This is a genomic window from Acinetobacter towneri (assembly GCF_001758345.1).
Classification (GTDB): domain Bacteria; phylum Pseudomonadota; class Gammaproteobacteria; order Pseudomonadales; family Moraxellaceae; genus Acinetobacter; species Acinetobacter towneri_A.
Map to the genome: position 1 here is coordinate 1 of NZ_MKQS01000049.1, position 57,671 is coordinate 57,671.

The 57,671-nt window shown below is 42.6% G+C and carries 60 protein-coding genes, 1 rRNA gene and 2 pseudogenes (1 of these 63 running past the window's edge); 22 read left to right on the plus strand and 41 right to left on the minus strand.

The genetic code is table 11. The features are described 5' to 3' along the window. Positions 1–176 precede the first annotated feature (176 nt). A 5S ribosomal RNA gene (gene rrf / locus BJN41_RS13305) occupies positions 177–291 on the plus strand. Positions 292–621: 330 nt separating this feature from the next. Here the strand turns inward: rrf and BJN41_RS13310 are convergent. The 5 genes and pseudogenes from BJN41_RS13310 to ribF form a co-directional block, all read right to left on the minus strand. Further along, positions 622–819 (minus strand): annotated as a pseudogene (locus BJN41_RS13310) (IS3 family transposase); the annotation flags it as partial. A 425-nt stretch (positions 820–1,244) separates the two neighbouring features. Then, positions 1,245–1,727 carry an FKBP-type peptidyl-prolyl cis-trans isomerase gene (locus BJN41_RS13315; RefSeq protein ID WP_019837028.1) on the minus strand — a complete coding sequence of 161 codons (483 nt, stop codon included), beginning with the start codon at positions 1,725–1,727 and terminating at the stop codon, positions 1,245–1,247. Continuing rightward, positions 1,720–2,259, minus strand: coding sequence for a signal peptidase II (gene lspA / locus BJN41_RS13320; protein ID WP_019837027.1), 540 nt, complete (start codon positions 2,257–2,259; stop codon positions 1,720–1,722). Before lspA ends, BJN41_RS13315 begins: the two co-directional genes overlap by 8 nt. Then, complete coding sequence (ileS, locus tag BJN41_RS13325) at positions 2,252–5,098, minus strand: isoleucine--tRNA ligase (protein WP_070155764.1); 2,847 nt, start codon at positions 5,096–5,098, stop codon at positions 2,252–2,254. The genes lspA and ileS overlap by 8 nt, the downstream gene beginning before the upstream one ends. Positions 5,099–5,164: 66 nt before the next feature. Next, positions 5,165–6,166 (minus strand): riboflavin biosynthesis protein RibF, encoded by a 1,002-nt coding sequence (gene ribF, locus BJN41_RS13330; protein ID WP_070155765.1) that lies wholly within the window; start codon positions 6,164–6,166, stop codon positions 5,165–5,167. A gap of 205 nt (positions 6,167–6,371) precedes the next feature. Here ribF and BJN41_RS13335 point away from each other — a divergent pair, with 205 nt between their 5' ends. After that, entirely contained in the window at positions 6,372–6,938 is a 567-nt protein-coding gene (locus BJN41_RS13335; protein WP_167562411.1) for a 5'-methylthioadenosine/S-adenosylhomocysteine nucleosidase, read from the plus strand. A gap of 79 nt (positions 6,939–7,017) precedes the next feature. Here BJN41_RS13335 and BJN41_RS13340 read toward each other — a convergent pair whose 3' ends face one another. The 9 genes from BJN41_RS13340 to ubiG form a co-directional block, all read right to left on the minus strand. Next, positions 7,018–7,695 (minus strand): TetR family transcriptional regulator C-terminal domain-containing protein, encoded by a 678-nt coding sequence (locus BJN41_RS13340; RefSeq protein WP_070155770.1) that lies wholly within the window; start codon positions 7,693–7,695, stop codon positions 7,018–7,020. A 420-nt stretch (positions 7,696–8,115) separates the two neighbouring features. Beyond that, complete coding sequence (argA, locus tag BJN41_RS13345) at positions 8,116–9,462, minus strand: amino-acid N-acetyltransferase (RefSeq protein WP_070155772.1); 1,347 nt, start codon at positions 9,460–9,462, stop codon at positions 8,116–8,118. 145 nt (positions 9,463–9,607) lie between these two features. Then, positions 9,608–9,991 (minus strand): RcnB family protein, encoded by a 384-nt coding sequence (locus tag BJN41_RS13350; protein WP_070155774.1) that lies wholly within the window; start codon positions 9,989–9,991, stop codon positions 9,608–9,610. A gap of 196 nt (positions 9,992–10,187) precedes the next feature. Continuing rightward, on the minus strand, positions 10,188–10,577 hold the full coding sequence (locus tag BJN41_RS13355; protein ID WP_070155776.1) for an RcnB family protein: 390 nt from the start codon (positions 10,575–10,577) through the stop codon (positions 10,188–10,190). Between the two features lie 248 nt (positions 10,578–10,825). Continuing rightward, positions 10,826–10,981, minus strand: coding sequence for a hypothetical protein (locus tag BJN41_RS15655; RefSeq protein ID WP_167562410.1), 156 nt, complete (start codon positions 10,979–10,981; stop codon positions 10,826–10,828). 129 nt (positions 10,982–11,110) lie between these two features. Continuing rightward, positions 11,111–11,530: a hypothetical protein gene (locus BJN41_RS13360; protein ID WP_070155922.1), complete on the minus strand. Its 420-nt coding sequence runs from the start codon at positions 11,528–11,530 to the stop codon at positions 11,111–11,113. Between the two features lie 207 nt (positions 11,531–11,737). Then, the gene (locus BJN41_RS13365; RefSeq protein ID WP_070155778.1) at positions 11,738–12,484 is read right to left on the minus strand and encodes a YciK family oxidoreductase; all 747 of its coding nucleotides are present in this window, start codon (positions 12,482–12,484) and stop codon (positions 11,738–11,740) included. Positions 12,485–12,552: 68 nt separating this feature from the next. Beyond that, the gene (locus tag BJN41_RS13370) at positions 12,553–13,254 is read right to left on the minus strand and encodes an HAD family hydrolase (protein WP_070155780.1); all 702 of its coding nucleotides are present in this window, start codon (positions 13,252–13,254) and stop codon (positions 12,553–12,555) included. Continuing rightward, positions 13,251–13,967: a bifunctional 2-polyprenyl-6-hydroxyphenol methylase/3-demethylubiquinol 3-O-methyltransferase UbiG gene (gene ubiG / locus BJN41_RS13375; protein WP_070155782.1), complete on the minus strand. Its 717-nt coding sequence runs from the start codon at positions 13,965–13,967 to the stop codon at positions 13,251–13,253. The genes BJN41_RS13370 and ubiG overlap by 4 nt, the downstream gene beginning before the upstream one ends. Before the next feature lie 181 nt (positions 13,968–14,148). Between ubiG and BJN41_RS13380 the strand changes: the two genes are divergently transcribed. Continuing rightward, the gene (locus BJN41_RS13380) at positions 14,149–14,769 is read left to right on the plus strand and encodes a thiol:disulfide interchange protein DsbA/DsbL (RefSeq protein ID WP_004974070.1); all 621 of its coding nucleotides are present in this window, start codon (positions 14,149–14,151) and stop codon (positions 14,767–14,769) included. A gap of 113 nt (positions 14,770–14,882) precedes the next feature. Here the strand turns inward: BJN41_RS13380 and BJN41_RS13385 are convergent, their stop codons facing one another. Beyond that, positions 14,883–15,539: a TetR family transcriptional regulator gene (locus BJN41_RS13385; protein WP_070155784.1), complete on the minus strand. Its 657-nt coding sequence runs from the start codon at positions 15,537–15,539 to the stop codon at positions 14,883–14,885. A gap of 202 nt (positions 15,540–15,741) precedes the next feature. On the opposite strand from BJN41_RS13385, the gene rph reads away from it, so the two are divergent. Further along, positions 15,742–16,458: a ribonuclease PH gene (gene rph, locus BJN41_RS13390; RefSeq protein ID WP_019837013.1), complete on the plus strand. Its 717-nt coding sequence runs from the start codon at positions 15,742–15,744 to the stop codon at positions 16,456–16,458. A gap of 161 nt (positions 16,459–16,619) precedes the next feature. Next, positions 16,620–16,844: a hypothetical protein gene (locus tag BJN41_RS15570; protein WP_070155785.1), complete on the plus strand. Its 225-nt coding sequence runs from the start codon at positions 16,620–16,622 to the stop codon at positions 16,842–16,844. Between the two features lie 105 nt (positions 16,845–16,949). Here the strand turns inward: BJN41_RS15570 and nadC are convergent, their stop codons facing one another. Continuing rightward, on the minus strand, positions 16,950–17,795 hold the full coding sequence (gene nadC, locus BJN41_RS13400) for a carboxylating nicotinate-nucleotide diphosphorylase (RefSeq protein ID WP_070155786.1): 846 nt from the start codon (positions 17,793–17,795) through the stop codon (positions 16,950–16,952). A gap of 177 nt (positions 17,796–17,972) precedes the next feature. Between nadC and ampD the strand changes: the two genes are divergently transcribed. Next, positions 17,973–18,572 carry a 1,6-anhydro-N-acetylmuramyl-L-alanine amidase AmpD gene (gene ampD / locus BJN41_RS13405; RefSeq protein ID WP_070155787.1) on the plus strand — a complete coding sequence of 200 codons (600 nt, stop codon included), beginning with the start codon at positions 17,973–17,975 and terminating at the stop codon, positions 18,570–18,572. Positions 18,573–18,622: 50 nt separating this feature from the next. After that, complete coding sequence (gene murJ / locus BJN41_RS13410) at positions 18,623–20,173, plus strand: murein biosynthesis integral membrane protein MurJ (protein WP_171257446.1); 1,551 nt, start codon at positions 18,623–18,625, stop codon at positions 20,171–20,173. Between the two features lie 107 nt (positions 20,174–20,280). Here murJ and BJN41_RS13415 read toward each other — a convergent pair whose 3' ends face one another. From BJN41_RS13415 to BJN41_RS13460, 10 genes are all read right to left on the minus strand, one after another. Further along, positions 20,281–20,970 (minus strand): FKBP-type peptidyl-prolyl cis-trans isomerase, encoded by a 690-nt coding sequence (locus BJN41_RS13415; RefSeq protein ID WP_070155791.1) that lies wholly within the window; start codon positions 20,968–20,970, stop codon positions 20,281–20,283. A gap of 56 nt (positions 20,971–21,026) precedes the next feature. Further along, positions 21,027–21,731, minus strand: a complete 705-nt coding sequence (locus BJN41_RS13420) for an FKBP-type peptidyl-prolyl cis-trans isomerase (protein ID WP_019838048.1) — start codon at positions 21,729–21,731, stop codon at positions 21,027–21,029. Between the two features lie 263 nt (positions 21,732–21,994). Continuing rightward, entirely contained in the window at positions 21,995–23,017 is a 1,023-nt protein-coding gene (ahr, locus tag BJN41_RS13425) for an NADPH-dependent aldehyde reductase Ahr (protein WP_019838049.1), read from the minus strand. Positions 23,018–23,111: 94 nt separating this feature from the next. Continuing rightward, positions 23,112–23,675 (minus strand): DNA-3-methyladenine glycosylase I, encoded by a 564-nt coding sequence (locus tag BJN41_RS13430; protein WP_019838050.1) that lies wholly within the window; start codon positions 23,673–23,675, stop codon positions 23,112–23,114. Between the two features lie 52 nt (positions 23,676–23,727). Next, a complete protein-coding gene (locus BJN41_RS13435; protein ID WP_019838051.1) occupies positions 23,728–23,973 on the minus strand; it encodes a hypothetical protein in 246 nt (81 codons plus the stop codon). 18 nt (positions 23,974–23,991) lie between these two features. Continuing rightward, positions 23,992–24,531 carry a M23 family metallopeptidase gene (locus BJN41_RS13440; RefSeq protein ID WP_026438228.1) on the minus strand — a complete coding sequence of 180 codons (540 nt, stop codon included), beginning with the start codon at positions 24,529–24,531 and terminating at the stop codon, positions 23,992–23,994. 60 nt (positions 24,532–24,591) lie between these two features. After that, positions 24,592–25,626, minus strand: coding sequence for an A/G-specific adenine glycosylase (gene mutY, locus BJN41_RS13445; RefSeq protein ID WP_019838053.1), 1,035 nt, complete (start codon positions 25,624–25,626; stop codon positions 24,592–24,594). Between the two features lie 137 nt (positions 25,627–25,763). Next, positions 25,764–26,126 (minus strand): HIT family protein, encoded by a 363-nt coding sequence (locus BJN41_RS13450; RefSeq protein WP_070155794.1) that lies wholly within the window; start codon positions 26,124–26,126, stop codon positions 25,764–25,766. Positions 26,127–26,195: 69 nt separating this feature from the next. Continuing rightward, on the minus strand, positions 26,196–26,936 hold the full coding sequence (locus BJN41_RS13455) for a dienelactone hydrolase family protein (protein ID WP_070155796.1): 741 nt from the start codon (positions 26,934–26,936) through the stop codon (positions 26,196–26,198). A 207-nt stretch (positions 26,937–27,143) separates the two neighbouring features. Beyond that, positions 27,144–27,302, minus strand: coding sequence for a DUF1328 domain-containing protein (locus BJN41_RS13460; RefSeq protein WP_004647174.1), 159 nt, complete (start codon positions 27,300–27,302; stop codon positions 27,144–27,146). A gap of 191 nt (positions 27,303–27,493) precedes the next feature. Here BJN41_RS13460 and BJN41_RS13465 point away from each other — a divergent pair, with 191 nt between their 5' ends. Both BJN41_RS13465 and BJN41_RS13470 read left to right on the plus strand, forming a co-directional pair. Then, a complete protein-coding gene (locus BJN41_RS13465) occupies positions 27,494–27,946 on the plus strand; it encodes a YcgN family cysteine cluster protein (protein WP_019838055.1) in 453 nt (150 codons plus the stop codon). 117 nt (positions 27,947–28,063) lie between these two features. Then, positions 28,064–29,332 carry a replication-associated recombination protein A gene (locus BJN41_RS13470; protein WP_019838056.1) on the plus strand — a complete coding sequence of 423 codons (1,269 nt, stop codon included), beginning with the start codon at positions 28,064–28,066 and terminating at the stop codon, positions 29,330–29,332. A 117-nt stretch (positions 29,333–29,449) separates the two neighbouring features. Here the strand turns inward: BJN41_RS13470 and BJN41_RS13475 are convergent, their stop codons facing one another. The 4 genes from BJN41_RS13475 to dapA form a co-directional block, all read right to left on the minus strand. Next, a complete protein-coding gene (locus tag BJN41_RS13475) occupies positions 29,450–29,662 on the minus strand; it encodes a cold-shock protein (protein ID WP_004974113.1) in 213 nt (70 codons plus the stop codon). A 371-nt stretch (positions 29,663–30,033) separates the two neighbouring features. Further along, entirely contained in the window at positions 30,034–30,753 is a 720-nt protein-coding gene (gene purC, locus BJN41_RS13480; protein ID WP_019838058.1) for a phosphoribosylaminoimidazolesuccinocarboxamide synthase, read from the minus strand. Positions 30,754–30,788: 35 nt separating this feature from the next. Then, positions 30,789–31,388: a lipoprotein-34 precursor (NlpB) gene (locus tag BJN41_RS13485; RefSeq protein ID WP_070155924.1), complete on the minus strand. Its 600-nt coding sequence runs from the start codon at positions 31,386–31,388 to the stop codon at positions 30,789–30,791. A 14-nt stretch (positions 31,389–31,402) separates the two neighbouring features. After that, complete coding sequence (gene dapA / locus BJN41_RS13490) at positions 31,403–32,302, minus strand: 4-hydroxy-tetrahydrodipicolinate synthase (protein ID WP_019838060.1); 900 nt, start codon at positions 32,300–32,302, stop codon at positions 31,403–31,405. Positions 32,303–33,035: 733 nt separating this feature from the next. Here dapA and BJN41_RS13495 point away from each other — a divergent pair. The 3 genes from BJN41_RS13495 to ppk1 all read left to right on the plus strand — a co-directional run bounded on the left by BJN41_RS13495 (position 33,036) and on the right by ppk1 (position 36,407). Next, positions 33,036–33,437: a hypothetical protein gene (locus tag BJN41_RS13495; RefSeq protein ID WP_019838061.1), complete on the plus strand. Its 402-nt coding sequence runs from the start codon at positions 33,036–33,038 to the stop codon at positions 33,435–33,437. 47 nt (positions 33,438–33,484) lie between these two features. Continuing rightward, on the plus strand, positions 33,485–34,111 hold the full coding sequence (gene pncA, locus BJN41_RS13500) for a bifunctional nicotinamidase/pyrazinamidase (RefSeq protein WP_070155798.1): 627 nt from the start codon (positions 33,485–33,487) through the stop codon (positions 34,109–34,111). 232 nt (positions 34,112–34,343) lie between these two features. Next, a complete protein-coding gene (gene ppk1 / locus BJN41_RS13505) occupies positions 34,344–36,407 on the plus strand; it encodes a polyphosphate kinase 1 (RefSeq protein WP_070155800.1) in 2,064 nt (687 codons plus the stop codon). A 108-nt stretch (positions 36,408–36,515) separates the two neighbouring features. Here ppk1 and BJN41_RS13510 read toward each other — a convergent pair whose 3' ends face one another. Beyond that, on the minus strand, positions 36,516–37,775 hold the full coding sequence (locus BJN41_RS13510; RefSeq protein WP_026438230.1) for a hypothetical protein: 1,260 nt from the start codon (positions 37,773–37,775) through the stop codon (positions 36,516–36,518). Between the two features lie 78 nt (positions 37,776–37,853). On the opposite strand from BJN41_RS13510, the gene serB reads away from it, so the two are divergent. The 3 genes from serB to BJN41_RS13525 all read left to right on the plus strand — a co-directional run bounded on the left by serB (position 37,854) and on the right by BJN41_RS13525 (position 40,497). Further along, complete coding sequence (gene serB / locus BJN41_RS13515; RefSeq protein ID WP_026438231.1) at positions 37,854–39,074, plus strand: phosphoserine phosphatase SerB; 1,221 nt, start codon at positions 37,854–37,856, stop codon at positions 39,072–39,074. A 404-nt stretch (positions 39,075–39,478) separates the two neighbouring features. After that, positions 39,479–39,814, plus strand: a complete 336-nt coding sequence (gene aciT, locus BJN41_RS13520; protein ID WP_019838067.1) for a ciprofloxacin tolerance protein AciT — start codon at positions 39,479–39,481, stop codon at positions 39,812–39,814. A gap of 203 nt (positions 39,815–40,017) precedes the next feature. Further along, positions 40,018–40,497, plus strand: coding sequence for an SCP2 sterol-binding domain-containing protein (locus tag BJN41_RS13525; protein WP_019838068.1), 480 nt, complete (start codon positions 40,018–40,020; stop codon positions 40,495–40,497). 60 nt (positions 40,498–40,557) lie between these two features. Here the strand turns inward: BJN41_RS13525 and dtd are convergent, their stop codons facing one another. Further along, positions 40,558–40,998: a D-aminoacyl-tRNA deacylase gene (gene dtd, locus BJN41_RS13530; RefSeq protein WP_070155802.1), complete on the minus strand. Its 441-nt coding sequence runs from the start codon at positions 40,996–40,998 to the stop codon at positions 40,558–40,560. Between the two features lie 232 nt (positions 40,999–41,230). On the opposite strand from dtd, the gene pncB reads away from it, so the two are divergent. The 3 genes from pncB (at position 41,231) to asd (ending at position 44,299) form a co-directional block, all read left to right on the plus strand. Next, on the plus strand, positions 41,231–42,436 hold the full coding sequence (gene pncB / locus BJN41_RS13535; protein WP_070155804.1) for a nicotinate phosphoribosyltransferase: 1,206 nt from the start codon (positions 41,231–41,233) through the stop codon (positions 42,434–42,436). Between the two features lie 163 nt (positions 42,437–42,599). Beyond that, entirely contained in the window at positions 42,600–43,442 is an 843-nt protein-coding gene (locus BJN41_RS13540; protein WP_070155806.1) for a sulfurtransferase, read from the plus strand. After that, the gene (gene asd, locus BJN41_RS13545) at positions 43,439–44,299 is read left to right on the plus strand and encodes an archaetidylserine decarboxylase (RefSeq protein ID WP_070155808.1); all 861 of its coding nucleotides are present in this window, start codon (positions 43,439–43,441) and stop codon (positions 44,297–44,299) included. Before BJN41_RS13540 ends, asd begins: the two co-directional genes overlap by 4 nt. A 95-nt stretch (positions 44,300–44,394) precedes the next feature. Here the strand turns inward: asd and phoR are convergent, their stop codons facing one another. The 3 genes from phoR to BJN41_RS13560 all read right to left on the minus strand — a co-directional run bounded on the left by phoR (position 44,395) and on the right by BJN41_RS13560 (position 47,388). After that, positions 44,395–45,753 carry a phosphate regulon sensor histidine kinase PhoR gene (gene phoR / locus BJN41_RS13550; RefSeq protein WP_070155810.1) on the minus strand — a complete coding sequence of 453 codons (1,359 nt, stop codon included), beginning with the start codon at positions 45,751–45,753 and terminating at the stop codon, positions 44,395–44,397. A gap of 9 nt (positions 45,754–45,762) precedes the next feature. Then, positions 45,763–46,473: a phosphate regulon transcriptional regulator PhoB gene (phoB, locus tag BJN41_RS13555; RefSeq protein WP_004974162.1), complete on the minus strand. Its 711-nt coding sequence runs from the start codon at positions 46,471–46,473 to the stop codon at positions 45,763–45,765. Positions 46,474–46,680: 207 nt separating this feature from the next. Further along, the gene (locus BJN41_RS13560; protein WP_070155811.1) at positions 46,681–47,388 is read right to left on the minus strand and encodes a TetR/AcrR family transcriptional regulator; all 708 of its coding nucleotides are present in this window, start codon (positions 47,386–47,388) and stop codon (positions 46,681–46,683) included. A 231-nt stretch (positions 47,389–47,619) separates the two neighbouring features. Here BJN41_RS13560 and BJN41_RS13565 point away from each other — a divergent pair, with 231 nt between their 5' ends. Next, a complete protein-coding gene (locus tag BJN41_RS13565) occupies positions 47,620–48,459 on the plus strand; it encodes an SDR family NAD(P)-dependent oxidoreductase (RefSeq protein ID WP_070155812.1) in 840 nt (279 codons plus the stop codon). A 24-nt stretch (positions 48,460–48,483) separates the two neighbouring features. Here the strand turns inward: BJN41_RS13565 and BJN41_RS13570 are convergent, their stop codons facing one another. From BJN41_RS13570 to BJN41_RS13590, 5 genes and pseudogenes are all read right to left on the minus strand, one after another. Then, a complete protein-coding gene (locus BJN41_RS13570; protein WP_070155813.1) occupies positions 48,484–49,851 on the minus strand; it encodes an MATE family efflux transporter in 1,368 nt (455 codons plus the stop codon). Between the two features lie 114 nt (positions 49,852–49,965). Further along, positions 49,966–50,769 (minus strand): annotated as a pseudogene (locus BJN41_RS13575) (aminotransferase class I/II-fold pyridoxal phosphate-dependent enzyme); the annotation flags it as partial. Beyond that, a complete protein-coding gene (locus BJN41_RS13580; protein WP_070155817.1) occupies positions 50,770–52,098 on the minus strand; it encodes a DUF445 domain-containing protein in 1,329 nt (442 codons plus the stop codon). Between the two features lie 18 nt (positions 52,099–52,116). Beyond that, positions 52,117–52,692 carry a CC0125/CC1285 family lipoprotein gene (locus tag BJN41_RS13585; protein WP_070155819.1) on the minus strand — a complete coding sequence of 192 codons (576 nt, stop codon included), beginning with the start codon at positions 52,690–52,692 and terminating at the stop codon, positions 52,117–52,119. A 45-nt stretch (positions 52,693–52,737) separates the two neighbouring features. Then, positions 52,738–53,277: a DUF924 family protein gene (locus BJN41_RS13590; RefSeq protein ID WP_070155821.1), complete on the minus strand. Its 540-nt coding sequence runs from the start codon at positions 53,275–53,277 to the stop codon at positions 52,738–52,740. 318 nt (positions 53,278–53,595) lie between these two features. Here BJN41_RS13590 and gshA point away from each other — a divergent pair, with 318 nt between their 5' ends. Both gshA and BJN41_RS13600 read left to right on the plus strand, forming a co-directional pair. After that, positions 53,596–55,173 carry a glutamate--cysteine ligase gene (gene gshA, locus BJN41_RS13595; protein WP_019838084.1) on the plus strand — a complete coding sequence of 526 codons (1,578 nt, stop codon included), beginning with the start codon at positions 53,596–53,598 and terminating at the stop codon, positions 55,171–55,173. Between the two features lie 18 nt (positions 55,174–55,191). Next, the gene (locus BJN41_RS13600) at positions 55,192–55,725 is read left to right on the plus strand and encodes a disulfide bond formation protein B (RefSeq protein ID WP_070155823.1); all 534 of its coding nucleotides are present in this window, start codon (positions 55,192–55,194) and stop codon (positions 55,723–55,725) included. Between the two features lie 141 nt (positions 55,726–55,866). On the opposite strand, the gene BJN41_RS13605 is transcribed toward BJN41_RS13600, so the two are convergent. Then, positions 55,867–57,198 (minus strand): alpha/beta fold hydrolase, encoded by a 1,332-nt coding sequence (locus tag BJN41_RS13605; protein ID WP_070155825.1) that lies wholly within the window; start codon positions 57,196–57,198, stop codon positions 55,867–55,869. Positions 57,199–57,506: 308 nt separating this feature from the next. Here BJN41_RS13605 and BJN41_RS13610 point away from each other — a divergent pair, with 308 nt between their 5' ends. Further along, a protein-coding gene (locus BJN41_RS13610) for a YqiA/YcfP family alpha/beta fold hydrolase (RefSeq protein ID WP_070155926.1) crosses the window boundary here: on the plus strand, positions 57,507–57,671 show its 5' portion. 420 nt of this gene lie beyond the right edge of the window; the window shows 165 of its 585 coding nt (coding positions 1–165); it begins with the start codon at positions 57,507–57,509; its stop codon lies off the right edge, out of view.

Here is a 57,671-nt window from a genome sequence, read left to right on the forward strand (position 1 = left end):
AAGCATCAATCGATTTCATATTGATCTAACGATCAAACAAAAACTTGATTTAGTTAAGGCTAAACAATAAAATTCAGACCCAATAGCCAACCTGTTAATAACTCATTTGGAACCAAGTAAGGCATTACATGCAAAAGCAAAGTAACTAAGACCCGAACAAGTCCATAAACAGTTGTGCTGGCGACAATAGCAAGAGTGAACCACCTGATCCCTTCCCGAACTCAGAAGTGAAACCTCTTCGCGCTGATGGTAGTGTGGGGTTACCCATGTGAGAGTAAGTCATCGCCAGCTCATTATTCAAAACACCCTCAACTAGCGTTGAGGGTGTTTTTTATTGTTTTAAAATAATCGCTATAATAATGAGTTCATTAAATGGACTTAATGAATATGGATACTTCTTATTTAGCTGATTTGGACCAACAATTTCAACTTGATGGATTGGTTAAGCTACCTCAATTTATTCCTTAAGGATTAAAAATTATTCAACAAACCTTATTATCAGATTTAAAACGCTTAAATATTTATTCTTCGAACAAAGTTTTGTCTAAGACATTACAAGGTATGAGTCCTTTTCAGCAGATTGTTAAACTCTCTCAAATACTAAATAAGCCAAGATCTTTAGATATCCGAAGTCCAGTCCTGTTGTCCGTGCTTGCGTGACCATTCCAGCACAGTTGATCTTCCTTGAATACCATATTTTACCTGAGCTTGTTTATAAGTAATTTGCCCTTTTTCTACTTCATGTAGAACCATCATTTTAAAGGCAAAGCTATAATCACGTTGTGTACGTTTAACTCTTTGTTCTCTTTCATGTTCCATAAAGTAAGCCTCTTAAAGGTGTAAACTTACTTCAGGACGGGACAAAAAACAGATAGAAAAAAGCCCCAACATCATGTCAGGGCTTTTTCAGATTTATGTTTAGGTATTACTCCTGTTATACCTTTCAGCGTCCTGCCGTTATATTATTTATTATTGTTATTCTTGCTTTTAGAAACATCCTGTTTCTGTATGTCTTAAATATAAAATGAAAGCTTAACTTTGCCTAGCGTCAATTTTCTGCAGTGCATGTAAGCTAAAGCGTACAACGATATATCGGTAAAACGAAGATCAACAAACTGGATTTATTTAATTTTAAGTGGTTGATTATATTTAATAATTATATTTTTCAATAAAAATCCCCCGAGTTCATTTTCTTGTACTTGGGGGATTTGGACAGCAGCAAGATTCAGCAAGTATACAAATGATTACATCAATTTAATGCCTTGTTGTCCTGCAGGGGTGACTCTAAAGATTTCCACTTCAAAGGTAATATTTTTACCCGCTAAAGGGTGGTTAAAGTCTACTTCGGTCACATCATCATTTACAGATTTCACCACGCCATAGAGGCTTTGTTTGGCTTTATCTTCAAACTCAATCATGTGTCCTTCAACTGGACGTTGCTCAAATTTAACCGTATCAAAAGTTTGTATGTTTTCAGGATTCCATGGACCAAATGCATCTTCTGGTGGAAGACTCACGGTGCGGCGGTCACCTGCACGCAAACCAAATAATGACTTTTCAAAACCAGGTAACAAACTGCCATCACCCATAACCAAACTTACAGGTTCAGCGCGGCTACGGGTGTTGTCAATTTCTACACCATTTTCAATGGCGACAGAAAAGTGCAACTCGACTTTTGAGCCATCTTCAATACGAGTTTCATCATTTGGATTAATAATTTCAGTCATGTTGCGCCTGCGCTCGTTCAATTCGGTGTTTTTCTAGGAAAAACGTATCAATTAACAGCAGAATTGTGCCAAGCGTGATGGCACTGTCTGCAATATTAAAGGCAGGGAAGTGGCTGTTGTTATAGTACACGTGAATAAAATCGACCACGTAGCCAAGGCTGACCCGATCAATTAAATTCCCAATCGCACCGCCTAAAATTAAGGCAATCGCTAAAGGCAGTACAATTACATTTTTTGGCATACGCATTAGCCAAAATACAAAAATTACAGACACTAAACCTGCTAGTGAGGTAAAGAAATAACGTTGCCATCCACCTGCATCGGACAAGAAACTAAAGGCAGCGCCATAGTTATGCAGTAAAGTCCAATTCAAAAAAGGCAATACAGGCACAGGATCTGCGTAATTCAGATACGATACTGCAATCCATTTGGTCCATTGATCGAGAATAATCGCAACAATAGACAAGCCCACCCACCATAAATTATGTAGATAGAACTGGAATAAGCCCTTTTTGTGTTGTGGATTAGGCATATTTTCTCTCTTCGCCTTGACCTGTTGGTAGATTGATAATACAACGTGAGCACAAACCTGGATGTGCAGAATGTGTATTCACATCAGGGAGTACATGCCAGCATCGTACGCATTTTTCGCCATCTGCTGCAGAAACTTTCACGTTAAAGCCATCTAAATCAGAGGCTTCGCCTTGTGCAGCATCAAAGCCATTCACAATCACTTGTGAGGTAATCAGGACAAAACGTAGCTCATCGCCTAGTTTATCCAATACGGCTTTGAGTTCGTCATTGGCCCAAAGTTCAACTTTGGCAGACAGGTTGGAACCGACAGTTTTGGCGGTACGTGCAGCTTCAATGAATTTATTGACAGCAGATTTAACAGCAATCAAAGTTTGCCATTGCGCTTCTGCTAGGATATTGGCTTCAGAAGCCACTGGAATCTCATACCACTCTGCAGTGAACACGTATTTTTCTGATTGCTCAGGGATGAGCGGCCATGCTTCTTGTGCCGTAAAGCTTAAGATTGGCGCCATCCAACGAACGAAAGCCTGAACCAAGTGATACAAAGCAGTTTGTGCAGAATGACGTGCTTGCGAGTCCGCTTTGGTGGTGTACTGACGGTCTTTGATGATGTCGAGGTAGAAACCACCCAAGTCATTAATACAGAAATTGGTMAGTGCGCTGGTCACGATATGGAAGTTCATATCTTCATAGGCTTGCTGAATAGTTTTCTGTACTTCTGCGGCACGTTGCAGGATGTATTGATCTAAAGCAATCAATTGATCAACAGGAAGCGCATCTGTTGACGGTTTAAAGCCATTTAGGTTGGCCAACAAGAAACGCAAGGTGTTACGGATACGACGATACCCGTCAGAGGCACGGCTAAAGATTTCCTTACCTGCGGTCATTTCATAGCGGTAATCCGCCGATGCAATCCAGAAGCGTAAACCGTCTGCACCCATGTCTTTAATAATGTCTTGTGGGGTAATGATGTTACCCAACGATTTCGACATTTTGCGACCTTTTTCATCGACCACAAAGCCGTGGGTTAACAAGCCTTTGTATGGTGCGCGTTCATTGATTGCAATCGAGGTGAGTAATGAAGATTGGAACCAACCACGGTGTTGGTCTGAACCTTCAAGATACAAATCGGCTGGGTCTTGCAGCTCTTCACGCTCACGTAGAACCGCATAGTGCGTCGTACCTGAGTCGAACCAAACGTCTAAGGTGTCGCGTACTGCATTGTAGTGCTCGGCATCATCGCCAATGAAGTCTTTAGCTTCACGGTTATACCAACCATCAATCCCTTCTTGTTCGATCAGTTTCGCAACTTCTTCAATCAATTCAGGGGTGCGTGGGTGCAATTCATTGGTGTCTTTATGCACGAAGAATGGAATTGGTACACCCCATGTACGTTGACGAGAAATACACCAATCTGGGCGACCTTCAATCATCGCTTGGATACGGTTTTTACCCCAATCTGGTACAAAGCTGATCTCATTTTCAATTGCATTGAGTGCGCCTTGACGTAAACCTTTGGCATCCATGCTGATAAACCATTGTGGTGTAGCACGGAAAATAATTGGAGTTTTATGGCGCCAGCAGTGTGGAYAGCTATGTTTGATTGGGTGATGTGCCCAAAGCTTATTGTTTTCTGCCAAAGTCGCAATAATTTGTGGATTGGCTTTGTAGATGTGTTCGCCTGCAAAGATTGGTGCAGTAGGTAAATATACGCCATTGCCACCAACAGGATTGTCAACTTTTAGGTTGTATTGTAGGCCAACTTTATAGTCGTCCACACCATGTCCAGGCGCGGTATGTACTGCACCTGTACCGCTTGTTGCGGTCACGTGTTCACCTAAAATCACAGGCACTTGACGTGCTTGAATCAGTGGATGTTGCAAGATCAGGTTTTCGAGTTTGTCACCTGTAAAGTCCGCCAACACTTCATAGCTGCTAAAACCATAGCGTTCAGTCGCTGACTGTACCAATTCTTTGGCCAAAATAAAGTTTTGTGGTGCTTTGTCATCGGCACGTGCTTTCACCAATTGGTATTCAATTTCGGCATGCAATGCAACGGCTTGGTTAGCAGGCAAAGTCCACGGTGTGGTCGTCCAAATCACAATGTCAGTAGCATCATTGATTTGCACACCCAAACGTGCAGATAAATCGGCTAAATCGACCACAGCAAAACCAACATCAGTTGCATCGGATTTTTTATCTTCATATTCAACTTCGGCTTCTGCCAATGCAGAACCACAGTCCAAACACCAGTTTACAGGTTTAAGACCTGGTTCAATATGACCTGCTTTGGCAATTGCACCCAATGAACGCACGATGTCGGCTTCTTGCTTGAAGTTCATGGTGAGGTAAGGGTTGTCCCAATCACCAAATACGCCCATACGCACGAAGTCTTTTTTCTGTAATTCGACTTGGGTGTAAGCATATTCGCGGCAGGCTTTACGGAAAGTCGAAGCATCGACTTTAACGCCCACCTTACCCACTTTTTCTTCTACTTTAAGTTCAATTGGTAAACCGTGACAATCCCAACCTGGAACATAAGGGGCATCATAGCCATCCATGACACGGCTTTTAATGATGATGTCTTTTAGGACTTTATTGACCGCGTGACCCAAGTGGATTTGACCATTGGCGTATGGAGGGCCATCGTGAAGCACATATTTCTTCTTGCCAATACGCGATGCACGAATCTGCTGATAAATGTTGTCGGCATACCACTCTTCTAACCATTTCGCTTCACGTACTGCGAGATTTGCTTTCATTGCAAATTCAGTACCTGGGAGGTTTAGCGTGGCTTTATAATCCACTGCATTTTCAGGAGTTTGCTTATCGCTCATGCAAGTTGTCTTCCAGTTGAATCAGCCCATGGACTGACGCGTTTTACATTAAATATTTAGGGTAAATTAAAAAGGGAAACTTGGATGATCTTGTCGAAATTCAAGAAGTTTTTCAACATCATCATCAATTCCCGCTTTGAGTGCTTCAAGCGAAGGGTAATTTTTTTCGCCATGTAAATAGTTTAAAAATGTGACCCGCATTAATAAGCCATACAGATTAGCAGAAACATTGGGGAAATGTACTTCTAATCGCCATTCGGGATGTTCTTGCTTGATGGCAGGTCGCGTTCCGACATGCCCTGCACCAAATAAACTGTTTGGGCTGTAGCCTACAACACCTGTTTTGCTAGGATGTGCATTGCTGACTGTGTCGGTTAAGGAAGTGGTTTCACAGACCACTTCAACACCATAAATACCGTTCAAACAAGGTTTATAACGGTTTAAACGTACGTTAATGGTGGGGAAATCTAGGGTACGACCAATTTGATCGCCATATTGTACGCGCCCCGTAATACTATAAGGACGTCCGAGCAATTGGGCAGCGAGTGCCAAGTCACCTGCTTGTAGGGTTTGGCGAATACGTGTGGAGCTGACCCGTTCACCCGATAAATTTACTGTGCTTAAATTGGTAACCTGAAAGCCATAGTTGCGCAAAAAGTCACTATTGCCTTGGCGATTTTTTCCAAAATGGAAGTCATCACCCAAGACCAAATGCGAGGCATTCAGGGTCTCTTTTAAAAGTTTTGCAAAGGCTTCGGCACTTAAACTGCGGAAATGATTGTCAAATTTGGCCACGGCAATGTAGTCGATACCCAATTCGGTCAAATACTCGACTTTTTCCCGTAAAGAGCTGATGCGTGGTGGTGCATCGTAGCCTTTAAAAAACTCCAGTGGTTGAGGTTCAAACAACATCACCACGGTTTTGAGCTGTTGCGCTGCAGCCACTGCTTTGAGCTGTTGAATCATCGCCTGATGACCGACATGCACACCATCAAAATTGCCAATGGTTACGGCAGTTTGGGCGAGGTCAGTGGTAGAAGATAAAGCATTCAGGCGGAGCAGCTGCATGATCGGATGAAAGTTGAAAATTTGTAAGGGCTATATATTGCCATATTCTCGCGCTTTCGTCTTGCTGTTGTGTTTTTAACCTGAAAAATTATCTGAAAATTAGGAAAAATCCGACTATTTGGTGGTAAATGTGAACTGGATTTGCACCGCGTCAGATTTTCTTTTCTAATGTGCCGAGTTTAATGATCTGCATGAGTAAAAAATGGTGAATTCTGATTTCGCTTTAATTATGGCATTGCCCAGTGAATCACAGGGTTTGTTTGAGCAGGCAGGGATTGAGGTGCATTATAGTGGCATTGGTAAGGTCAATGCTGCGTTTAAAGCCTTTGAAGTGATTCAAAAAACGGGTTGTAAAACTTTATTGAATTTAGGTACGGCTGGCAGCTCATTTTTTAATGCACATGCTTTGGTAGAAGTTTGCCAATTTGTGCAGCGTGATATGGATGTTTCCCCGTTGGGTTTTCAGGTGGGGGTGACGCCTATGGATCAGGAGCATCCTGCAGAAATTCCTTTGGAACGCTATTTTGAGCATTTGCCGAGTGGTGTTTGTGGCACGGGAGATAGCTTTGAAACGGGTACACCTAAAGTACCGTGTCAGCTGGTCGATATGGAAGGCTATGCCATCGCCAAAGTCTGTAAAAAATTGGGGGTACGCATGTTGTCGGTCAAATATATTACCGATGGTGCCAATGATTCAGCACATTTAGATTGGGAAGAAAACTTGTTGTTGGGTGCGCAAAAACTATTGTCTTTGTATCAGGGTCTTAAATAATATCGTTGCCAAAACGCCACGACCCTAGTCATAACTAGGGTCGTGAGTAAAAGTGCATATCTTAGTTAGTGCTGCGCAATTAATCTTCTGATTCTTGTTTAGGTGCGGCAGTGTTCACAGCATCTTGAGGTGCATCCACTTCGTCCTGACGCGGCATAATACCGTAGAGCATCATGTGAACCGTATGTTGCAAGACACGTTGCAACATGCTGCGGTTGCGTAGGGTTTTACCTGTCACCATTTCCATTTGCGTTGCAAAGTCGGCATAGTTTTGAGTAATCGCCCAAATATTCAAAATAAGCAATTCAGGATCAATCTGTTTAGACAGTTTGCCTTGCTCTTGCCACATGGTAATGACTTTGGCTTTGCGTTTGACCAGTTTTTTCAGAGGACCTTTTAAAATTTCCTGAATATGTGGTGCACCTTGAATCACTTCTAATGCGAATAGACGTGATGCTTTCGGTTGAGTACGTGAAACCTCAATTTTTTGCAGTAGATAATTGGTGATAGCTTCATCAGGCTCGAGTTCAGCTTCGAGCATTTGCAAAGGTGCTAGCCATTTTTGCAGTACTGTGGTCAGCACTTCAACATATAAGGCTTCTTTGTTTTCATAATAATAGAAAATATTCGACTTATGCATCTCTGCAATTTGTGCGATTTCGTCCAAACTCGCGCCACTAAATCCGTATAAAGAAAATACGTCGAGCGCGGCATTGAGAAGCTGATGGCGTTTTTGTGTACTCTTTTTTTGTTCCATTCGTAATTTTAAAACAATGAAAAAAAGGAATTATTTATTGTACGGCAAATCATAAGGCTTGTGCATCTTTTAAAGATGTATTTGTAAAATATTTTTAGTTTATTCTGTAGTTTAGCTCTTCAATTCATGAAAATTGTGAGTAGGATGGCGGAGTTTATTTCTTGATATTTTTTGACTAAATGATGGGCGATTTTTGATTTTATTTATAAATGATAAAAGTAAGGTTTTCTTCTGCCTTGTATCAATTTTATTTAAAAAAACTAAACAGTGGTGTGAGTATTGCCAATTTTGATCATCACTACACTGTCGTCGTGCTGACAGGTATGGGTGTGATGACCTGATTTAATCGGAAGCATGTTCCACGTGAAACATCTTTGGGTTTTGGTTGTGCTGTATCATTTAACGTGCAAAAAATCTCACTTAGAGCCGTTTTTTACACACAATTGAGTTGCGTTGATAGTTATATAAAGCCTGACGTGCATCGGGCAAATCATCGACACTGGCAGGTGCAAAACCCTGTTCTAAAAACCAGTGTGCAGTGCGGGTGGTTAAAATAAATAATTGCTGAATGCCCATGGCTTTGGCTTTATTTTCTAAATAATCCAGAATTTGGCGACCACGGTTGGATTTRCGATAAGCAGGATGCACAGCTACACAGGCGATTTCAGCCGACTTGAGTTCATGACCTGTGGTCGGAATTGGATACAGAGCGGCACAGGCGAGAATCATGCCGTCACGTTCAATCACTGCAAATTGGCCAATTTCATTTTCCAGACGTTCACGTGAGCGATATACCAATACACCTTCTTCTTCTAAAGGACGTAATAAACGAATCAAACCGCCTACATCCTGAATATTGGCCATGCGGACTTCTTCATAGTGTGCATCACTCACCATTGTGCCTGAGCCATCGCGGGTAAACAGTTCTTCGAGTAAAGCCCCATCGTAAGCATAAGAAATGAGGTGTACCCGATGTACGCCGTTGAGTGAAGCTTCTTGTGCTGCATTTAAATGCAAAGCCAATTCAGGCTGATGTCGCTGAGCATCTTCAATATAGGGATTCAAATGTTGAGGATGAACTTCACGTTGCAATTGACCTTCGGCATTTTGTAAGCCGTGCTGCGCGCCTAAAAAAATCAGTTTGTCGGCTTTTAATTGAATGGCAGTTTTAGTCGCCACTTCTTCGGCTAACAAGTTAAATACTTCACCTGTGCTGGAATAACCTGTCGGGCCGAGCAGCACAATATTATGATTTTCTAAATGGCGTTGAATAGCATCGGCATCTACCGTGCGGACTTCGCCTGTGAGTTGATAATCGACCCCATCACGAATACCATACGGTTTGGCGGTAATAAAATTGCCCGAAACCACATCAATCCGTGCGCCGTACATCGGGGAGTTCGCTAGCCCCATCGACAATAAAGCTTCAATTTGCAGGCGAATTGAACCAACAGCATTCATGACACAAGATAAAGACTCACGCGTGGTGACACGACGTTGCAAATGAAACGGTGTATCAATTTGGCTGGATTCTAAGTTTTGATTAATTTGTGGACGCGCACCATGTACCAAAATTAGACGAATACCAAGCGAGTGCAGCAGGGCAATATCATGAATAATGTGCTGAAAGTTTTCATGCAAAACTGCTTCGCCATCGAACATAATGACAAAGATTTTATTGCGGTGGGCATTGATATAAGGCGCAGAATGTCTAAACCAATGCACATATTGTAAGGTTGTGCTGTGCGGATTTTCAGTCGGAGTCATTCGTTGGCCTGCTGTAATGGTCGATGGTGCTGTCTTTGATTCTAATCAAAAAATTCTATAGCGGAAGTCTAAATATAAAAAAACACCTGAATGGTGCTTCAGGTGTTGTGGAGAAATGCTATTTTTCAGCTCAGGCTGAACGGTTTTAGCCAATAATACGAATAATACGCTGGGTACGTTCATTAATCAGGACATAGTCACCGTTGACTTTATACCACTGCTGAAAGCGCCCTGTGTTAGGTAAACGACGTGCTTCACGATCACTGACTTTGTAGCGGTTCGCGTCATATCCACGTGGAAGGTTTTGCCCTACACGCCAGTCGCGACTTGGATTTACACGTTTTTGATCATAACGCTTTTGTTCCCACTGTGTAGGATGACGTGGATTGTCCCAATGCTTGTCGTGATGTTTGTAGCCAGCATTTGCTTGATGACGACGATCATCATAACGATGGTCGGGTGCTGCCATAGCCGATGTTGCCATGATTGCGCTTAAAGACAGTGCTAAGGTGCTGAGTAATTTTTTCATGCGACTTACCTTCAGTTTTAAATATGGGGTAGATGTGTCCAAATTAATCAAATACTCAAGATAAACGATGGTGGAAATAGAGGTGAATTGTGAATTTTATGGAGAAAACAAGGAGAGCCTACGCAGGACATTATCCTATAAAAAAGCCCAAAGAGGTCTTTGGGCTATGTATTTAGCTATTGTGTAGCGAGTAGATCTATAAACCTGCGATACGTAAAATATGGTGATTTTCGACATCGACCAAAATGTAGTCTTGGTTAATTTTGTACCATTGCTGTTTGCGTTCAGGGCGGGGCAAGTTATGTTCCTGATAATCGACTTTATAACCATTGCCACGATAATGCTGCGGCATGACATAACCCGTTTGCCATTTATGTTGCTGTAGACGTTTCACACCACGTTCTTCACGCATGCGGCGTTTGTCTTGCATGCGCTCTTCAAAATCACCACGAAATTCACGTTTATTGTGTGCTTGGTTACGAGGATGGTCAGCAGAGTCTCGATCAAATTGAGGAGCGGCAGTTGCAAAATTGCTGCTTAGTAAAGCACTGAAAGACATTGCCAGAACTGTCAAAATCTTTTTCATGTAAACCCCTCATCTTTTATCTCTATTTCACAGTTCATACTTTAGCTATTAAATGCAGAGAAACTGTGAAGAAAGCACATGAATTTTTTAAATACGCATCTGCAGGATGCAGCGTCGTATTGATTCTATTATGCGACAAAATACGAAATTTGCAGCATGTATTGCTTAGAAAATAGGGGCAGGATGCTTTTCGTTGTGCTAAGGAAAGGATGAGGCATCACCATAGCAGCGTACTGCTATGGTCTGCTCTAGTTCCAATGTTCAGTTAAGCCTTGTAATGATTGCACAGCGATGGCAATACTTTCGGCTGTTTCACGATCATCCAAAGCCACAATTAAATGCTGACCTAATTGTAAGCTTTCAATACTTTGAATCACGGCAGTTTTACGTTGAATATCAGTCATCACAATTTACCTAATGCTTGTTGGGGAGATGCATCAAGCATAGGTGATGCATGTTAATTTATGAAACCGTTTAATTTTATAAAATCAATCCAATAAAACGATTGTTTCCGCTGTTGCCGTGATTTTTGCTTAATAGGCATAGTTTAAGTCGGTGTAGTCGGTCAGTGATTTTTGAATATGTGCATTGATAAATTCGCGCACATCTTCAGTACTCATTGGTGTACCTTGTTTGGTAATCACGTGTTCAATTTCAGGTTGCCCTTCAATTTTAATACGATAAACAAAGTTTTTAACCACTTTGTAGGCATCGTCCAATTTCTCAATGCCTGTAACATAGTAGTAAGCATGTTCAAAATTAAGATCGATATGTGAAAACACAAACTGATCAAACAGTTTGATTTTCTGACCGTTGTCGAGTGTCTGAATGTCATCTACGATGCTGGCTTCAAACTTCATGCCATATTTTTCAGAAATAGGCTGACCATCAATGAATAAAGACACCATACCATCTTCAAGTGGTGTCACGGTGATGTTGTTTAATTCAGTCATGTTGCTCTCTGCATCGTTGAGGTTGAATTGAAATGTGGAAGCATGGCAATCAGGCTTTGTGCTGTCAAAAAGAGGCAGCATAAAAACCTGAAAATGCTTGTGTGATGCCATTTTATCGCAAATCAATGTGCAAAAATTGGCAATATGCTAGGTCAAGTTCATAAAAAAGGAAGCAAATGCTTCCTTTCTTAGAATTAAATGACAGGACTAATCCTGTGCATCAATACTTTGACCATTCATGTGCAAACTGTCATCGCCCATTAAATATAAATAGGCCGGCATGATGGCATCGGGTGTAGGTAAAGTTTTTGGATCTTCATTTGGATAGGCTTTGGCGCGCATGGCCGTGCGGGTTGCGCCCGGGTTAATGCAGTTGTAGCGAATATTCGGATGCACGTTTTCTTTGGCAAATAATTGACTCACTGCTTCAATTGCAATTTTAGACACCGAATAAGCACCCCAGCGTTCACGTGATTCACGACCTACACCTGAACTGGCAAACACCACTGAAGCATGTTCCGATTTTGCCAAAAGCGGCAGTAATTCCTGAGTGAGTACAAATGGCGCACGTAAATTCACGGCCATGACATCATCCCAAACATCGGCAGGGTAATTCGCTAACTCAGTTCGTTCACCCAAAATGCCCGCATTATKCAAAATACCATCCAAACGTCCAAATTGTTTGTCTAGGGTATCGACTAGTAATTCATAATCTCGCGGTGAAGCACTCGAAAGCTGTAGTGGCAAAATTGCAGGTTGCGGTGCACCTAAACTTTCAATTTCGTCATAAATGACTTCAAGTTTATTGAGAGTACGACCATGCAGTACCACGGTTGCTCCGTGTAGTGCATAACTGAGGGCAGCCGCTCGTCCAATACCATCACCCGCACCTGTAATGAGGATAATACGATCTTTGAGAAGATCGGGACGAGGTTGATATTCTGAATATTTCATGGGCTCCCTCCTGTTCATTTCTGATTGCTTATGGGTTGAGTTTCATGTCATCGCTTTGCAGAATAGATTCAAGTATTGGTGCTGCTGTTTTGCGTACTAACCTGTAACACCATTTTGTTTAAAACCGTATGTAATTCAGTCACTGAATCTACTATACAATCTGCTTGCCATGCTGTTAAGTCATCTTTGTGTTGTAACGGTAAATAACCGTAAGCGGCTAAAATCGTATACATATTGGCATGACGACCAGCATCTATATCACGTGGATGGTCGCCTACATAAATACAATGTTCTGGGGCAATTTCAATCTGTTTGGCCGCCAAATACATAGGTTCTGGGTCTGGTTTGGTACGGCTAACATCTTCAGGGCAGACCAAAACGGCACAGCGTTCAGTTAAATTCAGTGCTTTGAGCAGCGCTTCGCTAAGCCAACGCGGTTTATTGGTCACAATGCCCCACGGAATTTGACGTTGTTCCAACGCTTCAAGCAAGGGATACATGCCTTCAAACAGATCAGTTTCGACTGCAATATCTGCGCCGTACAGGTCTAAAAAACGCTGTCGATGGGCCAGAAATACAGGGTCATCTACCTCAAGTTCTGGGTAGACCAGTTTGACCATTGCCCGTGCACCTTCAGATACCTGTGTGCGAATGGCGTCTGCTGCCACTATTTCAGAGCCTTTGTCGCGGCACATATCTTGAATGATACGAATAAAATCTGCAGCGGTATCAATTAAGGTACCATCGAGGTCAAATAAAACCGCCTTCATTTTGTTGCCTCGTTGACCGTGTAGACCATGTAGTTCACATCCACATTTGGTGCTAACCAATAGCGCTTGGTGAGCGGGTTGTAGTGTAAGCCCGTCATATCTTTTAGTTTTAAGCCTGCTTGGCGAATGTCATGTGCCAATTCAGATGGTTTAATAAATTTATGATAATCGTGTGTGCCTTTGGCCAGCATGCGCAGCACGTATTCTGCACCAATAATGGCAAATAAGTAGGATTTTGGATTGCGGTTAATAGTGGAGAAGAATACATGACCACCTGGCTTGACCAGCTTTTGGCAGGCTTGAATAATTGAGGCAGGGTCGGGTACGTGCTCTAACATTTCCATACAGGTCACCACGTCGTATTGACCAGCTTGCTCATTAGCCAGTTGCTCAACAGGAATTTGGCGATATTCAATATTTTGTACACCTTCTTGTTCTGCATGCAGACGTGCCACGTTTAAAGGTGCCTCGCCCATATCGATTCCAAGCACATTGGCACCGCGACGCGCCATACTTTCAGCCAAAATACCGCCACCGCAGCCGACATCCAGTACTTTTTTGCCTGCCAAGCCGCCTGCGTGTTCATCAATCCAGTTTAAACGTAGTGGATTAATCATGTGCAGAGGGCGGAACTCGGAATGCTGATCCCACCATATGGCAGCAAATGCTTCAAATTTGGCAATTTCTTGTGGATCAACATTCAAATGCGACATGGGTGTCACCTCAATTTAATCGTGATGATGGTAAAAATATGTATAAATCCTAGTGTAGCGTTAATTCTAGAAAAAGCGATAAAAGCTGTAAAAAAGTTCACAGAAGGAAAACGAAATCGGCATAATTGATTTATAGTGTTGCCATACACTAAACAGAATGATTTAGAGGATTATAAACGCAATGAAAAAATTCCTTTTAGGTAGTTTGGCAACTGCCATCTTTGCTATTTCTGGTAGCACTATGGCGGCAAATTTTGTAGCAGGTAAAGATTATAGCGTTGTCGCTAACCCAGGTAAGGTCGATGTACCGGGTAAAATTGAAGTGCGTGAGTTCTTTTGGTATGGCTGTGGTCACTGCTTTACTTTAGAACCATATATGCAAACATGGTTACGCCAGTTACCTAAAGATGTGAATTTTGTGCGTACCCCTGCGGCTATGAATCCTGTTTGGGAAATGAATGCACGTGGTTATTATGTGTCTGAAGCTTTGGGTGTGCGCAAGAAAACTCACTTGCCACTTTTCCATGCCATCCATGACAAAGGTCAGCAAATTTTTGACCAGCAATCACAAGCTAAATTCTTTGTGAAATATGGTGTACCTGAAGCGAAATTTAACAGTATGTTTAACTCGTTTGCGATCACCTCTAAAATTTCACAAGCTAAACAATTGGCGCGTCAGTACCAATTGACGGGTGTGCCTGCGGTAGTGGTGAATGGTAAATACATTGTGCAGGGCGATAACGGTAAAGTGATTCAGGTGGTGAACTACTTGGTTGATCAAGAGCGTAAAGCCAAGAAATAAGTAGATGCAATAACAAGATGATGTGATGCCGAATTGGCAGCGCATCGCTAAAAACCGCAATGATTGCAATGTCATTGCGGTTTTTTAATGCAGGTTAAAAGCTTGTTGTATGTTTAATCTGTGACAGGCTGTGGACGTTGCCAGTGATAAACGCCGCGAAATAATAAATGTACTTGGGTAATGGTTTGTTGAATAAAACGCTGCTGTTGTTCTGGTAGTTTTTCGGCTTCAAATTGGCGTTCTAAACAAATCCAGCTCATTGCCCAATTTAACAATAAATTAATTAAAATATTGGCCAGAATGTGAAAGTCTTCAGCATGCTGAAACTGTTGTAAACTTTCGACCCGTTGTAATTCATTGGCTAAATCTTCAATTAAAAAATCAATTTCACGGGCAATGGCTTGGCGTAAAACAGCGGAACCGCCCCAGCGTTCGGAAATTAAAAAAATCCATTGTTGTGGGTGATGATCGACCGATTTAAAAAACAGGGTCAGTGCCGTTTCGGTCTGTGCATTGGGTTGGTACAAATAGTCTTGACCCAATTGATTTAAAATCCCTTTAATGTGCAAGGCAACTTGATCGACCAAATCTAGCCCCAATTCATCCATATCTTGAAAATGCCGATAAAACGCGGTGGGCACGAGTCCAATCTGTCGTGAAATTTCTCTTAAGCTAATGCTACTAAATGAACGCCCTGCGCTGCTGAGGTGTAGCACTGCATCAAAAATTGCCTGACGACTTTGTTGTTTTCGTTCTTCCCGAATCGACATTGTATTTCCTGATTCTGCCAGTGCCACGCAGTCTAACAAAAACCTGTGTTTCAGGATAATACTAAAAGATGAATGAAGCTACCTTATAAAATACAGCTAAAATTTACCGAAACAGAACACGACAAGCTTTGGATAAGCGACCTGCGCGGTGGCATCTGTTATACTTGCGGGCAATTTATTTGAGTCAAAAATAGGACACATTATGCGTATTGACCAACGAGCTTTAGATCAATTACGTGAGGTAAAAATTACCCGTAACTATACTCGCTATGCTGAAGGTTCAGTGTTGGTAGAGTTTGGTCATACCAAAGTTTTGTGTACTGCAAGTATTGATAACTCTGTACCTCGTTTTTTAAAAGGGCAGGGACAAGGTTGGGTAACTGCAGAATATGGCATGTTGCCACGTTCAACGCATACCCGTAGTGACCGTGAAGCGGCACGTGGTAAACAAAGCGGGCGTACACAGGAAATTCAGCGCTTAATTGGTCGTAGCTTACGTGCTATGGTCGATTTGAAAAAATTGGGCGAAAACACCATTACTATTGACTGCGATGTGATTCAGGCCGATGGTGGTACGCGTACGGCAGCCATTACAGGTGCAGCAGTGGCATTGATTGATGCCATGAATGTGTTGCTAGAGAAGAAAAAAATTAAGCATGATCCATTAAAGGGTTTAGTGGCTGCAATTTCTGTAGGTATATACCAAGACCAAGTGTTATTGGATTTGTGCTATGAAGAAGATTCCAATTGCCAGACCGATTTAAACGTGGTGATGACCCAAGCAGGTGAATTTATTGAAATTCAGGGGACTGCTGAAGACAAGCCGTTTACTCGCGAGCAGTGCAATGCCATGTTAGAAATGGCAGAAAAAGGCATTCAGGAATTGGTGAAAAAACAGCAGCAGGCTTTGGGCTGGTAAGCCAAGTTTTCTAAGATTGCAGCACTGTTCAAAACGCATCTTCGGATGCGTTTTTTTATGGATGACGCGTGGGTTGGGATAGAAGGCGTGAAGCAAAAAGCTACAATATTTTAGGATGGGTTCTTTTAAGATGGAAAACTGTATGAAAAGAGGAAGAAAGCATGAAGCTACTGATTATTGTAATGTCTGCCATGATGTTGTTTTTAACTGCATGTGATTCACGTACTGAACGTGAAAATGAAGACAATCGTAGTGTACTCGGTCAAGCTTCCGACAACGACAACGACAACGACAACGACAACGACAACGACAACGACAACGACAACGACAACGACAACGACAACGACAACGACAACGACAACGACAACGACAAGAACGATGATTAAATTCAAAATTGAGGCATAAAAAAGGAGGCTCATAGGCCTCCTCAAAATCAATTTTTGGAAAAAATTAAGGGCGCAGATTGCACCCTTAAATTTAAAAGCAATCGTTTACGCATTAAAACGCATTGATAAATCCACAGCTTTGACGTCTTTGGTTAAAACACCCATCGAAATATAATCTACACCTGTGCTGGCCACTTCACGTAAATTTTCAATGGTGATGTTGCCTGACGCTTCAAGTTTGCAACGACCTGCTACATGCTTGACCGCCTCAATCATTTGTTGCTGGCTAAAGTTATCCAACATTACAATATCAGCATTGGCTTCAAGGGCTTGATTCAGTTCATCCCAAGTTTCCACTTCAACTTCTACAGGTTTGCCCGGAGCAATTGCATGTGCTTTGGCAATTGCTTGAGTAATGCCACCTGCTGCCATAATGTGATTTTCTTTAATCAAAAAGGCATCAAACAAACCTAAACGATGGTTTTGTCCACCACCGACCGAGACAGCATATTTTTGTGCAATGCGTAAACCCGGTAAGGTTTTACGGGTATCTAGCAGTTTAGTGTTTAAGCCTTCAAGTTGTTGTACATAGGCTGCGGTTTTGGTCGCAACAGCAGACAGGGTTTGCACAAAATTCAGCGCAGGGCGTTCTACGGTTAACAGGCTGCGTGCAGAACCTGCCAATTTCAAAAAGGCTTCATTGGCAGCAACACGGTCCCCATCATTTTTTAACCACGTGACTTGCACATTGGCATCATATGCTTGAATCAGGGCATTGACCCACGGTTGACCTGCCAAAATCATATCTTCACGGCTAATAATCGTAGCAGTGGCCTGCTCATCTTCAGGGGTCAATAATGCGGTAATATCACCATCGCCAATATCTTCTTGCAAGGCTTGCTGAATATTGATTCGGATGGATTGTTCAAGCAAAGCTGGAGAGATGCTCATAAGATTTTCCGTGTCGATCTTGCCCATGAAAATTGCGCGTTATATTAACACTGTTCTGCGTCTGGATGTGTTTTTTAGCCATGATCGTGTGCAATTTAAGATGTTCATTGTCACGTGTTGGCATTAAACTGAAATTTCTGTTCTAGTTTTCTATTCTAATGATTTGGGGATTGCCTTATGCAGCATGTGCCGTCGTTTCAGGTGGTTGAGGGTCAATTATTGGGTGCAAGACAAGTCCCATCTCCGAATTTCAACGCACGTCCGACTGACCAAGAGATTCAATTGCTGGTCATTCACAATATTAGTTTGCCGCCGTCACAATTTGGTGGCGGTTATATTGAGCAATTTTTCCAGAACCAATTGGATTGGTCGCAGCATCCTTATTTTCAGACTATTCAGGGCATGCAGGTTTCGGCACATTTGCTGATTTTAAGAACAGGCGAGGTACTGCAATTTGTTAATTTTGCATATCGGGCGTGGCATGCGGGGCGTTCTAGTTATTTGGCACAGCCTGAATGTAATGACTATTCAATTGGGATAGAGTTAGAAGGCAGTGATGACTTGCCTTTTGAAACAGCGCAATATCAGAGTTTGGTGCAGGTGGTACACAGTTTGCAGCAGGCCTATCCGAGTATTCAACAGCATATTGCAGGACATTCCGATATTGCACCGGGACGCAAAACTGATCCGGGGCCGTATTTTGACTGGCCGTATTTTCGTGAACAGTTATCTCAACTTAAAGCTTCGGCATCACAGGAAAAATTGATCAATCAATAACAAAACTTTGTTGATGCTTTGATTACAATAGCGACTAAATTTTTGATTGGGTGGTAACGATGGCGCTTTGGCGATCGACCTTTATTGTCAGTGCAATGACCATGCTGTCACGGGTGCTAGGATTAGTCCGTGATGTGGTGTTGCTGAATGTGTTTGGTGCAGGTAAAGATTTCGATACCTTTGTGGTGGCGTTTCGAATCCCCAACTTTTTCAGGCGATTGTTTGCAGAAGGGGCATTTTCGCAGGCTTTTATTCCTGTATTGACCGAATATAAAACCAGCCGCACCCATGCCGAAGTGCAAATTTTAATTAGTCGGGTTTTTGGCTGCTTAATGACGGTAATGACAGGGCTAACCTTTGCCGCCATGGTGGCTGCGCCTGCGGTGATGTATATCTACGCACCAGGTTTCCATAGCGACCCTGAAAAATTTGCGTTGGCCACCGATATGTTCCGCCTGACCATTCCTTATTTGTTGTTTATGTCGCTGACGGCATTTGCCAGCAGTATTTTGAATAGCTATGGCTCATTTACCACGCCTGCCTTTGCGCCTGTATTGCTGAATGTGGCGATGATAGCAGGTGCGTTATGGCTCACACCGTACATGGCAGAGCCAATTATGGCACTGGGTTGGGCGGTGATTATTGCGGGGGCTTTGCAACTTGCGATTCAAATTCCTGAATTGTGGCGTAAAAAACTGCTGATTCCACCCAAGGTTGATTTTAAACACGAAGGTGTGGATCGGATTATGAAGCTGATGCTGCCTGCTTTGTTTGGGGTATCGGTCACGCAAATTAACCTGTTACTCAACACCATTTGGGCATCTTTTATGCAGGATGGTTCGGTGTCGTGGTTGTATAGTGCGGAACGTATGACCGAGCTGCCTTTGGGCTTAATTGGTGTCGCGATTGGTACAGTGATTTTACCGTCACTGTCTGCGCGTCATGCAGAACAGAATATGGATAAATTCCGCGGCATGATGGACTGGGCTGCACGAGTGATTATTTTGGTAGGTGTCCCTGCTAGTATTGCACTGTTTATGTTATCAACGCCTATTATCCAAGCCTTGTTTGAGCGTGGTCAGTTTACCTTCCAAGATACGCAAATGACCGCTTTGGCCTTGCAATGTATGAGTGCAGGGGTGATTTCATTCATGCTAATTAAAGTCTTTGCACCAGGTTTTTATGCACAGCAAGACACCAAAACGCCAGTACGYGTGGGTTTAATGGCTGTGGCTGCCAATGCGATTTTAAACGTGGTGTTTATTGGCTTCTTTAAACTGATTGACTGGCAAGCAGAACACATGGCATTGGCATTGGCATCATCAGGTTCGGCTTTGGTCAATGCTGGCATGCTGTATTTTTATTTGCATCAGCGTAAGATTTTCCGTTTTGGTGCACACTGGAAAAAACTTATTCTGCAATTTTCCGTTGCCAATGCGGTGATGATTGCTGCGTTGTGGTACGCCTTAACTTGGTATAACGGTGATGTATCACAGTGGATGCGTGTCGCTGAAGTGACTGCACTATGTGTGGTAGGGGTACTGGCGTATGCGATTGGTTTATTGGCAACAGGTTTTAGACCACGTCATTTAAAACCATAAATACAGAAATCGCTGTTGAATGCATCCCAAACATCAAAGTAAAAAAATACCGCAATTTAAATTGCGGTATTTTTCTCTCAGCGCTTGATCAAAAGTGTGAGCGGTGATTATTTTAAAATCTCTAAGAGTTCCACATCAAAAATAAGTGTACTGTTTGGCTCAATGGCATCACCTGAGCCAATTTGACCGTAGGCCAATGCAGCAGGAATGAAGAAGCGGTATTTGGCACCGACTTTCATTAGTTGTAAACCTTCTGTCCAGCCCTGAATGACTTGACTCACCTGAAATTCAGCAGCCTGATCACGAGCAATGGAGCTGTCAAATACCGTACCATCAATTAAACGACCTTCATAATGCACTTTAACGGTAGAGGTGGCTTTGGGGGATTTGCCCGAACCCGCTTGTAATACTTGATATTGCAGTCCAGATTTGGTGACTTGGACACCTGCTTTTTTGGCATTTKAGTTTAAAAAGGCTTCTCCAATTTTGGCATTGCTATCGGCTACTTTTTTAAGCTCCATCAGTTGTTTGGCTTCGGCCTGCTTTTTGAATTGAGTCAGCACGCGTGCCATTTCTTCATCACTTAAACTAGCAGTTTGGTCTCGAGTTGCCGTTTCTAAGCCAGCAATAAAGGCTTCGATATCAATATCTTTTAAGGTTTCCGCATTACTGCGCCCCATTAAATAACCAAAGCTATAACCGACCTGATCTGCAACAGGACTTTTATTAGTTACGGTTTTGGCAAAACTGCCATTGCTGAGCAGTGCGATACACACAAGGGCAAGGTGTTTTTTCATTCTTTACGTCCTAAGACCATACAGGAGAGCCAAGCTCTCCTGAAAGGGTGATGTTGTTATTTCACTTCAATCAGTTCAACATCAAAAATTAAAGTGCTGTTGGCAGGAATCATGCCGGGTACACCTTGTTCGCCGTAGCCCAGTTTTGATGGAATATACAACGTAGCTTTACCACCTTCTTTCATCAGCTGTAAACCTTCAGTCCAGCCGGTAATGACTTGATTCAGAGGGAATTCAATTGGCTCACCACGTTGCACTGAGCTGTCAAATACTTTGCCATCGACCAGTTTACCCGTGTAGTGCACTTTGACCACAGAGCTTGCCGTAGGTTGTTTACCCGTGCCTTCTTTAATCACTTGATATTGCAAACCTGAAGCTGTGGTTTGTACGCCTGCTTTTTTGCCATTTTCAGTTAAGAATGAATCACTGGCTGTTTGTGCAGCTTGCGCTTGAGTGGCTTGTTTTTGTTGCAACTCTTGCTGAAATTGCTCATAAGCTTTTTGTAATTCTTCTTCGGTGTAGGCAGGTTGTTTACGCGCATGACCTTCACGCACACCTGTTACAAAGCTGTTGATGTCTAGCTCTGGTGGGGTTTGATGTGCCACTTCATAACCCAAAGCGTAGCTGATTTTTTCAACCGCAGAAGCATTTGCCGACGCTTTAGAGGTCGCCACTGCTGGGTTTTGAGAGGCATAATAAACAGGAACAAGTGCAGCACCGCCTAAAATTACAGCAACAGCGATGGGTAAGGCTTTACTCATAGGTTTTCTCAAATTCATTTTATAGTTAAAAAAGCAGCATTCATCTTAGCAGACTTTTTCACAGACTTTTCTAGTTTGGCACGTGGCTTTGCAGCCTGTGTCGATTCAACTTTTTAATATATGCTGCTTATCAACTTTTTAATATATGCTGCTTACGCAGTTTATTCTATAACAGACTGAATATCTAAAACATTTTTTATACATAAATCTTGCCCATCTGAGATGAGCAAGACCGTTAAATTGGACATGACTTATCTTAAAAATCAGTCAAAGTCGGCCTTTAACACCACCCGATAGCGTGCCTTGCCCTGATGCAAATGTTCAATTGCCTGATTGATCTGTGACATCGGAAAAACTTCCACCTGTGGGGCAATCTGTTTGCGTGCGGCAAATTGTAGTAATTGACGCAGCGCTGCAGGCGAACCTGTCGATGAACCAGTAACCGATTTTGCACCGCCAATTAAGCTGCCCGCCTTAATTTGCATGGGTTCTAGCGCTACACCTAGCATGTGAATAGTGCCATGTGGTGCAAGCGTACTTAAATAAGCATTCCAGTCCAAGCTTACGTTTACCGTACTTAAAATCAGGTCAAACTTGCCACGCTGGGTTTTAAGGGCAGCAGCATCACGGCTGTTCACTACATGGTATGCACCCATAGCCAGTAATTCTGCGGTTTTGTCTGGATTGGAACTGAACGCCGTAATTTCACAGCCCCATGCTTTTAATAATTTGATGGCGATATGCCCCAAGCCACCAATACCAATCACCGCAACATGATGTACTGCCTGAATTTGATGTTTCAAGATCGGATCAAATACGGTAATTCCACCACAGAGCAAAGGCCCTGCACTGACAGGATCGACCTCATCGGGTAATGGAATGACCCACTGCCAACCTGCACGGACTTTATCGGCAAAACCACCTGCATGTCCCACAATGGTTGCGGTGGTGCCATTGCTGCACAGCACTTGTTCGCCTGCAATACAGGCATCGCAGTGTTGGCAACTGTCTGCAGTCCAGCCAATGCCTACACGTTGCCCCACGGTTAAGCCTTTGGCTTCACTGCCCAATTGAGTAATTGTGCCAATAATTTCATGTCCTGCCACCACAGGATATACTGAGGAATGCCAGTCATTTTGAATGACTGAAAGATCGGAATGGCATAAGCCACAATATTCGACTTTGACTTCTACCTGATGCGCCTGCAGTTCACCCGCATCAAATTGATAGGCTTGCAGGGCTTCACCTGCCTGCATTGCGGCATAGGCTCGAATGGTATTACTCATATTGCACCGTCCTTGTCATAAGGCTGACTGTATTGATTGGTGATCTTGCTATTATGGGTTGAGCAGTTTTGAATACTAAAGCTTGGATGTTGCTTTAAGATGTTGTTTTAAAGTGACAGTGATTTTCATGATCATCGACCATGCCTACAGCTTGCATAAAAGCATAGCAGGTGGTCGGGCCTACAAATTTAAAACCATTTTTCTTTAGGGCTTTCGACATGGCAACACTGGCGTCGGTTTGTGCAGGTGCAAGACGATAGTCAGGCACATCATTCCTAAAAGGTTGTTGAGCGACAAAATCCCAAAGCCAAGTCACGACGTTTATATCGGCGTCTTTTAGTTTCTGCCATGCCCGTGCGTTGTCACGAATCGCTTGTAATTTACCTCGATGTCGAATCAATCCAGCATCTTGTAATTTAAGTGCGATATCGTCATCACTGAGGGCTGCAATTTCAGCAATGCTGTATTGGAAAAAATGCTGACGATACGCTTCACGTTTTTTTAATACAGTAATCCAAGACAAGCCCGCTTGCTGTCCTTCTAAACACAGCATTTCAAATAAATGCGCTTCGGTAAATACAGCTCGTCCCCACTCTAAATCATGATAGGCAATATAGAGCGGATCATCGGAACACCAGCCACAGCGTTGTATCGTCATGGGTCATGCTCCTTGTTGAATAGATAGATGAATAGATGTGAATGGGACGGACTTAAAGCTGAAAAGTTGCCCATTGGTCATGTTGGTTATCCCAATAATATAGTTCTGCCTGTTGCAGATCGTGAAAGGAAATCCAGTTGTCTTTACCGACTTTATCTGAATAACCTGTGCTGATGAGCAGGGCATCTTCAGTAATTTCCATGACCCAGCCTTGATGGACTTGTCCGGCCAATACAATTTTTTGTTGATTGCCAGATTCTGCAAATTCCACCAATCGATTTATCAAGGCATCAGACATGAAATGTTCCTAACAAAATTAACGTAAATAAGGATAAGGGTTGACCGCGCCGCGTCCTTTACCATTTAAATAAAGTCCGTAATGCAAATGTGCAGCAGTGTGTTGGGCGTTGCCTGTATTGCCGACATAGCCAATATGCGTTCCTGCCTTGACATAATCGCCCACGTTTAAACCGCGTTTGTGTCCATCTAAGTGTGCATAATAATGCCAAGTGCCTGCAGGCCCTAATATCCAAATTACTTTACCACCTAAGCGATTATCGCGTAAGTCTGCAATTAAACCTTCTGTGGCGCTATACACTTTGCTGCCTTTCGGAGCAATGATGTCGATGCCTTCATGTAAACGTCCGCGACTACGAGATGCGCCCCAAGTGTCATTCAATTGATGCGCTTTAATGCCCTGTACAGGAATGGGTAAGCGGTTTTTTAAACTCATTTGATTGAGTTTTTGCACCAAGGCAGGCGGGAGTGGGGAACTGGGACGTTTCGGTGTAGAACTACAGGCCGCAATCAATAAAGTGAAGAGTGACAGGCTTAAAACAGCAATCCATCGAAACATAAGACATCCTTGTAATGGCAGTGAAAGCAAAATTTTCATTCATCACGATGCTTGACTATGTCACAGATTGATTGCTGAGATCAATTTTTTCATGGCGGTTGGAATGCCTAAATCGCTGGCGTGTTGCGGACTATGCCACTCTCCATTCAGTTCAATTGCCAAGTGTTCTTGTAAATCAGCATCGATCTGAAAACAAACAGCTTCAAGCTGCCAAGTGAAATGGGTAAAGCTATGCGAAATCTGTGCACGTTGCTTTACGTGTTTAAGGTGCAAGCGTTGACACAGTTGTTCAAAAGCTTGTGCATCTTCAATGACAGGCAAACACCAGAGTCCACCCCAAAGTCCTGTATTGGGACGTTGTTGCCACAACCATTGATCAGCACATTGCAGCACCAAGACGTGTGCAGCTTTAACAGGCACAGCTTTTTTTGGTTTTTTAAAGGGCAATTCCTGTTCTAAACCTTGTTGATGTGCTTTGCAGTGTTGTTGCATCGGGCAATATAAGCACAGTGGTTTTTTTGGGGTACAAATGGTGGCACCCAAATCCATAATAGCTTGTGTATAGTCGTGATTACGCACTTCGGGGCAGAGTTGTTCTGCCAGTTGCCACATGGCACGTTCATGCACAGGTTTAGATAAATCGTCTTCAATAGCAAAAAAACGTGCCAACACCCGTTTGACGTTGCCATCCATAATCACGCCGTATTGGCGTAAACCCAGCGACATCATGGCACCGCCCGTAGAGCGACCAATGCCCGGCAAAGCCATCCACTGTTCTAGTGTGTTTGGAAAATATCCTTGTTGAGCCACAATGGCTGCTGCTTTGTGCAAGTTACGGGCGCGGGCGTAATAGCCTAAACCTGCCCAATATGGTGCAACTTCATCCCAAGTTGCGCGTCCTAAATCTTGCACTGTCGGAAAGCGCTGCAAAAAACGCTCAAAATATTGCAATACGGTTTTGACCTGAGTTTGTTGCAGCATGATTTCAGACACCCACACCGCATAAGGATCATCGGCGACTTGCCACGGCAGGTCATGGCGTCCGTGTTGATCGAACCATGTGAGGAGAGCATCGGAAAATGAAAAAGCAGTCATGCGAACCCAGTTTGTAAAGTAGCGGCTTAGTATAGCCAAACTGGCGTGGGAATTACGTGCATAAAAAAAAGAAGATGAGCTTGCATCTTCTTCTTTAGGTTTTGTTTCACTTAGTTTGGGATAAAACGAGTCGTGGTTTAAATTTGACCGCTCATACCCCAACGGTTATCCAATTTTAAGGTCTGACCTTCGTAGCGTGGAATAATGTGGATGTGTAAATGCTCAGATTTGGCATCAAATACATCGCCATCATTAAAACCCACATGGAAACCTGCAGGTTGATGACGCAATTGCAACTCATTGCGCGCCAATTCTAATAAAGACAATAAACTTTTACGTTCTTTGTCTGTAATGTCAAAAAAAGAGCCGACGTGACGTAGCGGAATGATCACGCAATGTCCTTTAGACAGGGCATTGGGTTCAGGTAAAATTACCCCAAATTCATTTTTTGCCAAAACATCATAATCATCAAAATTGCAATAAGGGCATTGCTCAGTCATTGTTATATCCTCTTCTTTAAAATTTTCTTGGCTTGCGTTGAGTATATGCTGCGAAATTTGAACAGCAGATTAATCTGCTAAACGACGATCCAATACTTCATACATGGCAGCTAAACCTTGTTGCTCTGCCGATGCGTTGTAGCCTAAATCGACCCCATTGGCTTTGGCACGTTCATCGGCTTGAGGGTTACTAAAGCCGTGTTTGGCATCTTCAAAAATAATCACTTCATGCTCTACTTGAGCCGCGTGCATTTCTTCACGGAAACTTGCGACGTCGTCTAAAGTTACCATGCTGTCCAGTTCACCATGCAACACCAAAATCTCAGCTTGAACCTGACCTTGTTGTGCGGGGGCTTTCGGGCTGAGGTTGGCGTGGAAGGTCACCACGGCTTTTAATGCTGCGCCAGAACGAGCCAAATCCAGTACAACTTTGCCGCCATAACAGAAACCAATTGCAGCGAGTTTATCGCGATTTACTTCAGGTTGGGCTGCTAAAGTGTCCAAAGCTGCAGACGCACGAGTCACAATTGTGTCGGCATCTGCAAAAGTTTGCATCATCCATTCATTGGCTTGGGCTGCGGTGGTGGTGACTTTTTTATCGCCATACATATCAATCGCTAAGGCTGCAAAACCATGTTCAGCCAATTCACGCGCGCGTTGTTCGGTATATTCGTTACGTCCCCACCATTCAGGTGCGACAATCACCCCCGCGACAGCTTGAGCTGCTTCTGGTGCAGCAAAATAACCGATCAGTTTGCTGCCATCTGCAGCCGTATATTCAATTTCGCGAGTTTTGATTGCTAAAGCCATGTCTTATCCCTTATCGTTTTCAATGCCATGATTAAAGCATAATAATATGGCACGCATTTTTAAAAACAGGGCAAATACTGCCTATAAATGTGAGAAAATATTTTAAAAACGCCCCAATTGCCATCTGTTGCGTAAAAAGCACATATAAAAAAAGAAGGAATCAATCCTTCTTTTTTTAACAAATTTACAAGTCTATAGACGAGATCACTAGACTTTGCCGCGAGAGAGGAAACCAACAATTGCTAAAATCACAGCAATCACCAATAAAATAATGGCAAAGTCTTTGGATAAACCTGCGACACCACCAAAACCAAGTAAACTCGCGATTAACGCAATCACTGCGAAGATTATAGCCCAACGAAACATAATTGTTCTCCATGTGTTTTTATAGCTTCTGGATTTAGTATAGGGGGCTGAACGCAGCACACTGTTTTGTTTTTGTGTATTAAATGTTCAGTTGTTTGAGTTAAGTGTTTGATTCATTTAAAGACTAAACAAAAGCAACAAGTTGAAACAAGGCTGTTATAATGACGCAGTTTTGTTATTTTCTGTGCGCTATGTCTGATCAATTACGACCTGAATTTTGGAAAAACTATCCGCTGAATGCCTTAAATACTGCGGAATGGGAAGCCTTATGCGATGGTTGCGGTTTATGCTGTTTGGTCAAACTAGAAGATGAAGACACGCAAGAAATGGCCTATACCAAAGTGGCGTGCAAGTTACTGGACTGTAACACAGCACGTTGTTCAGATTATGCCAATCGCTTTGACTTTGTGCCCGATTGCATTCAACTTTCCCCCGAAAAACTAGAAAAAATTCACTGGTTGCCGCCAAGTTGTGCCTATCGTCGTTTAAAACAGGGCAAAAATTTGCCATCTTGGCATTACTTAAATACGGGCTCACGCCAAAGTGTGATTAAAGCCAAAAAATCTGCGGCAGGGCGTTGTATTTCAGAACTGGATGTTGCAGAAGAAGACATAGAAGATTACGTGGTGCGTTGGGTGCGTTAATTCATATTGCAGAATAAACCGTGAGTCGCGTTTTAGAGATAAAACGGCACGATTAGAAATACTCCAAAGCTTGAGATCATAGTAGACTAGGTTGAAGTCAAGTAAAGAAATAACAAGATGTCAGAGAGTCATATTCCACTGCCTGAGCGTTTGCGCCCACGCGATTTAGCGCAAATTATTGGTCAAGATCATCTTTTAGGTGAGCAAGCGCCGTTACGCCAAATGATTGATCAGGGGCATTTGCCGTCGATTATTTTCTGGGGGCCACCCGGGGTGGGGAAAACTACCATTGCTTTGCTGTTGGCGCAGGCGGTAGATCGTCCTTTTATCAGCCTTTCTGCATTAAATACTGGGGTCAAAGAGCTGCGTGAAATTATTGCCGAAGGCGGTGATTTGCTCACACCAGTGGTATTTATTGATGAAATTCATCGTTTTAATAAGTCGCAGCAAGATGCTTTATTAAATGCGGTGGAAAAGGGCAAAATCACCTTAATTGGTGCGACCACTGAAAATCCATCTTTTGAAGTCAATAGCGCACTGCTCTCACGTTGTCAGGTCTATACTTTAAAGGCTTTAGACGCCGATTCGATTCAGACTTTGCTCACCCAAGCCATTTTACAAGATCAATTCTTAAAAGACCGTTATATTCAGATTGAAGAATTTGATGCCTTGATTCAGTTTGCTGCAGGCGATGCACGCAAGGCTTTGAATCTATTGGACTTGGTGGCAAGCACCTTTGAACCCGATGTAGAAAATATCATCACCAACGCGATTGTGGTCAAGGTCGCGCAGCAAAACATTGCCCGTTATGACAAGTCGGGCGAGCAACATTATGATTTGGTATCGGCTTTTATTAAGTCAATTCGTGGCAGTGATCCCGATGCCGCATTGTACTGGATGGCACGTATGCTTAAAGGCGGTGAAGATCCGATTTTTATTGCACGTCGTATGCTGATAGCTGCTTCGGAAGATATAGGTAACTCCAACCCGAATGCCTTGTTATTGGCAGGTGAATGTTTCCGCTCGGTACAAGTGTTGGGTATGCCTGAAGCACGGATTATTTTAGGACAATGTGCAGTATATTTGGCGACCAGTGCCAAAAGTAACAGTACTTATTTGGCGATTAACAAAGCCATGAATTTGGCTGAAAAAACCGCCAACTTGCCTGTGCCACTGCATTTGCGTAACGCGCCGACCAAACTGATGAAAGAACAAGGCTATGGGGTAGATTATTTGTATCCACACAATTACCCCGAGCATTTTGTGTTACAAGACTATTTGCCGCCTGAACTGAAAGGCACAAAGTTGTATGAGTCGGCACGTAATAAACGTGAGGTGGAAGGTGAGCGCTTACAACAACGGCGTTGGCAGCAGACACAATCCTAAGCGGTTTGGTACAGCTGAAAAAGATATTTGCAAAAAGTATGGGCAAAAAAAAAGCGCAAGAATCAACTTGAGCTTTTTTTACTTTTGCTTGCAGACTTAAGGTCTGCATTCAAAGGCTTAAAGCGGTTTGATGTTTACAGCATTTGGGCCTTTTTGACCTTGCGCAATGCTGAACTCAACTTGCTGACCTTCGTGTAAAGTCTTGAAGCCTGAGTGTGCGATTTCGCTAAAATGCGCAAACACATCTGGACCAGATTCTGGTTGAATAAAACCAAAGCCTTTAGTTTCGTTAAACCACTTTACCGTGCCTTTCATTGTCGGATTTGACATAGGGAAATATCCTGCTGAATTTTAATATGTTGCAATCTAAAAAAGATTTTGAATAACTTGGAAAAAATGCGACTTAAAATCTGAACAAACGAAGGATTACAAAATAAAACTACGGACTTAGACGATTAAAACGAACTTCATATTTTTCTAGTATGACAACAAGCATACACGGAATTAAAGAATACGCAATTTAAATTCAGATAAATTTAAAAAAGTGGGAAGATCGGGTATTGTGGTTGGGTGTGGTTTTCAAAGATTTATTTTTTTTCATTGATTTAATTTAAAACTTGCTTGGTATACAGCAAAATACAAAAACCGAGCAAAGTTGCTCGGTTTGTGCAATACAGCTTTTGAAAATTGAAAAGCTTGAATTAGATATTGTCTAAGTTTATACCTAAACGTGCAGCAACTTCTTCATAAGCTTCAACTACACCGCCTAAACCTTGACGGAAACGGTCTTTGTCGAGTTTTTTCTTGGTGTCTTTGTCCCATAAACGGCAACCGTCTGGAGAGAACTCATCACCTAACACAATACGGTCGTGGAATACGCCAAACTCAAGTTTGAAGTCGACCAAAATCATATTCCCTGCGTCAAACAATGCTTTTAATACATCGTTGACTTGGTAAGTTAATTCTTTCATTTTTGCCAATTGTTCAGCATTCGCCCAACCTAAAGCAATTGCTTGAGATTCGTTTACCATTGGGTCGCCAAGAGCGTCATCTTTAAAGAACAATTCAAAGGTTGGTGGAGTCAGTTCTTTACCTTCTTCTACACCTAAACGACGGCAGAGTGAACCTGCAGCGTAGTTACGAATAACACACTCTACAGGAATCATGTCTAACTTTTTCACCAATACTTCTGTTGGTGTAAGTAGTTTTTCAAAGTGAGTTTCGATACCCGCTTCAGCCAATTTTTCCATGATAAAGGCGTTAAAACGGTTGTTCACCTTACCTTTACGATCTAGTTGTTCGATTTTTTCGCCATTGAACGCAGAGGCATCATCACGAAAGACTAAAATCAGGTGGTCTGCACTGTCTGTGGTATAAACAGATTTTGCTTTACCAGTATAGAGCAAGGTTTGTTTTAACATGAGGGAACCTTTTTCAAAAAAAATGCCTAGTACGGCTAGGCTGGCCAATTTTGGTAAATCTGGGCCAACAGATCTGCAGCTTTTTCTTGATCTGCAAAGCTGTTATCGGCATTGAATACGGCTAGGTTGTTGCTCGAACCGACAGAGGTCAATCTTAAGACATAAATCTGTTGATCGACCTTAATGGTTGCCTCGTAACGGTTCTTACTTTGACCAACAATGCTGTAATTCAGACTGCTGAGGGTGGCAAGTGTGTATTGCCAAATTGTAGCAGAATTTCCATCAATTTTGAGCAACGGATTTTGGTTTCCGTCAACTACAGGTTGAGGACGCCCAATTTGCGTACTGTCTTGAACGGTGTTGCTGCTGGCTTGCATGGCTTCAGGACGTGGCATCGCAAAACGGTTGCCACGTGCATTTTCAAGCTTAGGTGCATTTGCCGTTGCTAAAGGGTCAACACTTGGTGCAGGATACAATGGTGTTGCAGRTCGAACCACAGAACCTTCTGGATATTGAAGTGGTGCTAAAGAAGCGGCGTCTTTATAGTCCAAGGAACCATTATTGATGGCAAGAGAACTACAACCAGCCAAACTCAATACTGAAAGTGCAGCGATAAAACCAAAACGTAATTGCATCATACTAAGCTCTTTTATTGAATGACACCCGCAGCCTGAAGGGCTTCGCGTAACGGTGCACGATATTGTTCTGCAAGCGGAGTTAATGGTAGGCGAATTCCTGTACCAATTAATCCCATTTCATGAAGTGCCCATTTCACAGGAATTGGGTTCGATTCACAAAATAGAATATTGTGTAAATTTGCAATCGTACTGTTTTGTTGCTCTGCAGCTACAGCATCACCTGCAATTGCAGCCGCGCAAACTTGGCTCATGGCTTTTGGTGCAACATTAGCAGTTACAGAAATATTGCCTTTAGCACCATGTAGCATCAATTGATATGCCGTAGCGTCATCACCTGAGTACACCACCATGTTTTTGCCTGCCAAGCCAGCCAGTAATTGCTGACCACGTGGCACATCGCCCGTTGCATCTTTTACACCCACAATATTATGGATGTCAGCGAGACGGATAACCGTTTCATTGGACATATCTACACCAGTACGACCTGGAACATTATATAAAATGATAGGTAAATCAACTGCTTCTGCAATTGCTTTATAGTGCTCGTATAAGCCTTGCTGGGTTGGCTTATTATAATAAGGCGTTACCAATAAAGCTGCATCTGCGCCTAGGTGTTGCGCTTCTTTGGTGAGTTCGATGGCTTCATGCGTTGAGTTTGCACCAGTACCAGCAATGACAGGAATACGCTTATTTGCGACGCGAATAATTTCTGCGATTACTTTGGTGTGCTCTTCCATACTTAAGGTCGATGCTTCACCTGTTGTACCCACAGCAACAATACTGTTGGTTCCTTGTTCTATGTGCCACTCAACCAGCTTCTCGAGACCTTTCCAATCTACGCTGCCATCTTCTAACATTGGGGTGACAATTGCGACAATTGAGCCTTGAATGGTCTGTGCTTGCTGAGTCATTTTTTAAAAAGATCCTATTTTTCCATCCACAGAGGTGTAGAAAAGTAGATGTGGATGGTTGCAGTATTTTGATTTGGGGCAAAATTCAATCAAATTGATTAAATAATGCTTAGCCAAATTATGACTGATTCAGTGTGTCAGAACAATATGCTTTCGTCAAAGCAATCATAAACTTTGTTTAATTTAGTATTTTAGGATCAGTTGCTTGTTCTTTAAAATGAAAATAATGATCATCTCTTTAGTGCCCAAATTTTTACCCGTATAGCGCAACGGTCACCAGTGATTTATTAGCCTTAAGTGGGAATACTACGATACTGAACAGCAGATTTTTTATATAACTAAGGCTCAATTCAGAGCTTATAGCGCTTATATCTGAGAATTTTATTGGGAATATTTTGTTTTTTTAAATGATAGGAACGCAGCTGAATGATTGTTTTTGGCTATATTTTGCTACGTCATTTATTTAGATGGTTTATTGTCATTTATTGTGATTCCCTTGATGATGTGGTTATTGCTACGTCGTATTCCAACTGTTTAAAAGAATGAGAACAGTTGAAAGACCCATAGCCTGAATATGCAGGCTATTTTTTTGTATTTTGATTGCTGATTTTTTTGCAAAAACAATTGAATGAATTGTGACAAGTACTGTCGCAAAGCTGCTTATTTCACTGGGTGGTAATGACGCAAGCAGGGTATAATAAGACCTAAAAAACAGTAAAGATAAGAGCATTATTTGAAGCAGAAAAAATTAATCGCAGAATTTCAGTTGAATCAACAGCAGTTTTCGCTGTATCTGATTGAATATGAATTTATTTTAGAATTGAAACGCCATTTTCGGGTAACACGGACTTCTCCAAAACAAAATGCATGGCTGGCATTTGCCGATCAAGCCACTTATGAAGATGTTAACGCAGGTATTGATGCCTTTCAGGTGATGCGTTTAACTCGACAGCATTTGGTCAATTATTTAACTCGGCATTCACTGCCTTATTTTTATTTTCATGCTGCGACTGCACGCAAAGCCAAAATCTATCCACGTTTTGTACGGCAATTATTGTTACAGCTACCGAACTATCAACATTGTGCTGAACACAATTCTTTTTATTTTTATCAAAGTGAAACCACTCAGACTTAAATTTCAGCTATGCTGAAGGTCGCATTTAGGATGAGAAAGGAAACAGCATGCAGCAGCTGAATAGCGCCTTGATTGTGGTCGATGTGCAAAATGGTTTTTGTCCAGGAGGTAATTTGGCGGTTGCAGATGCCGATAAAATTATTCCCTGCATTAATGCGCTTGGGCGTGTGTTTCAAAACATTGTGATCACCCAAGACTGGCATCCTGCAACGCATGTGTCCTTTGCTGCTAATCATGCAGGCAAACAGGACTATGCGCAGATTCAACTCAGTTATGGTGAGCAAGTGTTGTGGCCTGTGCATTGTGTACAGGGCACACTTGATGCCGAATTACACCCAGACCTAGATTTACCTACAGCACAATTGATTATTCGCAAAGGTTTCCACGAGCAAATAGACAGCTATTCTGCCTTTATGGAAGCAGACCGTAAAACCACCACAGGTTTGGCGGCCTATTTAAAAGCCCGTGAAATTGATACAGTTTATATTGTGGGCATAGCTACCGACTTTTGTGTGGCGTGGACAGCGATAGATGCCTGTGAGTTGGGTTTTAGTACCTACGTGATTGAAGATGCCACCAAAGCGATTGATTTAAATGGCTCTTTAGAACAAGCATGGCAACAGATGTTGGCACATGGGGTACAGCGAGTGCAGAGTCAGCACTTACTTGGCTAAAAGTAGATAATAGACTAATTGTGAAAAGGAAGGGTTATACCTTCCTTTTTTGCTATTAAATAAATTGAATTTAGAATAAACTAAATAAAAATCATGTTTTTATATTAACCTTATCCTAGCGAAATATTCTGCAATTAAGTGTGGCTGTAACATGATTGTCATAATCTCTACCTACCATGCCTTGCACAGAGGCGAAATAAGCAGACTGTCTTAAAAACAGCATAGAGAAGATATGGAACACTTTCAGCATTCATCTGATACTTATTTTAACCGTGAACTCTCTTTAATTGAGTTTAACCGTCGGGTTTTGGCGCAGGCTTTAGACCCGGAGTTACCTATTTTAGAGCGACTCAACTTTCTGATTATTTTTTCACGCAATTTAGATGAGTTTTTTGAAATTCGTGTTGCAGGTTTGATGAAGCAACTCGATTTGAATGCCATTACCCGTACCCCAGATGCCATTCCGACTGAACAGGTCTTGGCAGAGTTGTCTGATAAAGTGCATCAGGCGGTGAAGCAGCAATATGACACGTTAAACTATGCCATTTTGCCGCAGTTGCAAAGTTTAGGGATTCACTTTATTCAATATCATGACATTTTGGATAAACATAAAGCGTGGATTGCCGATTATTTTGCGCGTCAGGTACAGCCTGTTTTAACGCCAATCAGCCTTGACCCATCGCATCCATTTCCACGTTTGGTCAATAAAAGCCTTAATTTTATTGTCAGCTTACAAGGCAAAGATGCCTTTGGCCGTGAAATTGAAATGGCGATTGTGCCTGCGCCACGCTCCTTGCCACGTTTAATCAATTTGCCAAAAGAAGTGGCAGGCAGTGCAACAGAACACATTTTCCTGACTGCGATTATTCAGCAACATATCAATGATCTGTTCCCAGGCATGAAAGCCACAGGTTGCTATGCGTTTCGGGTGACCCGCAATGCCGACCTGATTTTGGCTGAAGATGTCGATGATTTGGCAGTCGCCTTAAAAGATGAATTATCTTCACGTCGTTTTGGGCGTGCAGTACGTTTAGAAATTGAAGATGATTGCCCGCAAGAAATTATTGATTATTTGCTCAGAGAGTTTGATTTAGATGAACAGCAGCTATATCGGATTAGCGGGCCGATTAATCTGTCGCGTCTGACCAGTAGTTTTGACCGACCTGAATTGAAATATCCCCCTTTTGCACCTGTGATTCCTAAAATATTTCGAAAGCAAAAGCCGATGTTTGAGATTTTGAAAAAGCAGGATGTGTTACTGCATCATCCATTTGACTCTTTTCAGCCCGTGATTAATTTACTCAAAGAGGCGGCTAAAGATCCAAATGTGTTGGCGATTAAGCAAACGCTGTATCGCAGTGGCCCAGATTCTGAAATTGTGCAGGTACTTGCAGAGGCCGCGCGTAATGGCAAAGAAGTCACTGCCGTGATTGAGCTACGCGCACGTTTTGATGAAGAATCTAATATTATGGTTGCTAATGTCTTACAAGAGGCAGGTGCTGTGGTGGTGTATGGCATTGTGGGTTATAAAACCCACGCCAAAATGATTTTGATTGTGCGTCGTGAGCAAGACCAGTTGGTGCGCTATGTGCATTTGGGCACAGGCAACTATCACGCAGGCAATGCGCGGATGTACACCGACTACGGTTTAATGACCACACATCCTGATATTTGTGAAGATGTGCATCGGGTGTTTCAGGAGCTCACAGGTATGGGCAGATCGGCAAAATTAAAAAACTTGCTGCATGCACCATTTACCTTACACAGTGAATTGCTCAAACTGATTGAACAAGAAATCGGGTTTGCACAAGCAGGCAAAGCTGGCCGAATTATCATTAAAGTCAATGCATTGACTGAGCCACAGTTAATTACGGCTTTGTACCGCGCTTCACAGGCAGGGGTACAGGTCGATTTAATTATCCGCTCAATTTGTTGTTTGATTCCAAAAGTGAAAGGGATGTCTGAGCGTATTCATGTCCGTTCGATTGTAGGGCGTTTTCTGGAACATACCCGCGTGTATTATTTTGAGCATGGTGGTGCGAAAAAATTGTATTGTGCCAGCGCAGACTGGATGGGACGCAACTTATTTTCACGGGTGGAAACCTGCTTCCCTATTTTGGATGAGAAAATTAAACAGCGTATTGTGAAAGATGGCTTGCTGAGTTATTTGCATGACAATCAAAATGCGTGGGAGCTACAAGCCAATGGTGAATGGCAGAAAGCTGCTGTGGTGGGGCAGGCTGCGGTACACAATGCGCAAATGTATTTGGTCGAGCAAAAGCAGCTGAATGTGTAAATTTGGCTGTAGTGAATGGATGTGATCTCGCATCTACGAATATAAAAAAACCTGAGTATGTGCGCATACTCAGGTTTTTATGTTTTTCAAAGCATCTTATGGATTATTTTAAGAGGCTTTTGAATGTTTGCCTTTTAGAATTTCAGTTCGCAAGCTTTGCGCTAACTCAGCCGATTGGCTGTCCATACCATTGACCATAAAGGCGTGGCGCATCAGCACATTGGTCGGATTTGGCATACTTACCAATTCATAATGCGTAGACAGTTCATCCAGCAATTCTTTTGGTAGATGCACTGCATTTTCACGGGCAGATAATTGATGCACCAAGCGCTGTGCCGCCTGCACCGCAGATAACTGCATGGCTTCGACGGCGGTAGATAAACCACTACGAGTTTGCAAAACAAAACGTTTTTCTTCGCGGTAACGTTTATACAGCACTTCAGACAATAACTGGAACACCGTGCCAATCATTGCCATACAGGCTGCTGCATTTGGTGTATTGGCTGCAATACTCAGTGTTGCACCATCTTCATTGAATGGCTCTACCGTTTGAATATCGGAACGGTTTAATTTGTAGTGTTGTACACAAAGTTCAACACTTTTGTTCAGGAAAATCTGACATAAGCTAAAATAAGGCACAGACACACTTTGCGTGACCGTGTCTAATAATTGTTTCGGGTCATAAAACTGAATATTCAGCGCAATGTTGTTCTGATCTTGGCTTTGCTCAATGGCTTTTTTTGCTTTAGGCGAAATCACAGGTTTAGGTTGTTGCTGTGCCTGCGCAAGTGCCAAAGCAGTCTGATGTTTTTCTTGCTCAAGGGCTTGMGTCAATAATTGTAATTCGTGTTTGAGGCGGGATTCATTATTAATGCGTGCCAAATATTCACTACGGCTAGGACGGGCAATCGCGCGATAAGCCAACCATAACAAGGCATGAACCAGTAATGATAAAAGTGTGGCTAGCCATTGAGTACGCAGAATTTCACCAATACTTGGCTGAATTAAAGTAATTTCAATAGTGCCGACTTTCTTTTCATTAATGATGGCGTCGCGGACAAAGACTTCACCTACACGGGTACGTGACTGTCCACCTGTCGCCAAGACCTGATTTTTCGCATCTAAAATACGAATAGAAGCAATGCTTGGATTGGTGGCATAACGATTCACCAATAATGCCAGTGATACTGTATTAGGAGGTTCCAGCTCAGAAAGGCTGTCTGTGACCAGTTGGCTGGTCATTAACTGCCCCTGATTGGCGCGGTTTTCATTTAATTGGTGTGTTGTTGCAAGCACCAATAAAAAGGTGTGAAAAGCAAAACTTACAATCAATAGGCTAGCAAATAGCCCTTGTCTAGGCGCATTCAAGGTAAAACTTCCAAGGCATTTATATTCAATTTAGATTATGATTCTCACAATAGTTGTAGCTCAGACCCGAGTCAATTCATGCGAGAAATCATTCTTATATCATTTTTAGGACCTGACCAACCTAATCAGTTTACTCGATTAATGCAGGTATTGTCCGCTCATTCCTTACAAATCTTAGATGTTGGCCAAGCTGTTATTCATAATCAACTGACTTTAGGTATTGTTGTTGCATCAGAAGACCAGACTGCAACGGCTTTAGCCATGAAGGAGATTCTGATTTTAGCACATGATATTGGCTTAACTGTGCGTTTTAAACCAATCTCTGCAACTGAATATGAACAATGGGTCAAAGAAGGCGGTCGTACCCGTTATATCGTGACTGCACTGGCGCCAGAGCTGAATGCCTCACATTTACAGGCGGTCACGCATATTGTGTCTAGTCAGGGCTTTAATATTGAAACAGTGACACGTTTGTCGGGTCGTCCACAGCTCAATGCTTCTGTAGATGAACCAAAACGTGCATGTGTGCAGTTTGGTTTAAGTGGGCAAATGCTAGATGCGGTGGCTATGCGTGCTGCGTGTTTAAGCTTGTCGAATGAACTGAGTGTGGATGTTGCCGTACAAGAAGACAATGCCTACCGCCGTAACCGCCGTTTGGTGTGTTTTGATATGGACTCGACCCTGATTGAGCAGGAAGTGATTGATGAGTTGGCTATTGAAGCAGGCGTAGGCGATCAGGTAGCTGAAATTACCGAACGTGCCATGCAGGGTGAATTGGATTTTCAGCAAAGTTTCCGTGCCCGTGTGGCATTGCTGAAAGGCTTAGATGCTGCAGTGTTACCTAAAATTGCAGAGCGACTTACAGTCACTGAAGGTGCCGAGCGTTTAATTTCAACGCTGAAATCCTTGGGTTATCGCACTGCAATTTTGTCGGGTGGTTTCCAGTATTTTGCAGAATACCTACAGGAAAAACTAGGGATTGATGAAGTGCATGCCAACATTTTAGATGTGGAAAATGGCGTGGTAACGGGTGAGGTTAAAGGCCATATTGTCGATGGTGCACGTAAGGCATTATTGCTACGTGAACTGGCAGAAAAAATGGGTATTTCTTTAGAGCAAGCCATTGCTGTGGGGGATGGTGCCAACGACTTGCCAATGCTTTCCATTGCAGGTTTAGGTGTAGCATTCCGTGCTAAACCTTTGGTGCGTCAGAATGCCAATCAAGCCATTTCTAGTGTTGGATTAGATGGTGTGCTGTACTTATTGGGTGTGCATGACAAAGATTTGAACCGCGCCTAATATGACAAATCAATGAAAAAAAACGCGGCAGTCATGCTGCGTTTTTTGTTTGTATAATCAGCAGATAACGATAAACGGTAAGGAAAAACTGCCGATAAAAACAACAACAAGATCGAATCAAAAAAAATTTTTTTAGGGCAAAAATATAAGGTGTTTTTTTGTAATGACACGCGAATAAAGAGCCTGCTTCACTTCCCGAAAACTACCAAATTAAAAAAATGTAATGACAATATAATATTGCGACAAGGTGTGTCGCTTTATGAAAATACAAGTCTTTTTTTATCGAAAAAACGCAGCATAATGCATGCATAGAATTTAAATCGACATCCATTATTTATTTAAACGGTATTTGAAGTCGCAGACCAATTTAAAAAATGAGGCTGCATCTTTAGACGGAGGTTTTTATGGTAACAGCGAATTTAGCGACCATTGTTGGCTTAAGCCTCGTCGCAGCTGCGTTGATTGCTGTTTTCTTTTCGCCTTATCGTCGCTGGTTAAACTTTATGTTGGCAGGTATGGTTTTTTGGGGCTTGTTAGAAGTGGTACGCTACAGTGTACAACGTGTGTTTGAGCTGCCAATTACCTATAGTTATCTGTCTGCAATTTGCTTGGCGATGGCATTGGTAACTTTATTATTATTACGAGAAGATCGACGCGCAGAACGTGCTTTGGCAAAACGCCGCTATATTGAACATACCCCAGTGTATGAAGATGATCAGCAGCAATGCTCAAGCCGTTAATTAAAATAGATCCTTGATTTAAAAAAGATGCAACAGGTTTGCATCTTTTTTAGTTTATAAACACGGCTAACTCACCCATAAAGTGTGCGACAAAAGTTTAACATCCAGCTTAAGATTGTTATACAAAGCCTTGCGGTAAAAAGCAGGAGTTGTGATAGGATGATGCGATCAACTCTCCAACAATTACAATAGGCTTCACAGTCATGAAACTTTCTGCAATTCCTGTGGTCAAACTTCCTTTAGTTGATGTCAGTACCGATCCACTTGACCTTTTAGTGGCAGGTTTGGCATTACGCATGAAACAGCTGGCACGTACCAGTCCAAAATTTATTGAGCTAGTGCATGAGCGTCAGTTCCGCATTCAGATTGGCACTGATTTAGGTCTGGCGCGTCAAATTATTGTCAACAATGGACATATTGATACTGTGGCAGGCGATGCAGAAAAAGCTGACTTTATTTTGCAGTTTGCAGACAGCGAGCAAGGCGTAAAAACCTTAATGAAAGGCGATCCAACTGCGTTTATGACCGGCATGCAAAACGGCAGCATTAAAATGGAAGGTGATTTTGGCTTATTGGTGTGGTTTAACCAAGTAGCGAAATTGATTCCACCGAAACTGCCAAAACCTGTAAAAGAAAAAATTAAAATGGCACGCCAGTTTATTCAACAAAAAACGGGCAAATAAGTTATTTAGCCATCAAAAAACCTCTGATCAATTTTTGACAGAGGTTTTTTTTTATGTGATTTACTCGACTTCCAAACAAAAAGTCACAGGCCCATCGTTTACCAGATGCACTTTCATATCGGCAGCGAAAATACCAGTTTCCACCTTGTCAAACTGACTTTTGGCATAGTCTACCAATTGTTCATACAGTGCTTTGGCATCGTTTGGTGGCATCGCAGGGCCAAAATCAGGGCGCAGGCCTTTTTGGGTTTGTGCCATGAGGGTAAATTGTGAAACCAATAGCACACYGCCATTGGCCTGACTGACATTCCAACCCATTTTGCCTTGTTCATCATCAAAAAAACGATATTTCAAAATTTTATCAATCAGCTTTTTACCTTTCTCAAAATTATCGTCTTTGCCTAAGCCCAAAAACACCAAAATACCCTGTTGAATCTCGCCAGTGATTTCACCATCGACCAAGACTTTGGCTTCAAGAACTCGTTGTAATAATGCACGCATGGGGGACTAACTTTCTCAGTGTGGGGATGGCTGCAGATTGTACCAAACTCAGGCACTTTGGCGTGCATTAACATCAGTCAGGTAAGCTCCAGACGGTCGCTGCTCGTAAAGAGGTAAAACACCACGATATAGCTAAACTTAAGCAAAGCTCTAACAAGATTGTCGATAAAAGCCCTTTTTTGCTGAATAAAGTATGCTTTAATGCAAGAAGTACCGCGAAATGATGATCCCTATGAGCCCCATTATTCAATCTCTGCTCGATACTGATTTATATAAATTCACCATGTTACAGGTGGTGCTGCATAAATTTCCACAAACGCACAGTGTGTATCAATTCCGCTGCCGTAACCTTGAAGATACTGCGTATCCACTGAGCGATATTTTAGCTGAGTTGAACGCACAGCTTGACCATTTGTGTCAGTTGAAATTTAAAGAAGATGAATTGCAGTATTTGCGTAATTTACGCTTTATTAAAAGTGACTTTGTCGATTATTTAGAATTATTTCAGCTCAAGCGTCGTTTTATTCAAGCCAGTATTGATGCGCAAGGTCGTTTGGATATTCGGATAGAAGGTCCGATGGTACAGGCCATGATGTTCGAGATTTTTGTCTTGGCAATTGTCAATGAGCTCTATTTCCAGCGCATTCGCAATGATGAGGTCTGGGCAGAAGGTGAACGTCGTTTACAGCAAAAAATTGCCCTGATTCAAAGTTACCAACAGCAACAACAAGCCGAAGATCCACCATTTTTGGTTTCAGATTTTGGTACACGCCGCCGTTATAGTTTTGCATGGCAAAAACACGTGATTACGGCCCTTCATCAAGCTGTACCTGAGGTGTTCCGTGGTACCAGTAATGTATTTCTGGCTAAAGAATTAGGCATTACCCCAATTGGGACAATGGCACATGAGTTTTTACAGGCTTTTCAGGCGCTAGATGTGCGTTTACGTGACTTCCAAAAAGCCGCACTAGAAACTTGGGTGCAGGAATATCGGGGGGATTTAGGTATTGCCTTGACTGATGTGGTCGGGATGGATGCTTTCCTGCGTGACTTTGATTTGTATTTTGCCAAGTTATTTGATGGCTTGCGACATGACAGTGGCGACCCGTATGTGTGGGGCGATAAAGCTTATGCACATTATAAAAAGCTAAAAATTGACAGTAAAACTAAAATGCTGACCTTCAGTGATGGCTTAAATGTCGAAAAAGCATGGGCCTTGCATCAGTATTTTAAAGACCGTTTTCAGGTTAGTTTTGGGATTGGTACCAACTTAACCAATGATATGGGGCAAACTGCGCTAAATATTGTGTTGAAATTGGTGGAATGTAATGGTCAGTCGGTGGCGAAATTGTCCGATAGTCCGGGTAAAACCATGACCGATAATGACACCTTCTTGGCATATTTACGCCAAGTTTTTGAAATACAAACGCCTGTTTAAAACCTGAGCACATTGAAAAAACCGAAGAAAATCTTCGGTTTTTTTCTAGATTAAAGCATGTGATTGTTAAAATTCTGCGAAAGTTATGAAAAAAACAGCATGCTATCAAAAATGACCTATACTAAGTTAAAGTTGATTGCCAAACAGACTGAACCGCATAAAAATGAGCACTTCTCCATTCAATTTTGGACTGCTGATTGAAGCAGAAGATTTAGTTCCCTTTTTAGGGCATGAAAAATTGCGCATTGTCGATTTGAGCCGCAATTCGGTGTACGAGCAATTGCATCTTCCGCATGCTTTACAGGTCAAACCGAGCATGTTGCTACGTCAGGATGAAGATACATCGGGTTTATTGCCTGAACCCGAGGCTTTACAAGACTTGATTCAGTATTTGAGTATTTCCCCTGAGCATCATGTGGTCGCCTATGACGATGAAGGTGGCGCATGGGCAGGGCGTCTGATTTGGAATTTACACTGTTTAGGCTTTGAAAATACCAGTTTACTAAATGGTGGGATTCACGCATGGTTGGCAGCAGGTTTTCCAACTACTTCTGAGGTTGAACCGCTGACCTCCGTTAGTACGCTTGTTCCTGTTGTTGAGAAAAATCAGTATCGAATTCAATATGATGAGTTGCTAGAAAAATGCCAAAACCAGTCGGTACAACTTTGGGATTGCCGCACTACTGATGAATATACAGGGCTACGTTTGGCTGCACGACGCGGCGGTCACATTCCTGGAGCACTGCATTTTGAATGGAGTACTGCCCTTAATCGTGAAAATCATTTAAAATTGCATCCCTTAGAACGCACACGACAGCGTCTCGAACTAATCGGATTCAATTTAAACGAACCTGTAGTGGTGTATTGTCAGTCACATCACCGTTCAGGTTTGGCCTACATTTTAGGGCGTTTATTGGGTTGGAAAATTCAGGCCTATGATGGTGCGTGGAGTGAATGGGGCAACCGCCCTGACAGTCCTGTTATTACTGGAGAGTTGCCGTCTTGAGCCTCACATCACGTTTAAAAAAACAAATTTTCATTCAGGCACAACGCGTTGTGCCACAACATCAATTATCACGTGTAGTGGGTAAACTAGCAGCCAGTGAGCATCCTGTGCTCAAAAATGCAGTGATTACTGCATTCAAGGCACAATACGGCATTGATATGTCTTTGGCAGAGCAAAGCAATGCCTTGAAATATAAATCTTTTAATGATTTTTTTACCCGTTCTTTAAAGCAAGGTGTGCGGGAAATTGACAGCAATCCGAACAGCATTGTATCGCCTGCAGATGGGGCGATTTCGCAGCTAGGTAAAATAGAAGATGGGGCAATTTTTCAGGCCAAAGGTCAGCAATTTACTGTTGAAAACTTAATTGCCGACCCGCAATTGGCTGAACCCTTTAAAAATGGTCAGTTTGTAACCGTGTATTTATCTCCACGTGATTATCACCGTGTACACATGCCTTTTGCAGGCACGCTCACTGAAACTTTATATGTGCCAGGCGAGTTGTTTTCTGTCAATCAAACCACAGCCGAAAATATTCCGGGTTTATTTGCCCGCAATGAGCGCATGGTCTGTTTGTTTGATACCGAACTGGGACGTATGGCGGTCGTTTTGGTGGGTGCTATGATTGTGGCGGGTATTGAAACCGTGGCGACAGGTAAAGTAAAACCATCGGGACGTTTGGAGCTGAATCAACACCAATTATTCCTTGAAAAAGGTGCAGAATTAGGACGTTTTTATTTGGGTTCTACCGCGATTGTTTTGTTTGAAGAAAATAAAATGCAGTGGGATGCCGAATTCAAGGCTAATTCTGTGGTGGAAATGGGGAAAGCCTTGGGGCATGTTGTTTCCGCAGAATAAAATCTGATGAATTGAGAAATAAAAAAACGCCAAAATAATTTGGCGTTTTTTATTTTTAACTTTGTAATTTGTTGGGGGTTGTACCAAATCAGCGCTTAACTTTCGTAATACAAACGCTCTTTCGGGAACACAGCTTTGAATATAGAGCCTTGATTTTCTTTAGATTCGACTTCTAAGTGTGCATTATGCTGCATCAAAACGTGCTTCACAATTGCTAAACCTAAACCTGTGCCGCCTGTTTGTCGGCTACGCGCGCTGTCTACACGATAAAAGCGTTCAGTTAAGCGTGGTAAGTGTTTCGGATCAATCCCGATGCCAGTATCTTCTACAGTAAAATAGCCTTGATTGCCATCATCATGCCAGCCAATGGTAATCGTCCCGCCTTTTGGGGTGTATTTAATTGCATTAGTGATTAGGTTGCTAAAGGCACTGGCCAATTCTACATCTGAACCAATCAGATCATAATGACTGTCGATATTTAAGTTGAGCGTGTGTCCATAATCGACGTTATAGGCATGTGCATCGTCAAATAATTGATTCATTAAACTTGGCATTTCAATGATTTGATTTTTGGCGATGGTTTTTTCATTTTCCAGACGTGACAATAGCAGAAGGTCATTCACTAAAGCATTCATACGTCGGGTTTGTGATTGCATTTGCTCAAAAGCACGTTTCCAACGCGGGTTAATATCATCCTGATCGGTAAAGGTTTCGATATAACCACTCAGCACGGTTAGTGGGGTACGTAATTCGTGTGAAATGTTATCGACAAAGTCTTTACGCATTTGTTCTAGGTTATGCATACGCGTCATGTCGTAAGCAAATAACAAACGGCTATTGCCACCAAACTGAGTCATTTTGACGTGCACATATTGCCCTTCATGCACACTCGATTTCATTTTTAAACCGTCGGGTGCTTGGTCAATATGATTAAAATATTCAATAAAACTAGGTTGGCGCAAAATAGTCAGGATGTTGCGTCCACGGTCTAAAGGCTGAATACCTAACAGTTTTTCTGCAGCAGGGTTCCACCATTCAATCTGATGATTTTCATCAATCAGCATCACGGCTTCATCTAGTGCCACCAATGAAGACTGGGCGCGGTCAATCAACCCGACCATTTCAGCCTGAACAATACGTTCCTGACGTTGCGAGCGATAAACATTGAATAGTAATGCACCCCAAATTCCATGCAGATTCGGCGGGACATCATAAGGACGATTGGAAATCCAATCATTGACTAAATAGAGCGAGCGCATTTGCTGAAGAAAAAACAGCAAAAAGGCGAGGCTAATACAAATCCAAAAATACCCAATCCCAAAACCAATCAAGCTTGCAATAATTAGGAAAAAGGCCAATAAACGAAAATCTTGTTTGGCAAAAGTCCATAAACTGCTGTAACGAACTTGTTTGAGGTCACGAGCGAGTTCAGGGACTGGGTAAGGTTCGTACATAAAATAATTTTAGCCTAAAGCAACATCCGCACGTGTCGAGAAGCGATAACCTGTACCACGTACCGTTTGCACAAAACGGTCTACACCATACGGCTCTAAGACTTTACGTAAACGACGAATATGCACATCAATAGTTCGGTCTTCAATATATACATTGCCGCCCCAGACTTGGTCAAGCAATTGCGCACGGGTGTAAGCGCGCTCTGGGTGCGTCATAAAGAATGCCAATAAGCGATATTCGGTTGGGCCCATTTCTAAAATATTGTCGCCAAAACTGACACGCTGGCTAACTGGGTCTAAAATTAAACCGTTGGCATCAATGGTTTTTTCACCGCTTAAGGCATTGGCACGACGCAAGACGGCTTTAATTCGCGACACCAGTTCACGAGTTGAGAATGGCTTGGTCATGTAGTCGTCCGCGCCTGCATCTAAACCTTGAACTTTGTGATCTTCTTCACCACGTGCAGTGAGCATAATCACAGGAATTTCGGCAAGGTTGTCATCGCGTTTTAGGCGACGACACAAGTCTACACCGCTGACACCGCCTGGCATCATCCAATCAAGCAAGATAAGCGCTGGACGTTGATCGACAATCATCTGATGAGCTTGTTTTGCATCTTCTGCTTGTAAGCACTGAAAGCCTGCCATATCTAAAGAGGTATGGATCATCTCCCGAATTGGAAGTTCGTCATCGACGATTAAAATGTAGTCATCTTTCACAACGCAATATCCTATAGATGTTAACGGTGGGCCGTTTTATTTATGACAGGCTTATTACAAAGATTAATTATGACAGTATCATTGCAGAAAGGGTTAAACGGGCTGTTTTTGCAATAATTTGTGACAAACTAATGTCGATTTGATGAAAAAACTGAACAGATTCAGTAAAAGTAAAATAATGATTTGAAAAATATTATGACTGTTTTTTCAATGTGATGACAAGGTCGAAGAATCTTTCATAAAAGTTTGCTCTTTTTCCGAAAAGGTCTGTAATAACGATAAAAATACAATACGGCAAGAAGACAAGACATCTTCCATAGATTGTTTGAAATCGCTTATGACCCAGCGAATCGCAATTTGGGTGACATACCCATTTAAGCCTGTCGCCACCAGTGAAATCTCTCGATTGGGGCGGTCTAAATGCGGCATCATCAGCATGACAAAGGCCTGAATCATGCGGTCAAAACGTGACATGGTTTCGTGAATAGTGGCTTGGTTATGCAGTTCTTGCACCAGCATGGCATCAATATAAATAATACGTGCCATTTGCGGGTTATTTTTTAGCGTAGTCAATAAAGCCGTTAGTCCAGCATCAATCATTTTTTTTGGATCCGCCGAAGCTTGCATAATGGCTTGCATGACATTTTGCTGTAATTCATCAATCAGTTTTAAAAAAATGGTCTGAAACAGTTCTTCACTTTTTTTAAAGGATTCGTAGAAATAGCGTTCGGTCAGTTTAGCTTCGGTACAAATATCTTTTACGGTCACGGCAAAAAAGCCATGCGTCCCATAGGCTTGAATACCTGCCTCAATCAATTTCTCACGACGTACCTGTTTGCGCTCAGTTAAAGATAAGCCTTTAAACTGACGTTCTTTTTGTGGTTTCGGGGTGGTTTTTTCTGTTTGTGCAGTCATGGGCAGTCGTTCTGTCCTGTTCAGTTAAGCCAAATACGAACCGTAAGCAGGCTTTATATTAGCAATAATTATCTGTTAAACCTATGATTTCAGATTCATTTGCGATATTCGTACTGGCCTATATTGACAATACTTATTGTCAAAATTATATTTAAACCTTAGCGCATCGCACCGCTCTACAAAACAACAAGCGGGTCTGAACAGTGCACGCCATATACTCAAGGAAACCACATGAAAAATTTTAAAAATAAAGTTGCCGCAATTACAGGCGCAGGCTCGGGTATTGGGCAGCAACTGGCTGTTCTATTGGCGAAGCAAGGCTGTCATTTATCGCTCAGTGATGTGAATGAACAAGGTCTGTCGCAAACAGTAGATTTACTCAAAGACAGTAATGTGCGCGTGACCATTAAAAAAGTGGATGTTTCTCAATTAGAACAAATGCGTGAATGGGCAGCTGAAACTGTGCGAGACCACGGCTCGGTCAATATGATTTTTAATAATGCAGGCGTGGCATTGGGTTCTACCGTAGAAGGTGCAAGTTACAAAGAATTGGAGTGGATTGTTGGTATAAATTTCTGGGGGGTGGTGTACGGCACCAAAGAATTTTTGCCTTTCATCAAACAAACTGGGGATGGTCATATCATTAACATTTCTAGTTTATTTGGTTTAACCGCACAACCCACGCAGTCGGCTTATAATGCGACCAAGTTTGCGGTGCGCGGTTTTACTGAATCCTTGCGTCAGGAATTAGATTTGGAAAATTGTGGGGTGAGCGCGTTGAGCGTGCATCCAGGTGGGATTCGCACCAATATTGCCAACAACGCCAAAATGAACGACAGCATACGCACTTTGGGCATGAATCCTGAAAAATCGGCACGTGCGTTTAATAAATTATTGCGTTGCCCGCCTGAAGAAGCTGCACGCCAAATTTTAGAGGCAGTACAAAAAGACAAACGCCGCTTATTGATTGGTAATGATGCTAAAACTTTGGATTTAATCCAGCGTATTGTTCCAACGGGTTATCAGAAAGTAACCGCATGGGCGACTAAGTTTGGCAAGAAACGCGGTTAATTTAACTTAGAAATATAAGACCATTCAGACCAAAACCTGAATGGCTTTTTTCTTCCAGACAAATTGATAATACGCACCTTGACCGATGCACAGGCTCACAAATGCCAAAGCGTAGGCATACCAAATTCCTTGCAAGCCCCACCACTGACTGAAGAAATAAGCACATGGCACTTCAATTAAAACAATCGCTAAAATATTGATGATCATTGGCACATTGACCGTGCCACTGGCGCGCATAATAGAGGCAAAAATTGCACTGGCACCAAAAAATAAAATGGCCCATAGCACAATAAATAAGAGTTGCTGACCCAGTACCACCACTGCAGGATCGGTAATAAACAGCGCCATCAGATATTTAGAAAATAAATAACCCAAAGTGACTAAAATACCTGTAATTAGCAGATTCATGCCCAAGGCAGTACGGGTGACTTTGGCCAGTAATTCGGCTTTGCCTGCACCAATGGCTTGTGCTGCAAAAATTGAAGCAGCTATGGCAATGGATAGAGCAGGAAATTGAATATAGTTCAACACCTGATTAACTGCACCATAGGCGGCAGTGGCCTCAGCACCATGTCGATTAACCAAACCGACAATCACCAAACCCGCCATAGAGGTGGTGACCATTTGTAAGCCTGTAGGAATGCCTAAGCGTAAAATCACCTTGCTTAGATTGGGTTGATGCCGAATTTGACGTAGCAGATGCCTATCCATTTTGAGGGGATGGTTCTTTTTATTCAGGTAAATCACCAAAAAAATTAAAACAGCCAAATAGCCCAGAATGGTGGCAATGGCAGGGGCAATAATGCCCAAGCGAGGAAAGCCAAAATAACCTGCAATCAGGATGGGGGTAATCACTAAGCCCATTAAACTGGTCAGACTTAGGGCAATGAGTGGCGTAAGGCTATCGCCCACTCCACGCAAAATAGAGGTATAAATAATATACACAAACAGCAGTGGGCTGCCTGCTAACATCCATTGCACATACGGCAGGGATAGATGCATCACTTTAGGGTCTGTGCCCAATAAGATTAAAATTTGTTTGGCAAAAATTACCCCTAAACAGGCAATCAAACTGCCGACGATCAGGGTCATAAATAAAGTCGAGCCGACAATACAGCGCACTTTTTCGACATTTTGTGCGCCCCATGCTTGTCCAACCAACACGGTCGAGCCTGCCGAAAGCCCAATCACAAAGGCCATTAGGCAAAAAATAATGGGAAAAAATACCGACACTGCAGCAATCGCTTCCACACCCAGCATTTGCCCGACAAAAATTGTGTTAATGGTGCCCGAAAGATTTTGCAAAATATTGGTGGCAATCAGTGGCAATAGAAATACCAAAAAGGTTTTCCAAAGCTGAGGGTGATCGACCAGTGCCTGAGGTCTTGCCATGCCAAATCCTGCGCTTCAATATGCGGTTGTTTGAAATTTCACCCTAGCATGATTGAGTCATAAAAAGCCTTAGCTTTTCAGTAACTCAGTGACATTTCAGTAGAGCTTCACTACTTAAATTGCCGATAAAATTTCACCTGCACGCAACAGGGTTTCAGTTTTTTTAGCAAAGCAGAAGCGGATTAAACGTAAATCATAGGGTGGGGTTTGATAAAATGCAGACACAGGAATACCGACAATGCCGTACTGCTCGGCTAGAAAATGACACATATCTACGGCATTTAAGTCAGGGCGGATATTGCTGTAATCTAAATTTTGAAAATAAGTGCCTTGAGCAGGGCTGAATTGAAAACGTGAATTGGCAATCCCTTGATTAAACAAATCACGTTTGTCCTGATAAAACTTTGCCAATTCTGCAATATGTTCAGGATGCTGCTGCATATAATTCGCCAGAGCTACTTGCACAGGGCTAACCCCGCAGAAATTAATAAATTGATAGGCTTGGCGAAAGAGCTGCATTAAGGCAGGTGCAGCCGCACAGTAGCCTGTTTTCCAGCCTGTGACATGAAAAGTTTTACCAAACGAGCCCACGACAAAACTACGTTCCCTAAGCTCAGGAAAAGACAGCGCAGAGCGATGTTGATGCGTATCAAAGACTAAATGTTCATAGACTTCATCGGACAGCACCACAATATTATGTTCCTGAATGACATCAATTAAATGCTGCCAATCTTGCGCTGACCATACTGTACCTGTGGGATTATGTGGCGTGTTGATGATGATCATGCGGGTTTTTGAATGAATGGCATCTTTGACCCTATTCCAGTCCACCTGAAAATGTGGAGCCTGTAGCGGAATATGAATGGCTTTTGCACCCAATAATTTTACACAGGGCGCATAACTGTCATAACTTGCATCTTAAATCCACTCCACCAATGCCCGAATAACCCCCAATCCTAGACCAATAAATGCACCTACGACCACACCATTGACCCGAATCATGTGTAAATCACCACCGACTTCGTTTTCAATTTTACCAATCATTTCGCGCGAGTCCCATTCGTGAATACGCTCACTAATAAAACGAATCACTTTTTCACTATATTGATCAGACAAATTCACCGCAATCGTACTCATTTTTTCATTCAGTAACTGACGTACTGCGGTATTTGCAATAATATTTTCACCGACTTGCTGAAGGGCAACACGCAGATTTTGCGCAATTCCTGAATCAGGTTTTTGTAAATCTTCCTTAATCGCATTACATAGAATGACCACGGCACCACTGATAAAATTCAAAACTTGTGGACTGTCTAACAGAGCATTTTTAGTATCATTTAGGCGCAGACTGGCACTGCTGTTGTTATCTGCCAGTTGTAACATGAGTTGTTGCCCAGCCTCTTCAATTTTTTGTCGCCAAGGATGTTCAGGGTCTGCCAGCATGGATTCGACCCGTTGCAGTAAAGAATCTATAGTGCGTTGCTGCACATCAATTCCAATCCAGCTCGCACCTTTGGCCAGTTTCCACACGCCAAGTTCTTTAAATAATTGACCGGTCAATTCACGGCTTTTTTCAGGATGTTTCAGCATCCAGTCATGGGCAAGGTCTAAACCGCGTTGCAGCACATCCTGATGGAAGTCATTTTCCAAAACTGCACGCAGCATTTCACTGGCCAAGAGGTTGACCTGCGTGTTGCGAACCCATTGCACACTATTGCTTTGAATAAAGCGGCCAATTTGTTCTTGCCCGACAAATTCAAAAATTTTCGGTACAGTCTGCTGAATGACTTGGGTCACTTGCGCATTATTTTGTGGATTGGCCAGCCATTTGCCCACGGCTAAAGATAAGTCAGTGCTGTGCAGGCTTTTTTGTACAACGTGTGGCGATAAAAAGTTTTCCTGCACAAAACGGCCCATAGACTCGGCAATACGGTCTTTGTTGCGTGGAATAATTTCGGTGTGATCACGTAAGAATTTAGGAATTGGCATTTTGCCAAAAGGATTGCGAAACAGCACCGTAATCGCATACCAGTCTGCTAGACCACCCACCACACCTGCTTCGGCAGACAGCATGAGTATGTGAATTAACCAAGTGTATTCTGGCAGTAATTTTGCAGTCAGCATTAATGCTAGCCATGCCACCACGGCAATCACTAAAGCAATGGTGGCAAAGCGTTTACTGCGTTGCAGACTCGGAGAAGTACGCTGCGAGCTGCTCGCTAAAGTGTGGTCAGACGCTGTATTCATGCAGGCATCCTTATTTCATTAGGGCGCGGCAGGGGCAGAGGTTGGTGGGGGTAATGGTTGTCCTGTTGCACTTAAACCATATTTTGCCCCCAGTGATTGTAAAATCAGGCTCGCATCAAAAGCATCTTCCGGTGCAGATTTTTGATCTTTAAAACACTGAATGGTGTAAGACACTTGAGTCGGATCGAGGGTCACCACTTGCGGCATATCATAGAATGGGTCAGGCCAGAATGGTGCACGACGATGATAATATCCATACGGCGAATAGCTATAAGGATAGTAACTTGGTGCAGGGTAAACCACGGCTTGTCTAGGTGGTTTCTGGCTACGGTTACTCGGATCATCTAAAACTTTAAAAAAGCGAAAACCGTGTTGCAGCGTGGTTTGTGCTGCTTTCACCAAAGTAATTTCTTCTGCAGTGCCAAAACTCATGTTATGACCCGCTAAAAAACTAATCCGATAGGTCTGCACATTTAGTGGTGTGGTGCTGAATTGCCCCAACTGTTCAAAGCTGAGCGGTTTAGAGGGTGTCGTGGCACAGCCTGTAAACAGCAAACTGCTGGCAAGGGCAAGACCGAGTAGGAAATATTTCATGTGAAAGCTCCTGTACACATCAACCAGCCAAGACAAACTTGCCAGTTAAAAACTGCTATTGGGTTGGGTTAAAAACTCAAGTTCTTCTGCGCTAGATGGGCGTCCTAACACCTGATTTCGATGTGGATAACGTCCAAAACGGTCAATAATTACTTTATGTTTCAGTTCATAGTCCAACACGGTAGGGTCATTCAAACTTTCAAACAACGTCAATGCGACTTCGTGAATATGTTTGGATTCACTGTGCATAAACGGCATATATAAAAAACGGCGTTGAGTTAGGTTTAAGTCCTGATCTAATTTTAAGTGAATCATTTCCTGTGCCAATACCAAGGCCATTCCATCTTGGGCAAAAGCACGCGGGTCATTGCGGTATAAATTACGTGACAATTGATCTATAACAATGATTTCAGCCAAACGACCTGCAGGTGTTTCGCGCCATGTCCATAATTCTCCTTGAGCCGCTTGTTGCAATACATCGGTAAATTTTTCTGCGAGCAGGGCATCAAATTCTGCGCTTTTGACAAACCAGTTCGGTTCTGCAACAGGAGAAAACCAAAAATTTAAAAAATCTTGATAATTCATACGCTTTATTATTTACCTCTGTTCTTTTGATTATAAAATCACAAATTGAGCATGTCTTATAGTGCAACTTTGTGATAAAAATTGCCAAATTAAAATTTATTGATGTTGACCACTTTATAAAATGTCAGCATGCCTCAAAATCATCATTTTGTTAGAAAAAAACAGCCCAAGCGCATGTGCTGATGCCAAATCAAGTTATACTTGAACGGTAGCAATTTCATCTCAGATCATGTGTATGATTGAGAAAATTGCCACCGACCCAAAATCAGCCTGTGGTTTGTGTCGTATTTGTAGTGTATTGGATTAAGCGAGAGTGTAATGAGTGAACCCGAACCAAATGCGCAAGATGTTCTACCAACATGGGTAGACGCTGCGTTGCTTCAAGGGATGTTGCGCGGGATTGAACGCGAAAGTCTGCGTATGCAAAGCGATGGCTTCTTGTCGCAGCAAGCACATCCTCAAGCCTTAGGTTCGGCACTCACACATCCACACATTACCACAGACTATTCTGAAGCACTGATGGAGTTCATTACTCCACCGCAAAGCAGCATTCAACACGCGCTGGATTATTTGCGTGATATTCATAGCGTGGTGCATCAACACTTGGGCGAAGGTGAAAAGCTTTGGCCGCTGTCGATGCCGTGTATGCTCGATGAAACCGATGATAATATCCCACTGGCGCAATATGGCAGCTCCAATATCGGGCGTTTTAAAACCTTGTATCGTCGTGGTTTGGGCGTGCGCTATGGTCGCCGTATGCAGACCATTTCAGGGGTGCATTATAATTTATCCTTCCCTGAACATTTATTTGCCGCCTTGCAACAACATGAAAGCGATGAGCAGCTCAAAGCACTGAGTTTGCAAGATTATCGTAGTCATCGTTATTTGGGTTTAATTCGTAATTTTATTCGTTTAACGCCATTGGTAATGTTCCTGCTCGGTGCGAGTCCATCGGTCTGTCAGTGTTTTATGACAGGGCGCGAGCATCATTTATTGCCGTTGTTACGAGGCACGTTGTATTTGCCGTATGCGACTGCGCTGCGTATGGGTAACTTTGGCTATCAAAACTCAGCACAGAAAAAACTTGGTATTCATTACAATGACTTAACAGGTTATTTGGATGGTTTACAAAAAGCTGTAAAAACCCCGTACTTGCCATTTAGCCGCTTAGGTTTAGATGATGCCACGGGTGAACCAATTCAAATTAATGACCATGTGCTGCAAATTGAAAATGAGTACTACAGTTTGGTGCGCCCAAAACAAGTACCACAAGAAGGTGAAACCCCATCTCAAGCACTTGCCAATCGTGGTATTGGTTATGTCGAATTGCGTGCGGTAGATGTCAATCCGTACAGCCCAATTGGGATAGATGAAGATACAGCAGGCTTTTTGGAAGTCTTGGCATTGTATTGTTTATTGCAAGACAGCCCTGCCTTGTTAGATGCAGAACAAAGCATTATCGAAAAAAATCAGGCTGAAGTGGTCAATCGTGGGCGTGCGCCAAATGCGCAAATTCAAGAGGGCGATGTTAAAACCCCAATTGAAGCTTGGGGAAAGCAGTATGTCACCGCGATGCAACCTTTGGCTGCTTTACTTGATCAATGTTATGCGACGCAGCTATATTCTCAAGCTTTAGAGCGCATGATGGCACGTTTGCATGAAGACGATGAAACCCTGTCGGCACACATGATTGCCGATACTATTCAACATGGCGGTACCTGGGGCTTTGGCAGTTATATGGCCCAGCAACATGCACATGCCTATGAGCAACATCTATTGCGTCCTGAAACACAAACATATTTTGATGAAATTGCAGTGCAATCTATTCAGCAACAAAAACAACTTGAACAAGCACAGGGTCTGAGTTTTGCAGACTATGTCGCACAATATAGATAACAGCTCAGAGATTTAAACATGCAATTGAGTTATCGTCTGCTAAGTGGTGTTTTATTTTTAGCCAGTGTCATCGGGATGACATTTGCATTGTATTTAGAGCATGTGCAAGGTTTAGCGCCGTGTCCACTGTGCGTTTTTCAGCGCGTGGGTTTAATTGCATTGGGCTTGGTTTCACTGATTGCTTTTGTGCATAATCCTAAATCTAACGTAGTTAAGCGTATTTATGCGCTGCTTGGCAGTATTGGAATTTTGTGGTCAGTKGGTGTGGCAGCACGACATGTGTGGCTGCAAAATCTTCCGCCAGATCAAGTGCCAAGCTGCGGTCCAGGACTGGATTATTTGGTAGATGCCTTACCTATGAAAGCCGTATTGCAACAAGTGCTGTCGGGTTCAGGTGAATGTGCTGTGATTGACTGGACGTTCTTGGGGCAGTCTTTACCCGTGTGGTCTTTGCTGTTCTTTAGCGTGTTGGCGCTCATCAGTTTATGGCAATTGTTGCGTAACTATCCGTTTGTGGCATCGACTACATTTGGCAAAGTGAAGAAAAAATAAATTCCGGCAGCCTACCCACTGAATTGATAAAAATGCGTCATCCATAAAATTGCGATGGCGCATTTTTTTATGTATTTTAGCTCTGTTAAAATCCATCTAAAATGATTGTGTTATAGGGTATTTTGAACTGCTTGGACTGTGTTAGGTGAGCGCAATGCCTTCTAAACTTGACCAATCTCCAATAAATTCATGAATTTGCCGCTCTGGTACTTCTTCGTGTGCAGGATAAAACCATTTCACCAATTGCTCTGCCACACTTGGATGATATTGTAACTGAAAGTGGTTCAGACCATAGAACACAGCTTTGTGCGATTCAGGCAGTTTTAATTGAAAACGTGGGTTAGGATGTTCCCCCAAAGCACTTTTTATACTGACCAAATAATCGCCAATGACTTTGCGGGTCAGGTTCTGCTTTTTCTCAAACTCAATGCTGCCTGCTACGAAATAAGCATTAATATGGGTCGGCAAAGGCGCAGGTTTGCGGTTGTCATCTATCTGCCCAATTCGTGCCTGATTGTGTTCCCAGTCATCATCTCGCACACTGCCATAGCGCAAATCTAAAATGCCGTTGCTGCGAATATTGACCRAATGCCCGACAATTTTCACAATGGGGAAGCGACCTAATTTTTCCTGTAAATGGAAACCAAAACGCTCTAAAACTGCCCCGTGATGTGGTGAGCCCAAACAAACCAGATTTTCGACCAAGTGAATCCAGTGCTGTAAATTTTGCTTACCGTAAAACAGCGCACTGCGCGATACCAAACCGCCCATGCTGTGCCCAATTAAATCAATACTGGTAATTTTAGGATGGCGCTGAATTAAATCATCTAAGGTATTGGCGAGACTGCGACCATTGGCAGAAATGCGACGTCCTGTATTGTAATTTAGATATAGCATGGTGTTATGGTCACGTTGTGCCAGTAATTTTTCACCAAAACCACCAAATTGATGTGTAGTCCAATCGAGGTGATTACGGCATAAACCGTGCACAAAAATTACCACACGCCCAGACAAATCGCCTTGTTGGACTTCGCCATAATGGTCATAGAGCACCATGGGTAAGGCGAGCGGATTTTGCTGTTCGAGTAGATAATCTCCCAGTATGCCATTCAGTACACCCACTAAAAAATGTAGGCTTGGTGTAAGTGCCTTGTCATGTAAGTTGGGAAATTGCGCAATAATTTTACGTAAACCAGGCGCAATAAAGTGATAGCCGTATTGTTGTAAGCTGTGGAATGTAAACTTATACAACTTTTGAAAAGTCGCAGTTTTTTGAAACTTTTGAGAGCGTTGTTCGCTCATGCCAAATACGCTGAGCAAAACTTCACGCTGAATAGTTTGAATCACTTCGCTCATCACGGCATTCAGGCGCGTGCTGACCAACTGCGCCAAGCCTTCTAGTACATCGGCCTGACTTGGAGGTGTACGGTCCCATCTACAATAGGTTTCATGGAGCGGTGTTAAACTTGGCATACTGTGTTGCCCCTTATGTTCCCATATACCGAACGCTTTATTTTTACTTGGGTTCGCGGTATAAACTCAAGGGTCTGCTGGCATTTCATGAATTTACAAGATTGCAAATTTTTAGCTGAATTGTCACCAAACCCGATACTTTTATTTTATCGTGTTCATCTTGAACTACTTGTAAAATACCGATGACTGCCAAGATGTTCGCATCTTTTTGTCTAACAATTGCATTTTTCCATGAAAATTAAATTAAAAACGCAAAATAAGTACTGTATCAGCCAAAAAATGAATGGTGTTGCTCAGAAATGTCACGCATGAATTTAATTTACTTACATGGTTTTCAAAGCAGTCCCTTGTCCATGAAAGGGCAGCTATTGTATGCCTATGTGCAACAGTATTGTCCTGATATTCAGATGCATTTGCCCGATTTAAATGCCCCGCCTTTACAGGTCTTAGCAAACGTTTCGGGATTGATTCAA

Bases quoted from the DNA above. Each gene is read 5' to 3' on its own strand.
- phoR (WP_070155810.1), bottom strand. From the start codon at position 45,753: ATGTACGAACCTTACCCAGTCCCTGAACTCGCTCGTGACCTCAAACAA.
- BJN41_RS15570 (WP_070155785.1), top strand. From the start codon at position 16,620: ATGAAGCTACTGATTATTGTAATGTCTGCCATGATGTTGTTTTTAACT.
- purC (WP_019838058.1), bottom strand. From the start codon at position 30,753: ATGTTAAAACAAACCTTGCTCTATACTGGTAAAGCAAAATCTGTTTAT.
- BJN41_RS13370 (WP_070155780.1), bottom strand. From the start codon at position 13,254: ATGAAGGCGGTTTTATTTGACCTCGATGGTACCTTAATTGATACCGCT.
- BJN41_RS13380 (WP_004974070.1), top strand. From the start codon at position 14,149: ATGAAAAAATTCCTTTTAGGTAGTTTGGCAACTGCCATCTTTGCTATT.
- BJN41_RS13570 (WP_070155813.1), bottom strand. From the start codon at position 49,851: ATGGCAAGACCTCAGGCACTGGTCGATCACCCTCAGCTTTGGAAAACC.
- ubiG (WP_070155782.1), bottom strand. From the start codon at position 13,967: ATGTCGCATTTGAATGTTGATCCACAAGAAATTGCCAAATTTGAAGCA.
- BJN41_RS13590 (WP_070155821.1), bottom strand. From the start codon at position 53,277: ATGAATTATCAAGATTTTTTAAATTTTTGGTTTTCTCCTGTTGCAGAA.
- BJN41_RS13340 (WP_070155770.1), bottom strand. From the start codon at position 7,695: ATGGAACAAAAAAAGAGTACACAAAAACGCCATCAGCTTCTCAATGCC.
- pncA (WP_070155798.1), top strand. From the start codon at position 33,485: ATGCAGCAGCTGAATAGCGCCTTGATTGTGGTCGATGTGCAAAATGGT.
- ppk1 (WP_070155800.1), top strand. From the start codon at position 34,344: ATGGAACACTTTCAGCATTCATCTGATACTTATTTTAACCGTGAACTC.
- BJN41_RS13540 (WP_070155806.1), top strand. From the start codon at position 42,600: ATGAGCACTTCTCCATTCAATTTTGGACTGCTGATTGAAGCAGAAGAT.
- BJN41_RS13355 (WP_070155776.1), bottom strand. From the start codon at position 10,577: ATGAAAAAGATTTTGACAGTTCTGGCAATGTCTTTCAGTGCTTTACTA.
- BJN41_RS13565 (WP_070155812.1), top strand. From the start codon at position 47,620: ATGAAAAATTTTAAAAATAAAGTTGCCGCAATTACAGGCGCAGGCTCG.
- BJN41_RS13585 (WP_070155819.1), bottom strand. From the start codon at position 52,692: ATGAAATATTTCCTACTCGGTCTTGCCCTTGCCAGCAGTTTGCTGTTT.
- serB (WP_026438231.1), top strand. From the start codon at position 37,854: ATGCGAGAAATCATTCTTATATCATTTTTAGGACCTGACCAACCTAAT.
- BJN41_RS13385 (WP_070155784.1), bottom strand. From the start codon at position 15,539: ATGTCGATTCGGGAAGAACGAAAACAACAAAGTCGTCAGGCAATTTTT.
- BJN41_RS15655 (WP_167562410.1), bottom strand. From the start codon at position 10,981: ATGACTGATATTCAACGTAAAACTGCCGTGATTCAAAGTATTGAAAGC.
- BJN41_RS13350 (WP_070155774.1), bottom strand. From the start codon at position 9,991: ATGAAAAAATTACTCAGCACCTTAGCACTGTCTTTAAGCGCAATCATG.
- BJN41_RS13460 (WP_004647174.1), bottom strand. From the start codon at position 27,302: ATGTTTCGTTGGGCTATAATCTTCGCAGTGATTGCGTTAATCGCGAGT.
- ampD (WP_070155787.1), top strand. From the start codon at position 17,973: ATGCAGCATGTGCCGTCGTTTCAGGTGGTTGAGGGTCAATTATTGGGT.
- nadC (WP_070155786.1), bottom strand. From the start codon at position 17,795: ATGAGCATCTCTCCAGCTTTGCTTGAACAATCCATCCGAATCAATATT.
- BJN41_RS13420 (WP_019838048.1), bottom strand. From the start codon at position 21,731: ATGAGTAAAGCCTTACCCATCGCTGTTGCTGTAATTTTAGGCGGTGCT.
- BJN41_RS13470 (WP_019838056.1), top strand. From the start codon at position 28,064: ATGTCAGAGAGTCATATTCCACTGCCTGAGCGTTTGCGCCCACGCGAT.
- BJN41_RS13580 (WP_070155817.1), bottom strand. From the start codon at position 52,098: ATGAATACAGCGTCTGACCACACTTTAGCGAGCAGCTCGCAGCGTACT.
- ribF (WP_070155765.1), bottom strand. From the start codon at position 6,166: ATGCAGCTGCTCCGCCTGAATGCTTTATCTTCTACCACTGACCTCGCC.
- mutY (WP_019838053.1), bottom strand. From the start codon at position 25,626: ATGACTGCTTTTTCATTTTCCGATGCTCTCCTCACATGGTTCGATCAA.
- BJN41_RS13475 (WP_004974113.1), bottom strand. From the start codon at position 29,662: ATGTCAAATCCGACAATGAAAGGCACGGTAAAGTGGTTTAACGAAACT.
- ahr (WP_019838049.1), bottom strand. From the start codon at position 23,017: ATGAGTAATACCATTCGAGCCTATGCCGCAATGCAGGCAGGTGAAGCC.
- BJN41_RS13360 (WP_070155922.1), bottom strand. From the start codon at position 11,530: ATGACTGAATTAAACAACATCACCGTGACACCACTTGAAGATGGTATG.
- BJN41_RS13525 (WP_019838068.1), top strand. From the start codon at position 40,018: ATGAAACTTTCTGCAATTCCTGTGGTCAAACTTCCTTTAGTTGATGTC.
- BJN41_RS13450 (WP_070155794.1), bottom strand. From the start codon at position 26,126: ATGACTGAGCAATGCCCTTATTGCAATTTTGATGATTATGATGTTTTG.
- BJN41_RS13435 (WP_019838051.1), bottom strand. From the start codon at position 23,973: ATGTCTGATGCCTTGATAAATCGATTGGTGGAATTTGCAGAATCTGGC.
- BJN41_RS13560 (WP_070155811.1), bottom strand. From the start codon at position 47,388: ATGACTGCACAAACAGAAAAAACCACCCCGAAACCACAAAAAGAACGT.
- BJN41_RS13315 (WP_019837028.1), bottom strand. From the start codon at position 1,727: ATGACTGAAATTATTAATCCAAATGATGAAACTCGTATTGAAGATGGC.
- BJN41_RS13465 (WP_019838055.1), top strand. From the start codon at position 27,494: ATGTCTGATCAATTACGACCTGAATTTTGGAAAAACTATCCGCTGAAT.
- gshA (WP_019838084.1), top strand. From the start codon at position 53,596: ATGAGTGAACCCGAACCAAATGCGCAAGATGTTCTACCAACATGGGTA.
- BJN41_RS13440 (WP_026438228.1), bottom strand. From the start codon at position 24,531: ATGTTTCGATGGATTGCTGTTTTAAGCCTGTCACTCTTCACTTTATTG.
- BJN41_RS13430 (WP_019838050.1), bottom strand. From the start codon at position 23,675: ATGACGATACAACGCTGTGGCTGGTGTTCCGATGATCCGCTCTATATT.
- pncB (WP_070155804.1), top strand. From the start codon at position 41,231: ATGAGCCCCATTATTCAATCTCTGCTCGATACTGATTTATATAAATTC.
- dapA (WP_019838060.1), bottom strand. From the start codon at position 32,302: ATGACTCAGCAAGCACAGACCATTCAAGGCTCAATTGTCGCAATTGTC.
- rph (WP_019837013.1), top strand. From the start codon at position 15,742: ATGCGTATTGACCAACGAGCTTTAGATCAATTACGTGAGGTAAAAATT.
- BJN41_RS13455 (WP_070155796.1), bottom strand. From the start codon at position 26,936: ATGGCTTTAGCAATCAAAACTCGCGAAATTGAATATACGGCTGCAGAT.
- aciT (WP_019838067.1), top strand. From the start codon at position 39,479: ATGGTAACAGCGAATTTAGCGACCATTGTTGGCTTAAGCCTCGTCGCA.
- lspA (WP_019837027.1), bottom strand. From the start codon at position 2,259: ATGCCTAATCCACAACACAAAAAGGGCTTATTCCAGTTCTATCTACAT.